The organism is Micromonospora sp. NPDC007271 (assembly GCF_040634005.1).
GTDB lineage: Bacteria > Actinomycetota > Actinomycetes > Mycobacteriales > Micromonosporaceae > Micromonospora.
The window spans coordinates 1-56,293 of sequence record NZ_JBEYER010000010.1 but is presented as its reverse complement, the minus strand read 5'-3'; the positions used below and the strand labels follow the sequence as shown (position 1 = coordinate 56,293).

Annotated in this window: 51 protein-coding genes, 2 tRNA genes and 1 pseudogene (1 of these 54 cut by a window edge); 14 read left to right on the top strand and 40 right to left on the bottom strand. The window is 72.3% G+C overall.

What is annotated here, in order from left to right; all coding sequences use genetic code 11:
• Positions 1–59: the 5' portion of a hypothetical protein gene (locus ABZ570_RS06035; RefSeq protein ID WP_358057500.1), read on the bottom strand. It extends 328 nt beyond the left edge of the window; only the first 59 of its 387 coding nucleotides appear in the window; it begins with the start codon at positions 57–59; the stop codon falls past the left edge of the window.
• Positions 60–305: 246 nt separating this feature from the next.
• Here ABZ570_RS06035 and ABZ570_RS06030 point away from each other — a divergent pair, with 246 nt between their 5' ends.
• The 3 genes from ABZ570_RS06030 to ABZ570_RS06020 all read left to right on the top strand — a co-directional run bounded on the left by ABZ570_RS06030 (position 306) and on the right by ABZ570_RS06020 (position 1,416).
• A complete protein-coding gene (locus ABZ570_RS06030; protein WP_358057497.1) occupies positions 306–599 on the top strand; it encodes a hypothetical protein in 294 nt (97 codons plus the stop codon).
• Positions 600–667: 68 nt separating this feature from the next.
• Complete coding sequence (locus tag ABZ570_RS06025) at positions 668–1,018, top strand: hypothetical protein (RefSeq protein WP_358057494.1); 351 nt, start codon at positions 668–670, stop codon at positions 1,016–1,018.
• Between the two features lie 59 nt (positions 1,019–1,077).
• The gene (locus ABZ570_RS06020; protein ID WP_358057491.1) at positions 1,078–1,416 is read left to right on the top strand and encodes a hypothetical protein; all 339 of its coding nucleotides are present in this window, start codon (positions 1,078–1,080) and stop codon (positions 1,414–1,416) included.
• A gap of 128 nt (positions 1,417–1,544) precedes the next feature.
• Here the strand turns inward: ABZ570_RS06020 and ABZ570_RS06015 are convergent, their stop codons facing one another.
• From ABZ570_RS06015 to ABZ570_RS05990, 6 genes are all read right to left on the bottom strand, one after another.
• Positions 1,545–1,919, bottom strand: coding sequence for a hypothetical protein (locus tag ABZ570_RS06015; RefSeq protein WP_358057488.1), 375 nt, complete (start codon positions 1,917–1,919; stop codon positions 1,545–1,547).
• Between the two features lie 238 nt (positions 1,920–2,157).
• Positions 2,158–2,234: transfer RNA gene (locus ABZ570_RS06010), tRNA-Ile, on the bottom strand.
• 52 nt (positions 2,235–2,286) lie between these two features.
• Positions 2,287–4,005 carry an insulinase family protein gene (locus ABZ570_RS06005; protein WP_358057485.1) on the bottom strand — a complete coding sequence of 573 codons (1,719 nt, stop codon included), beginning with the start codon at positions 4,003–4,005 and terminating at the stop codon, positions 2,287–2,289.
• Positions 4,002–4,949, bottom strand: a complete 948-nt coding sequence (locus ABZ570_RS06000) for a hypothetical protein (protein WP_358057482.1) — start codon at positions 4,947–4,949, stop codon at positions 4,002–4,004. The genes ABZ570_RS06005 and ABZ570_RS06000 overlap by 4 nt, the downstream gene beginning before the upstream one ends.
• A 156-nt stretch (positions 4,950–5,105) precedes the next feature.
• Positions 5,106–7,250, bottom strand: a complete 2,145-nt coding sequence (locus ABZ570_RS05995; RefSeq protein ID WP_358057479.1) for an MMPL family transporter — start codon at positions 7,248–7,250, stop codon at positions 5,106–5,108.
• A gap of 217 nt (positions 7,251–7,467) precedes the next feature.
• Positions 7,468–7,540: transfer RNA gene (locus ABZ570_RS05990), tRNA-Asn, on the bottom strand.
• A gap of 297 nt (positions 7,541–7,837) precedes the next feature.
• On the opposite strand from ABZ570_RS05990, the gene ABZ570_RS05985 reads away from it, so the two are divergent.
• The 5 genes from ABZ570_RS05985 to ABZ570_RS05965 all read left to right on the top strand — a co-directional run bounded on the left by ABZ570_RS05985 (position 7,838) and on the right by ABZ570_RS05965 (position 15,919).
• Positions 7,838–8,215 carry a hypothetical protein gene (locus tag ABZ570_RS05985; RefSeq protein ID WP_358057476.1) on the top strand — a complete coding sequence of 126 codons (378 nt, stop codon included), beginning with the start codon at positions 7,838–7,840 and terminating at the stop codon, positions 8,213–8,215.
• 265 nt (positions 8,216–8,480) lie between these two features.
• Positions 8,481–11,816, top strand: a complete 3,336-nt coding sequence (locus tag ABZ570_RS05980; RefSeq protein ID WP_358057473.1) for a ThuA domain-containing protein — start codon at positions 8,481–8,483, stop codon at positions 11,814–11,816.
• An 84-nt stretch (positions 11,817–11,900) separates the two neighbouring features.
• Positions 11,901–12,974, top strand: a complete 1,074-nt coding sequence (locus ABZ570_RS05975; RefSeq protein ID WP_358057470.1) for a sugar phosphate isomerase/epimerase family protein — start codon at positions 11,901–11,903, stop codon at positions 12,972–12,974.
• A 106-nt stretch (positions 12,975–13,080) separates the two neighbouring features.
• On the top strand, positions 13,081–14,265 hold the full coding sequence (locus tag ABZ570_RS05970; protein WP_358057467.1) for an ROK family transcriptional regulator: 1,185 nt from the start codon (positions 13,081–13,083) through the stop codon (positions 14,263–14,265).
• Positions 14,266–14,392: 127 nt separating this feature from the next.
• Positions 14,393–15,919 carry a M28 family metallopeptidase gene (locus ABZ570_RS05965; protein ID WP_358057464.1) on the top strand — a complete coding sequence of 509 codons (1,527 nt, stop codon included), beginning with the start codon at positions 14,393–14,395 and terminating at the stop codon, positions 15,917–15,919.
• A gap of 88 nt (positions 15,920–16,007) precedes the next feature.
• On the opposite strand, the gene ABZ570_RS05960 is transcribed toward ABZ570_RS05965, so the two are convergent.
• The 17 genes from ABZ570_RS05960 to ABZ570_RS05880 form a co-directional block, all read right to left on the bottom strand.
• Entirely contained in the window at positions 16,008–17,018 is a 1,011-nt protein-coding gene (locus tag ABZ570_RS05960) for a sugar phosphate isomerase/epimerase family protein (protein ID WP_358057461.1), read from the bottom strand.
• Between the two features lie 266 nt (positions 17,019–17,284).
• Entirely contained in the window at positions 17,285–18,352 is a 1,068-nt protein-coding gene (locus ABZ570_RS05955; RefSeq protein WP_358057458.1) for a polyprenyl synthetase family protein, read from the bottom strand.
• Positions 18,349–19,743: a nucleotide pyrophosphatase/phosphodiesterase family protein gene (locus tag ABZ570_RS05950; protein WP_358057455.1), complete on the bottom strand. Its 1,395-nt coding sequence runs from the start codon at positions 19,741–19,743 to the stop codon at positions 18,349–18,351. Before ABZ570_RS05950 ends, ABZ570_RS05955 begins: the two co-directional genes overlap by 4 nt.
• A 76-nt stretch (positions 19,744–19,819) precedes the next feature.
• A complete protein-coding gene (gene eboE, locus ABZ570_RS05945) occupies positions 19,820–21,007 on the bottom strand; it encodes a metabolite traffic protein EboE (RefSeq protein WP_358057452.1) in 1,188 nt (395 codons plus the stop codon).
• Positions 21,007–21,858 (bottom strand): TatD family hydrolase, encoded by an 852-nt coding sequence (locus ABZ570_RS05940; protein ID WP_358057449.1) that lies wholly within the window; start codon positions 21,856–21,858, stop codon positions 21,007–21,009. Before ABZ570_RS05940 ends, eboE begins: the two co-directional genes overlap by 1 nt.
• Positions 21,858–22,478, bottom strand: a complete 621-nt coding sequence (locus tag ABZ570_RS05935) for an EboA domain-containing protein (protein WP_358057446.1) — start codon at positions 22,476–22,478, stop codon at positions 21,858–21,860. The genes ABZ570_RS05940 and ABZ570_RS05935 overlap by 1 nt, the downstream gene beginning before the upstream one ends.
• A gap of 32 nt (positions 22,479–22,510) precedes the next feature.
• The gene (locus ABZ570_RS05930) at positions 22,511–23,467 is read right to left on the bottom strand and encodes a sugar phosphate isomerase/epimerase family protein (protein ID WP_358057443.1); all 957 of its coding nucleotides are present in this window, start codon (positions 23,465–23,467) and stop codon (positions 22,511–22,513) included.
• A complete protein-coding gene (locus ABZ570_RS05925; RefSeq protein ID WP_358057440.1) occupies positions 23,464–24,306 on the bottom strand; it encodes an SCO3242 family prenyltransferase in 843 nt (280 codons plus the stop codon). Before ABZ570_RS05925 ends, ABZ570_RS05930 begins: the two co-directional genes overlap by 4 nt.
• Positions 24,303–25,451 carry an inositol-3-phosphate synthase gene (locus ABZ570_RS05920; RefSeq protein ID WP_358057437.1) on the bottom strand — a complete coding sequence of 383 codons (1,149 nt, stop codon included), beginning with the start codon at positions 25,449–25,451 and terminating at the stop codon, positions 24,303–24,305. The genes ABZ570_RS05925 and ABZ570_RS05920 overlap by 4 nt, the downstream gene beginning before the upstream one ends.
• A gap of 216 nt (positions 25,452–25,667) precedes the next feature.
• On the bottom strand, positions 25,668–26,873 hold the full coding sequence (locus ABZ570_RS05915) for a Gfo/Idh/MocA family oxidoreductase (protein WP_358057434.1): 1,206 nt from the start codon (positions 26,871–26,873) through the stop codon (positions 25,668–25,670).
• A 20-nt stretch (positions 26,874–26,893) separates the two neighbouring features.
• Positions 26,894–27,946: a substrate-binding domain-containing protein gene (locus ABZ570_RS05910; protein WP_358057431.1), complete on the bottom strand. Its 1,053-nt coding sequence runs from the start codon at positions 27,944–27,946 to the stop codon at positions 26,894–26,896.
• 89 nt (positions 27,947–28,035) lie between these two features.
• Positions 28,036–29,151, bottom strand: coding sequence for an ABC transporter permease (locus tag ABZ570_RS05905; RefSeq protein WP_358057428.1), 1,116 nt, complete (start codon positions 29,149–29,151; stop codon positions 28,036–28,038).
• Positions 29,148–30,713, bottom strand: coding sequence for a sugar ABC transporter ATP-binding protein (locus ABZ570_RS05900; protein ID WP_358057425.1), 1,566 nt, complete (start codon positions 30,711–30,713; stop codon positions 29,148–29,150). The genes ABZ570_RS05905 and ABZ570_RS05900 overlap by 4 nt, the downstream gene beginning before the upstream one ends.
• A complete protein-coding gene (locus ABZ570_RS05895) occupies positions 30,710–31,888 on the bottom strand; it encodes an ROK family transcriptional regulator (RefSeq protein ID WP_358057422.1) in 1,179 nt (392 codons plus the stop codon). The genes ABZ570_RS05900 and ABZ570_RS05895 overlap by 4 nt, the downstream gene beginning before the upstream one ends.
• Before the next feature lie 202 nt (positions 31,889–32,090).
• Positions 32,091–33,131 (bottom strand): YihY/virulence factor BrkB family protein, encoded by a 1,041-nt coding sequence (locus tag ABZ570_RS05890; protein WP_358057419.1) that lies wholly within the window; start codon positions 33,129–33,131, stop codon positions 32,091–32,093.
• 61 nt (positions 33,132–33,192) lie between these two features.
• Positions 33,193–34,002: an ABC transporter permease gene (locus ABZ570_RS05885; protein WP_358057416.1), complete on the bottom strand. Its 810-nt coding sequence runs from the start codon at positions 34,000–34,002 to the stop codon at positions 33,193–33,195.
• An 11-nt stretch (positions 34,003–34,013) separates the two neighbouring features.
• Positions 34,014–34,778, bottom strand: a complete 765-nt coding sequence (locus ABZ570_RS05880; RefSeq protein WP_358057599.1) for an ABC transporter permease — start codon at positions 34,776–34,778, stop codon at positions 34,014–34,016.
• Positions 34,779–34,984: 206 nt separating this feature from the next.
• Here ABZ570_RS05880 and ABZ570_RS05875 point away from each other — a divergent pair, with 206 nt between their 5' ends.
• Positions 34,985–35,302, top strand: a complete 318-nt coding sequence (locus tag ABZ570_RS05875; protein WP_358057413.1) for a DivIVA domain-containing protein — start codon at positions 34,985–34,987, stop codon at positions 35,300–35,302.
• Positions 35,303–35,402: 100 nt separating this feature from the next.
• On the opposite strand, the gene ABZ570_RS05870 is transcribed toward ABZ570_RS05875, so the two are convergent.
• From ABZ570_RS05870 to ABZ570_RS05850, 5 genes are all read right to left on the bottom strand, one after another.
• Positions 35,403–35,732, bottom strand: coding sequence for a hypothetical protein (locus tag ABZ570_RS05870; protein ID WP_358057410.1), 330 nt, complete (start codon positions 35,730–35,732; stop codon positions 35,403–35,405).
• Positions 35,733–36,139: 407 nt separating this feature from the next.
• Positions 36,140–36,907, bottom strand: a complete 768-nt coding sequence (locus ABZ570_RS05865) for a hypothetical protein (protein ID WP_358057407.1) — start codon at positions 36,905–36,907, stop codon at positions 36,140–36,142.
• A gap of 277 nt (positions 36,908–37,184) precedes the next feature.
• The gene (locus tag ABZ570_RS05860) at positions 37,185–38,312 is read right to left on the bottom strand and encodes a hypothetical protein (RefSeq protein ID WP_358057404.1); all 1,128 of its coding nucleotides are present in this window, start codon (positions 38,310–38,312) and stop codon (positions 37,185–37,187) included.
• 99 nt (positions 38,313–38,411) lie between these two features.
• Positions 38,412–38,603 carry a DUF397 domain-containing protein gene (locus ABZ570_RS05855; protein WP_358057401.1) on the bottom strand — a complete coding sequence of 64 codons (192 nt, stop codon included), beginning with the start codon at positions 38,601–38,603 and terminating at the stop codon, positions 38,412–38,414.
• Positions 38,594–39,397, bottom strand: coding sequence for a helix-turn-helix transcriptional regulator (locus tag ABZ570_RS05850; protein ID WP_358057398.1), 804 nt, complete (start codon positions 39,395–39,397; stop codon positions 38,594–38,596). Before ABZ570_RS05850 ends, ABZ570_RS05855 begins: the two co-directional genes overlap by 10 nt.
• A gap of 213 nt (positions 39,398–39,610) precedes the next feature.
• On the opposite strand from ABZ570_RS05850, the gene ABZ570_RS05845 reads away from it, so the two are divergent.
• Together ABZ570_RS05845 and ABZ570_RS05840 are read left to right on the top strand one after the other, a co-directional pair.
• The gene (locus ABZ570_RS05845; RefSeq protein ID WP_358057395.1) at positions 39,611–39,829 is read left to right on the top strand and encodes a hypothetical protein; all 219 of its coding nucleotides are present in this window, start codon (positions 39,611–39,613) and stop codon (positions 39,827–39,829) included.
• Complete coding sequence (locus tag ABZ570_RS05840) at positions 39,829–40,083, top strand: flavin reductase (RefSeq protein WP_358057392.1); 255 nt, start codon at positions 39,829–39,831, stop codon at positions 40,081–40,083. The genes ABZ570_RS05845 and ABZ570_RS05840 overlap by 1 nt, the downstream gene beginning before the upstream one ends.
• Before the next feature lie 57 nt (positions 40,084–40,140).
• Here the strand turns inward: ABZ570_RS05840 and ABZ570_RS05835 are convergent, their stop codons facing one another.
• Positions 40,141–40,890, bottom strand: coding sequence for a TetR/AcrR family transcriptional regulator (locus tag ABZ570_RS05835; RefSeq protein WP_358057389.1), 750 nt, complete (start codon positions 40,888–40,890; stop codon positions 40,141–40,143).
• A gap of 109 nt (positions 40,891–40,999) precedes the next feature.
• Here ABZ570_RS05835 and ABZ570_RS05830 point away from each other — a divergent pair, with 109 nt between their 5' ends.
• Entirely contained in the window at positions 41,000–42,199 is a 1,200-nt protein-coding gene (locus ABZ570_RS05830) for a DUF418 domain-containing protein (RefSeq protein ID WP_358057386.1), read from the top strand.
• A gap of 79 nt (positions 42,200–42,278) precedes the next feature.
• Here ABZ570_RS05830 and ABZ570_RS05825 read toward each other — a convergent pair whose 3' ends face one another.
• The 10 genes from ABZ570_RS05825 to ppdK form a co-directional block, all read right to left on the bottom strand.
• Complete coding sequence (locus ABZ570_RS05825) at positions 42,279–43,211, bottom strand: ABC transporter ATP-binding protein (protein WP_358057383.1); 933 nt, start codon at positions 43,209–43,211, stop codon at positions 42,279–42,281.
• A 76-nt stretch (positions 43,212–43,287) separates the two neighbouring features.
• Positions 43,288–43,824 (bottom strand): hypothetical protein, encoded by a 537-nt coding sequence (locus ABZ570_RS05820; protein ID WP_358057380.1) that lies wholly within the window; start codon positions 43,822–43,824, stop codon positions 43,288–43,290.
• Positions 43,824–45,716, bottom strand: coding sequence for a DNA primase (dnaG, locus tag ABZ570_RS05815; protein ID WP_358057596.1), 1,893 nt, complete (start codon positions 45,714–45,716; stop codon positions 43,824–43,826). The genes ABZ570_RS05820 and dnaG overlap by 1 nt, the downstream gene beginning before the upstream one ends.
• Positions 45,717–45,790: 74 nt before the next feature.
• The gene (locus ABZ570_RS05810) at positions 45,791–46,063 is read right to left on the bottom strand and encodes a helix-turn-helix transcriptional regulator (RefSeq protein WP_358057377.1); all 273 of its coding nucleotides are present in this window, start codon (positions 46,061–46,063) and stop codon (positions 45,791–45,793) included.
• 10 nt (positions 46,064–46,073) lie between these two features.
• Positions 46,074–46,928: an ABC transporter permease gene (locus ABZ570_RS05805; RefSeq protein WP_358057374.1), complete on the bottom strand. Its 855-nt coding sequence runs from the start codon at positions 46,926–46,928 to the stop codon at positions 46,074–46,076.
• The gene (locus ABZ570_RS05800; protein WP_358057593.1) at positions 46,925–47,815 is read right to left on the bottom strand and encodes an ABC transporter ATP-binding protein; all 891 of its coding nucleotides are present in this window, start codon (positions 47,813–47,815) and stop codon (positions 46,925–46,927) included. The genes ABZ570_RS05805 and ABZ570_RS05800 overlap by 4 nt, the downstream gene beginning before the upstream one ends.
• 246 nt (positions 47,816–48,061) lie before the next feature.
• On the bottom strand, positions 48,062–48,898 hold the full coding sequence (locus tag ABZ570_RS05795; protein WP_358057371.1) for a siderophore-interacting protein: 837 nt from the start codon (positions 48,896–48,898) through the stop codon (positions 48,062–48,064).
• Positions 48,899–48,962: 64 nt separating this feature from the next.
• Entirely contained in the window at positions 48,963–50,219 is a 1,257-nt protein-coding gene (locus ABZ570_RS05790) for a deoxyguanosinetriphosphate triphosphohydrolase (protein ID WP_358057590.1), read from the bottom strand.
• A gap of 36 nt (positions 50,220–50,255) precedes the next feature.
• Positions 50,256–50,606, bottom strand: coding sequence for a VOC family protein (locus tag ABZ570_RS05785; RefSeq protein ID WP_358057368.1), 351 nt, complete (start codon positions 50,604–50,606; stop codon positions 50,256–50,258).
• A gap of 153 nt (positions 50,607–50,759) precedes the next feature.
• A complete protein-coding gene (gene ppdK, locus ABZ570_RS05780) occupies positions 50,760–53,495 on the bottom strand; it encodes a pyruvate, phosphate dikinase (protein ID WP_358057365.1) in 2,736 nt (911 codons plus the stop codon).
• A gap of 308 nt (positions 53,496–53,803) precedes the next feature.
• Between ppdK and ABZ570_RS05775 the strand changes: the two genes are divergently transcribed.
• Positions 53,804–55,534 (top strand): beta-N-acetylhexosaminidase, encoded by a 1,731-nt coding sequence (locus ABZ570_RS05775; protein WP_358057362.1) that lies wholly within the window; start codon positions 53,804–53,806, stop codon positions 55,532–55,534.
• 532 nt (positions 55,535–56,066) lie between these two features.
• Positions 56,067–56,293: pseudogene (locus ABZ570_RS05770) on the top strand (phytochelatin synthase); the annotation flags it as partial.

Here is a 56,293-nt window from a genome sequence, read left to right as displayed (position 1 = left end):
CAGGTGCCGACCGTCACCGCCGCCAGAAGCAGCCCGCCAAGCAAGGTACGCATCATCATGGCCCCCGATCCTCCCGCCCACACCGCTCCGCCGCCTGAGCCCCCATACCCACCCCCCCCACCCCCACCCCCACGGCTGCGCGATCTTGCACTTCATGCCCCCGCAAAAGGTGTGAAAGCCGCGATCCCCCGACAGCAACTGCAAGATCGCGGGCGCGGGCGCGGGCGGGGGCGGGGGCGGGGGCGGGGGCGGGGGCGGGCAGCTCCGCGAGGTATGGCCAGCGACTCGCGTGAGAACATGCATCCATGAGCAGCGACGAAGCCGTCAACGTGAGCGCCCTGGCGATCAACGTCACGGTTCCGGAAGGGCTTCGCTGGACCGACACTCGACGTGGTGAGGAGTTCACGCTGACCACGCTCAACGTCCGGCTGCTCCCCGACGGCCGGCTCGCGGCGAAGGCGTACGGCCGACCGACCGGCGGCGGTCGCGGCACGTACGTCTCGTTCCCCGTTCCCGACCGGCCCGAGCTCGCGGCCCTGGTCGCCGAGGCCGCCAGCCGCGCCGGCGAGCTGTGGGCCGCCCACCGCGGTCTCGGCTGAAGGTTCGAACGCGGGGCCACGGCAGGCGCGTGCGACCGGCTTCGCGCAAGCACCCCTACGCTGGCCCGGTGGTGTACCCGGGATCTGACCTGCCGACCGTCGGCGTACGCATCGAGCGAGTGGGCGATCAGTACCGCGTTTCCCTGCGGCGGTCCGACGGTGAGCTGACCGTGACGCACGGGGACGACGTCCCTGGCGGTCTTCGCTACCCCGGGGACGTGCTGCTGCACCTGCTCGCCGACGGGATGCCGATGGAGCAGGCGGCACGCCACGTCGAGGAGTTGGAACCGGGCTTCGACGCACACGCGGAGGTCAGCCGGCGGTCGGAAACCGACATGGCGGCGTGGCGGATGGCCGACCATCTGCGGCGCGAGCAGCTCAAGGCGCAGTTCCGGCGAGAACGGGCAGGAGAAGGGTGAGCAGCTGACGCGGCGGGTGCGGGCGCCCGATCGGATCGTCAGCGTGACAGCCTGGGAGTGTGCCATGGGAGCAGTTGGAACACGCCGGGACGCGATACGCGGTGCTGTTCACGTACGCCGTGCCTGACGACGCCTGGTATGTGGAACTGAGCGAGGCTGTACCGGCTCCACCGGCCTGGGCCAGCAGCCCCGACGCCGAAACTCATCTACCTGGCGCGGCCCTCCTCACGGCGGTCGTGCCGGACGAGGATCTGATTCGGCAGCCGACGATCGTCGTTCACCCCGACAGCGAGCGCGTCATTCCCTACGAGGTCATGCGCTGGTACCTGGGAAAGGTCGCCGAGGAGGTCGAGCGGTGTCGCGCTGCGCTGATCGAGAGCAGCCACAACGACACGTAGGCGCTCGCAGATCGGCGGCTCTGAGGAGGGGCGGGTTCGGGGCGACGCTGCGAGGTCATCGTGGGCGCCGGGCCTCGCCGGTCAGCCGCCGTCAGACAACTGAGCGACCCGACACACCGACGGGATGCTCACGTAGTCGCCCGGGATGCCGGTGGGGCGGAAGGGCTGGCGGGCTCACTCTGCGCGGACACCGGCGACGGCGTGCCGTTCGCGCAGCTCTCGAGGAACAGCCCCTCGCCTCTCTTCAGCAAGGCGACCTTTTCCTCGTAGTTCCCGACGTGGGGCGCGTCGTGGCCGTGAAGCCCTCCGTAGAGGTGTTCGTACGCGGAATAGCACTCTTCCAGATCGCCTGGGGACGCCTGCACGGCGTGCATGTCGGCCCCACGCTGAGCCATCTTGCGCAGGTACTCCATCTGCTCCTCGCGCGAGGCACCGCCGGTACAGGCGGTGAGAAGCGCCGCGAGGGACAGGGCCAGGGCCGCCGCTGGGTAGCGCTTCCCCATGGGCGCGGAGTGTATCAACCGCCCTTGATGTCCGAAGGGAAGTACCTGTGCGCCTGGCGCAGGCTGTCGGCCTGGTCGCCAGCAGGCCGGGGCCGCCCGGCACGCCCCGCTCTGCGGGCCGCCTTGACCGGGCGGCGACCCGTGCTGCTGCGGACTCGGTGCGGACCGAGGGGACAGGTCCGGCTCTTGGCGCAGTTCGTCCGAGTCGTCGTAACCCTGGCTGACCAGGGGTTTTACGTGGTGGGGCGGGCGGGACTCGAACCCGCGACCGAGGGATTATGAGTCCCCTGCTCTAACCGGCTGAGCTACCGCCCCATTACCGCGCCGGATCCTAACCCGCCCGGTCGATCACCGGCTACCACGACGCTCAGCGTCGCCGCCGCCGCCGCAACAGCACGATGGGCAACGCGAGAATAACAGTGAGCAGCCAGCCCGCCACGACCATGCCCCAGAGGAAACCGTCGTCGGGATCCGGTTCGTCGGGGAACAGCATGGCGAGGGTGAGCAGCAGGGTGAACCCGCCGACGCCGAGCGCCGCGAGACCGCTGAGCACCATCAGCGGGATCTCCCACCAGCTGCGGGCGGCGGGCGGCGGCGTGACCTGCTGCGGCCAGCCCACGGACGGGTGGCCACCGGCCCCGACGTACGGCTGGGGAATCCGTTCCGGCGGCCGGGGCGGCATCGGCACCCGGCGGTCGGCGGGCACCTGCTGGTCGATGACGCCGACCGCCGCCGGGTGCAGGTCGATCAGGGTCGGCTCGATGTGCACCGTGATGCCGTCGTAGCCGATCAGCCGGCGGGCACCGTCGGGCCAGGCGAGCAGGGCGGCGCACTCGGCGTACCGGACGGTGGCCACCGCCCCGGGCACGAGCTGGCTGACCCCCTCGACGCCGACGTGCAGCACGCTGTCGCCCTCGCGTTCCCGGTATTCGGTGCCGGCGATGATGTGGCTGGAGGCGGTGGGCGCCGCGGTGAAGCCGGCCCAGTCGGCGGTGTTGCCCTCGGGCACCATGAGCAGCGCGGTGGCGGTGACCTCCTGGGCGACCTGGTGCAGATCGGCGGGGGTGACGGCCTTGAGCTCGGCGCGCAGCTCGTCGACCGTGCTGGTCGGGTGGCCGGTGAGCACGTCCCGCGCCAGGCCGGGCAGTCGGGCGGCGTGCACCTCGACCTCGCTGAGGATCTCCTCCCGCCGGGCCACGGTGGCGTCCAGGTCGGCCTGCTCGATCCGGCCGACGCGCAGCTTGGCCAGCACGTCGATGAACCCGCCGAGCACCGCGTCCTGCTTCTCGGGCAGCGCGTCGGCGAGGGCGTGCAGGCTGGCCCGGTCGCCGCACGGCTGGTACCCGGCGGTGACGGTGTAGGAGAGGCCGTCCTCCTGGCGCAGCGAGCGGAACAGCTCGCGCTCCAGCAGCCCGGCGAAGACGCCCGCGGCGGTCCGGCGCCGCACGACGGCGTCCAGCACCACGGCCCGCGCGCCGTTGACGAAGTACGCCGGGGTGTGCGGCAGCGCCGAGGACATCCGGGGCAGCGGCTGCCGTACGCCGGGCGGCAGCGCCAGCCGCAGCCCGGCCGGCACCTGGTTTCCGGCGATCCAGAACACCGCGTTCTCCCGGGTGAACCAGCGGGCCGCCCAGTGCCGCAGATCGTGTTCGGTGAGCGCGGGCAGCCCCAGCTCGGCGTAGCTGGTGAGGCCGTGGTCGCGGGCACCGTGCCGCCACAGCGGCAGCGCGTCGAGGGGTCCGACCCCGCGGCTGCTCCGTTCGGTACGGAGGATTTCCTTCTCCACCTCCAACCGGGACATCGGCAGGTCGTGCAGGTTCCGGCACACGGCGGCGAGGAACTGGACGACGTCCTGCTCGGAGCCCTGCGTGTAGAACGAGGTGAAGGTGGGCGTGGTGGCCCCGTTGAAGTGGTGGTCGGTGAGCCCGAGCGGGGCGAGGGCCAGGTGCTCCAGCAGGTGGGTGATGCCGCTGCGGGCCAGGGTCTCGTCGGCGATACCCACCCGGAAGGTGAGCCCGGCGCGCATCGGACCGGCGGTGGGGGCGAGCAACGTGGGCACGCCGTCGATGTCGAGCTGCCGGATCACCGCTGGCCACCCTTCGCGTACGCCTCGATGCGGAACTGGTCGAGTGTCGCGGTCCCGTCCAGGTACGACCAGGGGTACTCACTGGCCAGGTGACCCAGCGCGGCGAACTGGGCTGCCGCGGCGGCCCACTGCCCGATCAGGCCGAACCAGTAGGCGAAGACCGAGCGGGTGGCGACCCAGCCGGGTTCGTGCCGGAAGCCCGGGTGCAGCACCGACCGTTGGGCGGCGGTCCAGATGTCGTGCACCACCCGCGGGTCCTGCGCGTACGCGGCCCGCTCGCCGTCGGAGTCGAGCGAGCAGAAGCGCTCGAAGTGCGCGTCGGCCAGCAGGACGGCGTTCTGCGCGCCCTCCGGGGCGGCGAGCGCCCGCTCGCGGGCGAACGCGAAGGCTGCCTCCCAGGTCCCGCCCCACTTCGGGCAGAGCTGCTGGAGCAGGGTCGACTGCGCGCTCAGCTGGTGCGGCGCGTACCGGGCCAGCCGGTCGTAGCGGCGGCGGGCCTCGGCCTGCCCGAGTCCCAGGCCGCGGGCGGTGTTGAGCCGTTCCTGCCAGGCCAGGACGTTGCCCGGCTCGCGGGCGCAGACGTCGATGAGGAGCTGCTCGGCCTGGCGCAGGTGCTCGTGGAACCGGTCGAACTGCTCCCGGCTGACGTACTCGGCCCGCTGCGCGGTGCGGATCTTCCAGCCGGCACCGACGAGGTACGCGGCGAGCATCGTCGCGGCGACGGTGTCGTCCGGTTGCCGGGCGAGCACCTGGCGGAGGAACTGGTCGACCCCGTCGACGTCGTCGACCGCATTCACCAGCAGCGAGCGCCAGGCCCAGTCGCGGGGGTCGAGGAGCTGCCGTACCCCGAGCCAGTCGCGCGCGGCGAGCGCCGCCCGCATGGCGTTGACCTCGGGAAAGGCGGCGGCCGGGTCGGCATCGACCGCCGGGAGGTGTACGGGCATGGCGGGGATGATAGGTGATCACGAACTGGTCATGGTTCCCCCGTCCGGCTCGGGTGGACCGTCCCACCTGCGGCGGAGCGCGGCGAGAACGGCACCGGCGGTCCGCCGGCCGCTGGGGCGGCGGCCAGTCCGCCGCCGACGATGACGACGTCCGTGTCAACGGGCACGGTGCACCGCCGACCCGGTCCGGTCGCCGTCGCGGACGGCGCGGGCCAGCCGGCTGGGCCACCAGATGGCCGGCCCGAGGTCGTACGCGAGCGCGGGCACCAGCAGCGACCGGACGACGATGGTGTCGAGCAGCACCCCGACGGCGACCGCCACGCCCAGCTCGACCAGCACCACCAGGGGCAGCACGGCGAGCGCGGAGAAGGTCGCGGCGAGCACGATGCCGGCGGAAGTGATCACGCCGCCGGTGACGGCGAGGCCGGCGCGCACGCCGGCCCGGGTACCCCGCCGGAGGGACTCCTCGCGGACCCGGCTCATCAGGAAGATGTTGTAGTCGATGCCGAGGGCGACCAGGAAGACGAACGCGAAGAGCGGGAACGCCTGGTCGACGCCGGGAAAGTCGAGCAGGAACCGGAAGATCACCCCGCACAGGCCGAGCGTGGCCAGGAACGACAGCACCACGGTGGCGATCAGCAGGAGCGGGGCGACCAGGGCGCGCAGCAACAGCGCCAGGATGACCGCGATGACCAGCAGCACCACCGGGATGATGACGTTGCGGTCCCGGGCGGCGGCGTCGGCGGTGTCCACGTCGACGGCCGTGAAGCCGCCGACCACGGCGCCCGCGCCGGGTACCCGGTGCACCGCCTCGCGCAGGTCGCGGATGGTCCGCTCGGCGGCGTGGCCGTCCGGCGGGTCGGCGAGGGTGGCCTCCAGCTGCACCCGCCCGTCGACCACCTTCGGCGGCGCGTTCGCCTCGGCTGCCCCCGGTACGCCCGGTCCCGCCGCGGTGACCGGCCGGACGGCGGACACCCCCGGTACGCCCTGGGCCACCTGGGCGACCTGCCGTGCGGCGGCCTGGTTGGTGAAGATCATGGCCGGGCTGCCGGTGCCGGCCGGGTAGTGCCGGGCGATGACCTCCTGCCCGGCGACCGATTCGGTGCGGTTGGTGAACAGCTGCGACTGGCCGAGGGTGGTGACGCCGAGCTGGGTGAGCCCCAGGGTGAGCAGCGCGAGCACGACGGCGGTGACCAGCCAGACCGGCCGGGCCCGGCGGGCGACGAAGCGGGCGATCCGGCCCCAGATGCCGTGCTCGGTCTGCGGGTCGGCGCAGTCGAACCGGGGGCGCCGGGGCCAGAACACCCATCGTCCACCGAGCAGCAGCAGCGCGGGCAGGAAGGTGAGCATCACCAGGAGGGTCGCGGCGATGCCGACGGCGGCGACCGGGCCGAGCGCCCGGTTGGAGTTGAGGCTGGACAGGAGCAGGCAGAGCAGGCTGACGATGACGGTGACGCCGGAGGCGATGATCGCCGGGGCGGCGCCCCGCCAGGCGGCCCGCATCGCGGGCCAGGGCCGGTCGTGCCGGTGCAGTTCCTCCCGGTAGCGGGCGATCAGCAGCAGCGCGTAGTCGGTGCCGGCGCCGAAGACGAGCACGGTGAGGATGCCCTGCGCCTGCCCGTTCAGCTGGACGAGCCCGCTGCTGGCCAGGTGGTAGACGAGGAGCGCGGCCAGCGCGTACGACGTGCCGGCGGCGAGCAGCGGAAAGATCCAGAGCACCGGGCTTCGGTAGACGATCAGCAGGATGACCAGCACCACGACCAGGGTGACCAGCAGCAGCGGCCCGTCGATGGCGGCGAAGACCTCGATCAGGTCGGCGAGCAGGCCCGCCGGACCGGCCGCGTCCACGGTCAACCCGTCCCGGTCGGTGCCGGCGGCGTCCCGCAGTTGGGTGACGACCTGGCTGATCCGCTCGCCCTCGGTGCTGTCGATCGGGACGATCACCTGCACGGCCTGCCCGTCCTGGCTGGCGATCGGCGGCGGGAGCGGGCTGACCACGCCGGGCACCTGGGCGAAGCGGGCGATGTCGGCCGCGACCCGCTGCCGGTCGGCCGGGGTGATGCCCGAGGTGCGCTCGTAGACGACCAGGGCCGGGGTGGTCTGCCGGGTGACGAAGCCGGCGGAGAGGTCCTGCGCCCGGGTCGCCTCGGCGTTCGCGGGGAGGAAGGCGGCGTTGTCGTTGGTGGCGACGTCGCCGAGCCGGCCGGCGTACGGTCCGGCGATCGCGCCGACGAGCAGCCAGCCCAGCACGACCGCCACCGCGACCAGCGTCGCCGTCCGGCGGCTCCGTCCCCCGGCCATCTCCACCCGTCCTCGGCCCGACGCATCAGCCGACGCGGCGTGAGCGCGAGTCGACATGCCCCATCCTGCCGGGCGAAACGGCATCTGGTGGTCGAAACCGGGCGCTGCCGGGATGCCGGCCCAGTTGTAGTCGACCAGCCCAGGAAGTGACCGGACGGGCCGGAACCACGAGAAACGCCCGGCGGCCTGGGCCGACGGGCGCTGATTTGGAGTGAAGCTCCCCCGATTGGACTCGAACCAATAACCTGCCGGTTAACAGCCGGCTGCTCTGCCAATTGAGCTACAGGGGACCGTGCACCGCCCGGCTGCCGGATCTCTCCGCGCCGTGCGACGGGGACAAGAGTACAGGACATTGGGGGGTGGTGCGCCAGGGGGTTACCGGACGGGTTGCGACCCCCGCGACATCCCCGCAGCACGCTGACCACAACCCGTAATTCGGACAAATCCGGTTCCAGGCCCATGGAGGCATGAGCGAAGAGCAAGATGGGTAGTTAGCCGCCGACAGAGGACGCAGGCGCGAGATGGTCGGTCCCGCCGGGGAGCCCCCGGTCGGGAACGGCGGCGCGTCAGGAACGGAAGGAGCCGCCATGCGCGGAAAGATCATGTTTCTTGGCGGGCTGGCTGCGGGATTCGTCCTGGGCGCCCGTGCCGGCCGGGAGAAGTACGAGGAGCTGATGGTCCGGGGTCGCAAGGTGCTCGACCACCCGACCGTCCAGGAGGCGGCGGGTGTCGCGCAGGCCCAGGCGAACCGGCTGTACGCCGAGGGCAAGGACAAGCTGGGGCAGACCAAGCTCGGTGAGAAGCTGACCAGCGGCAACGGCAGCAAGCAGGGGCTGACCCAGGCCGACAAGCCGTTCGCCGGCACGCCGGCCACCGCCGGCGCCAAGTCCGGTTCGAGCGGCACGGGCTCGAGCAGCGGCTCGAGCCAGAAGTCGTCCGGCACGAGCGGCACCAGCAACCTCTGACGCCACCCGAGCAGCGGGCCGGTCACCGACAGGGCGACCGGTCCGCTGTCTCCTGTCCGGACGGGACCCAACCGCCCCCCTTTTGCTGATCCTGAACAAAAGTCGAAGCGATTCATAGAAAACTTTTGGCTTCGGCCTCTTCTCTTTGGTCGCGTACGCAAATATCGTCTCGCGTAGAACCTGGCCAGGCTCTTGTCACCACACCAGCGACCTCCTCAGCTTCGTCCCGCGCTGAGGCGGACCCGCCCGACCAGAGCGAGGTTCGATGCGCAGACCCTTCGGCCGCAGGGCCGCCACCCACCTCAGTCTGCTCGCCCTCGTCGGCGCGACGCTCGTCGCGACGGCGGAGCAGGCTCCGACCCCGGCGCAAGCCGCGCCGGTGCTCAACGCCCCGGCACCCAACAGCAACGGCATGCAGTACAAGGTGCTCGTCTTCACCCGGTCGGCCAGCGGCAACAACGCCGCCACCGCCGCCGGCGTGCAGGCCATCCAGCAACTCGGGCAAGAGCGGCGCTTCACCGTCGAGGTCACCAACGACGCCCGCAAGTTCGACGAGCCGCACCTGAAGCAGTTCCGCGCCGTGGTGTTCCTGAACACCGCAGGCGACGTGCTCAACGACGCCCAGCAGTCGGCGTTCGAGCAGTACTACCGCGACGGCGGCGGCTTCGTCGGCGTCCACTCCGCCATCGAGGCCAACCCGAACTGGTCCTTCCTGACCGACCTGCTGGGCACCCGGGCCACCGGCGCGCCGTCGGCCACCAGCAAGGGCACCGTCACCGTCGCCGACCGGGTCCACCCGGCCTCGAAGACGCTGCCGCAGCGGTGGAGCACCACCGACCGGTGGTACAACTTCGCGGCCAACGTCCGAGGCGTCTCACACGTGCTGGCCACGGTGGACGAGAAGACGTACACCGGCGGCACCATGGGCTTCGACCACCCGGTCACCTGGTGCAAGGACTACCAGGGCGGCCGATCGTTCTACACCGGACTCGGCGCCACCCCGGAGAGCTACAGCACCGTGGACCTGCGGGCCCACCTGGGCGGGGCGATCCAGTGGGCGGCCGGGGTGACCGACGGCGACTGCGGCGCGACCGTGCTGGCCAACTACCAGATGACGGTCATCGGGGCGCAGCCCAACGTCAACGAGCCGATCGGCTTCGACGTGCTCCCCGACGGCCGGGTGCTCCAGACCGACCGGCGCGGCGGCGTACGGCTGCACAACCCGGAGACCAACCAGACCACCGTGCTGGCCCAGATCCCGGTCTACACCCACAGCGAGGACGGGATGTACGGCCCGGCGATCGACAACGACTTCGCCACCAACAAGTGGGTCTACCTGTACTACGCGCCCCCACTGGACACCCCCACCGGGGCCGCGCCGACCACCAGCACCGACCCGCACGCCTGGGACGTGTGGCAGGGCTACTTCCAGCTCTCCCGGTACAAGTTCGTCGACGGGGAGACGCCGTCGCTCGACCTGAGCAGCGAGCAGAAGATCATGCAGGTGCCGGTCGACCGAGGCGCCTGCTGCCACGTGGCCGGTGACATCGCGTTCGACTCGAAGAACAACCTCTGGCTGGTCACCGGGGACGACACCCCGGCCGGTGGCGGCGGTTCCGGTGGCTTCTCGCCGCACAACGACTCGGTCAGCGCCACCGGCGTCTACCAGGCGCCCTTCGTGGACGCCCGGCGCAGCTCGGCCAACACCAACGACCTGCGCGGCAAGATCCTCCGGATCACGGTCGGCGCCGACGGGTCGTACACGGTGCCGACGGGCAACCTGTTCCCGGCCGGCACGGCGAAGACCCGGCCGGAGATCTACGCGATGGGCTTCCGGAACCCGTTCCGGATCACCCTCGACAAGAACGACGTCGCCTACATCACCGACTACTCCCCCGACTCCTCCACTGCCCAGGTCGGGCGCGGGCCGGCGGGCACCGGCCGGATGATGGTGGTCGACAAGCCGGCGAACTACGGCTGGCCGATGTGCGTGCAGCCGAACCTGCCGTACATCGAGATGAACTGGACCACGAGCCCCATCTCGCCGGTCGCGCCGTTCGACTGCGCGGCGCCGAAGAACACCTCCCGGCACAACACGGGCCTGACCGACCTGCCGAAGGTGGAGAAGTCTGAGCTGTGGTACTCGTTCCAGGCGCCGACCCCCTGCCCGGAGTCCTACCTGTCGACTCCGACGCAGACCTGCCCGGTGCTCTTCCCGGAGCTGGGCACCGGTGGTGTCGGCCCGCACGGTGCGGCGAAGTACGACTACGACCCGGAGCTGAGGTCGGAGACGAAGTTCCCCGAGTACTACGACGACGCCATCTTCTTCGGCGAGTTCACCCGGGACACCCTCAAGGAGATCCGGCTGGACGACCAGGGTGACATCCTGAAGATCAACAACGTGTTGAACTGCGGGCAGGCACCCACCACCCCGGCCAAGCCGTTCCTCTGCGACAACCCGATGGACATGCGCTGGGGTGCCGACGGCAACTTCTACCTGCTGACCTACGGCGACGGCTTCTTCAACATCAACCCGGACGCGGCCATGCTGAAGTTCAGCTACGTCAAGGGCCTGCGGGCACCTACCGCCGTGCTGAACGCGACCCCGACCAACGGCCGCGCGCCGCTGACTGTCGCTTTCTCCAGCGAGGGCTCGAAGGACCCGGACCCGGGCGACTCGATCAGGTTCGCCTGGGACTTCGACGGCAACGGCACCACCGACTCGATCGACCCGAACCCGTCGTTCACGTACACCACCAACGGGGTCTACACCGCCCGCCTGACGGTGACCGATTCCAGCGGCAAGACGGCGTCGGCGAACACCACGATCACCGTCGGCAACACCGCGCCGACCGTCACGGTCAACACCCCGCTCGAGGGCGGCTTCTTCAGCTGGGGCGACGACATTCCGTGGTCGGTCACCGTCACCGACCCGGAGGACGGGCCGATCGACTGCAGCAAGGTCGAGGTGACCTTCGTCCTCGGCCACGACAGCCACGGGCACGGTGAGGCCAACCAGTTCGGCTGCTCGGGCGTGCTGCCCACGGAGGCGGACGACGCCTCGCACGGCGGCTACATCTACGGCGTCGTCAGCGCGTCGTACACCGACAAGGGCGCCAACGGGCAACCGGCGCTGACCACGGTGGGCCAGCAGATCATCCAGGACAAGCTGCAGCAGGTGGAGTTCGCCCAGGAGGAGTCCGGCACGACCGTCGCCACCACCGCCGACACCGGCGGCGGACAGCAGCGCGGCAGCCTCGACTCGGGTGACTGGATCGCGATCAACAACACCGTCAACCTGAAGAACATGCAGTCGGTCACGCTGCGCACCTCCGGTGGCAGCGCGGCCACCGCCGGGCAGCCCCGGTTCGGCGTCCAGTTCCGGCTGGACTCCCCCACCGGCCCGCTGCTGACCAGCGCCACGGTCAACGCGACCAGCGGCAACAACGCCTTCACCAGCACCACCGTGCCGGTCACCGACCCGGGCGGCACGCACAAGCTCTACCTGGTCTTCACCACCGTCCCGGGCGGGCCGACCAGCGGCTTCGGCAACCTCAACTGGGTCCAGTTCAACGGCCAGGGCATCGGCGTCACCCCGTGACGCCCGGGTGGGGCCGTCCACCGGGCGGCCCCACCCGGCCCCACTCCCCAACACCATCCATCACCTGAGAAAGGCAGTCAGGAAATGAACAACAGCACACACGGGATGAGCCGTCGCCGCGTACTCGGCACCATCGCCGGGGCCGCCGGCGCCGTCGCCGCCGGCGCTGCCGGCCTCGCGCCGTCGGCCGCCTTCGCCGGCAACGGCGTGCTCGTCCCCACCGGCAAGCGGGGCATCATCCTCTACAGCGTCCGCGACCGGATCAGCGCCGCCCCGGACGACACCGGCGTGCCGTACGGGTTCGAGCGGGTGCTCGCCCGGCTCGCCGAGATCGGCTACAAGGAGGTCGAGTTCGCCGGGTACACCCAGCACTCCTCGATCCTCGGCCGCCAGATCACGCCGCAGGAGATTCGCCAGGTCCTCGACGACAACGGGCTGCGCGCCAACGGCTCGCACGCCTCCGTCCCGGGCACCGTCACCCCGGCCACCATCGCCCAGTTCGAGCAGACGCTCGACACCGCCGAGATCCTCGGCATGACGCACATCGGCACCGGCAGCGACCCGACCGGCAGCAACTACAAGGCGGACTGGGACGCCGCCGCGGACCGGTGGAACACCTTCGGTGAGATGGCCGCCGCACGTGGGCTCAAGCTCTACACCCACAACCACGACGCGGCGTACAACTTCCTGCTGGACAGCGGGCCGCTGGACGGGTTGGGCCGGCCGACGCGGTCCTCCGGCGTCCGGAAGCTGGAGTACTTCTTCGGGCTGACCAACCCCGAGTGGGTCTGGTTCGAGATGGACATCTACTGGGCGCACGTGGCGCAGCACCGGTACCGCAGCTACACCGACCCGGACGGTGTCACCCAGACGAACATCTTCGACCCGCTGGCCACGGTGGCGGCCCGGACCAAGCGCTTCCCGCTGTTCCACGCCAAGGACGGCGCGTTCAACCCGGCCACCACCAACGGGTACGACATGGTGCCGCTCGGCCAGGGCGACATCGACTACGGCACCTTCTTCGCCAACATGGGCGCGAAGGGCTACCACAACCCGATGTGGGAGCAGGACAACGCACCGGGCGGCGCCGCCGACCCGGGCCGGTCGCTGCGCTACGCGGAGATCAGCTACCAGCACATGTCGGGTCTGCGGGGCTGACGGACCCGACCCACCGCAGGGGCCGCTCCCGGTTACCGGGGGCGGCCCCCTCGCGTGACACGGCGGTGACGACGGTATGGCACATTCCGAAGGGAGGTGTTCGCACATGACGATGATCGGACCGGAGAACGTGGACCAGGCGCGGCTGCTGCGCCTGCTGCGCGACGACGGCCCCCGCTCGAGGGTGGAGCTGACCGATGCCCTGGGCCTGCCCCGGGCCCGGTTCGGCGTGGAGGTGGAGCGGCTCGCCGCGCAGGGCCTGGTGGAGGTCGCGGGGCCCGCCGCGTCCCGGGGCGGCCGCCGCTCGTCGCTGCTCCGGATCGCCGGACAGGTCCGGTTCGGCGCGGTGATCGTCGGCGAGGGGCAGCTCGACGTCGCCCTCACCGACGGGGAGTTGAGCGTCCTCGCCCGGCACGCGGAGCCGATCGACGTGCGCCTCGGGCCGGAGGCGGTGGTGGGGCGCGCGATCGAGCTCCTCGCCAAGCTACGGGTCGAGGCCGGGCCGGCCCGGTTGACCGGGGTCGGAGTGGCCCTGCCCGCGCCGGTCGCGGTCCGGGACGGCACCCCCGTCTCCCCGCCGGCGCTGCCCGGCTGGCGCCAGTTCCCGGTCCGGGACACCATCGCGGCGGAGCTGGGCTGCCCGGTGCAGGTCGACAACGACGCCAACGTGATGGCCCTGGGCGAGCAGCACGCCGGCACCGGCCGGGCGTTCGACGACTTTCTCTACGTCAAGCTGGGCAACGCGATCGGCTGTGGGCTGGTGCTCGGCGGGGCACTGTACCGGGGCGCGACCAGCGGGGCCGGCGACATCGGGCACCTCCAGCTGGCCGAGGACGGGCCGCTGTGCGTCTGCGGCAACACCGGCTGCGTCGAGGCGTACTGCGGGGACGCCGCCCTGGTGCGGCAGGCGGTGACCGCCGCGCGGGCCGGGCGCTCGGCGGCGCTCGGCGACCGGCTGGCCGCGGCCGGCACCCTCACCATCGCCGACGTGGCCGGGGCCGCGACCGGCGGCGATCCGACCGCCCAGACGCTGGTCCGGGACGGCGCCCGCCGGCTCGGCCAGGTGCTGGTCGGGCTGGTGAGCTTCGTCAACCCGGGCATCGTGATCATCGGCGGCGCGGCCCCCGGCATCGGCCCGGTCCTGCTCGCCGAGATCCGCGGCGTGGTCTACCGGCGCTCGGCGCCGCTGGCCACCGGCAGCATGCCGATCGTCCTCTCCGACCTCGGCGACGAGGCCGGCCCGGTCGGCGCGGCCCGCCTGATCAGCGACCAGATCTTCGCGACCCGGTGAGCGCCACCGGTTCGGGTTGCACTGGGGGCGTGCGCAACGTCACTTCCGTGGCTATGCTCACCGGACTTCCCAGGGCTCACCGGGGTCAATCCCACCGGTGTGCCTGGCTGGCCAATAGGAGGACATCGTGGTCTCCCGCAGAGCCTGGCAGCGCGGCGCGGTGGCAACCGCGACCGCGGTGCTGGTGGGCGTCGCCACCGCGGCGCCGGCAGCGCAAGCTGAACCGAACAACAACAACTCACGGAAATTGCGGGCGGCGGTCAGCGCCGACGGCATCATCAAACACCTCAAGGCCTTGCAGCGCATCGCCGACGAGAACGGCGGCACGCGGGTGTCCGGCTCGGCCGGCTACGACCGCTCGGTCGACTACGCCGAGGGGGTGCTCCGCGCGGCCGGCTACCAGGTGAGCCGGCAGGCGTTCCAGTACCAGACGTTCATCTCGTACGGTCCCGGCCTCCTGCAGCGGGTGTCCCCGTCGCCGGCCGCCGACCTGCCGAACGTGCTGATGAGCTACTCGGGCAGCGCCGACGTGAGCGCGCGGGCCTCCGTACCGGCCGGCAGCGCGACGGGCTGCGCGGCGGGGGACTTCGGGCCCGCCAACGTCGGCACCATCGTCCTGATCAGCCGGGGAGGCGGCTGTTCCTTCGGGGACAAGGCGACCAACGCCCAACACGCGGGGGCGGCGGCCGCGGTCATCTACAACAACACCACCGGCGACCTGAACGGCACCCTGGGCGAAACGTTCACGCTGGACTTCGCGGCCGTGGGCGTCACCCAGGCGCTCGGCCAGCAGCTTGTGGCGCAGGTGCCCAGCGGCCTGACGCTGCGGGTCAAGGCCGACACCTTCCGGGGTACGGCCACCGCCGAGAACATCATCGCCGAATCGGTCTGGGGTGACCCGAACAACGTGGTGATGGCCGGTGCCCACCTGGACTCGGTCTCCGCCGGCCCGGGCATCAACGACAACGGCTCGGGCAGCGGCTCCCTGCTGGAGATCGCCACGCAGATGCGCAAGGTCAAGCCGAAGAACAAGGTCCGCTTCGCCCTCTGGGCCGCCGAGGAGTCCGGCCTGATCGGCTCCGAGTACTACGTCGACAACCTGCCGGCGGCGGAGCGTGAGAAGATCGCTCTCTACCTGAACTTCGACATGGTCGCCTCGCCCAACTACGTGCGGTTCGTCTACGACGGCGACAACTCGGCGTTCCCGGTCGGCACCGGGTCCGCTCCCGGGCCGGCCGGCTCGGGCGCCATCGAGCAGCTCTTCCACGACTACTTCGCCTCGCAGGGGCTGGCATCGCGGGAGACGCCGTTCTCCGGGCGTAGCGACTACGGGCCGTTCATCGCCGCGGGCGTGGGCATCCCGTCCGGTGGCCTGTTCACCGGTGCCGAGGGGCTCAAGACCGCGGCCGAGGCGGCGGTCTTCGGTGGCACCGCGGGGGCGCCGTACGACCCGTGCTACCACCAGGCCTGCGACACGATCGACAACATCAACAAGCAGGCGCTCGAGGAGATGTCGGACGCGGTCGCGCACGCCGTGATCACGTACGCCTTCGACACCAGCAGCCTGCACGCCCCGGTCCAGGGCACGGGCCCGGGTGCCGGTGACGGCGGCGGCGGTGGCCTGCACGACCACGACCACGAGGTCACGCAGTAACCGTCCGGCACACCAGACCGGCACGGCGGGAGGCGACCGAGGTCGCCTCCCGCCTTCCGTTCTGCCGAGGCGACAGCGGCCGGAAGAGTCAGTCCCGGCTGCTGCTGAAGGCGGCGTCGAACGCGGCGGCCGGCGCGTCGAAGGCGAGCCGGCGCACGAACTGCAACGCCTCGGGCGCGCCGACCAGCCGGTCCATGCCGGCGTCCTCCCACTCGATGGAGATCGGGCCGTCGTAGCCGATCGCGTTCAACGCGCGGAAGCAGTCCTCCCACGGCACGTCGCCGTGGCCGGTGGAGACGAAGTCCCAGCCGCGCCGCAGGTCCGCCCAGGGCAGGTGGGAGGAGAGCCGGCCCCGCCGGCCGTCACCGGTGCGGACCTTCGCGTCCTTGCAGTCGACGTGGTAGATCCGGTCGGCGAAGTCGAAGATGAAGTTGACCGGGTCCAGCTCCTGCCAGACGAAGTGCGACGGGTCCCAGTTCAGCCCGAAGGCGGGCCGGTTTCCGATCGCCTCGAGGGTCCGCTTGGTGGTCCAGTAGTCGTACGCGATCTCGCTGGGGTGCACCTCGTGGGCGAAGCGGACGCCCACCTCGTCGAAGACGTCGAGGATCGGGTTCCACCGGTCGGCGAAGTCCTGGTAGCCGCGGTCGATCATGGCCGGCGGCACCGGCGGGAACATGGCCAGGGTGTGCCAGATCGACGAGCCGGTGAACCCGACCACCGTCTTCACCCCGAGCTTCGCCGCCGCCCGCGCGGTGTCCTTCATCTCCTCGGCGGCCCGGCGGCGGACGCCCTCCGGCTCGCCGTCGCCCCAGATCCGGGCGGGGAGGATGTCCTGGTGCCGCTCGTCGATCGGGTGGTCGCAGACCGCCTGGCCGACCAGGTGGTTGGAGATGGCGAAGACCTTCAGGTTGTGCTTGGCGAGGGTGGCCCGCTTCCGGTCCACGTACGACTCGTCGGCGAGCGCCTTGTCGACCTCGAAGTGGTCGCCCCAGCAGGCGATCTCGAGGCCGTCGTACCCCCACTCGGCGGCGAGCCGGCAGACCTCGTCGAACGGCAGATCGGCCCACTGGCCGGTGAAGAGCGTGATGGGTCGCGCCATAGTCCTTCTCCCCTGTGGTGATGGGGGATTCCGTAACGGACCGGGGCGAGGGCGACCGGGTGCCGGCGACCTCGACGGGCACCGGTGGGCGCGATCGCACCTGCGCCCGCCGGGTTGCGCCTCCCGCCGGGTCACCGGCCACCTCGCGGTCGCCACCCTCACTCTATTTCCGCCGCCCCGCTCGCGGTAGGCCCCGCTGCGGCCGGACTGTTAAGAGGGGCCCCTTTCACCACGCCAGGCGTTAACAGGGTGCCCTTCCTTACATCTCAGTGCCGGCGGTGCGCGGCGCGGGTGGTCAGGTCGACCAGGGCTGAGCGGCCCGGCTCGGTCAGCGGCGTCCGGTCCAGCGCGGCGCGGGCCTGGTCGACGCGGGCCTGGATCATCCGCTCGACCCGCTCCCGGGCGCCGGTGGCCTCGATGAGCCGACGTACCTCGGCCGCACCCCCGTGGTCCAGCTCCGGGTCGCCGACCAGCGCCCGCAGCCGCGCCGCCTGGGCCGGGCCGGCCCCCTGGCGGGCCAGCGCCATCAGCACCGTCGGCTTACCCTCGCGCAGGTCGTCCAGGTTCGACTTGCCGGTCACCGCCGGATCGCCGAAGACGCCGAGCAGGTCGTCGCGGAGCTGGAAGGCGTCCCCGAGCGGGTCCCCGAACTCGGCCAACCCGGCCAGTGTGTCCGGGTCGGCGCCGGCCAGGGCGGCGCCGATCTGCACCGGGCGGGTCACCGTGTAGCGGGCGGTCTTCATCCGGACGACCGCGAGCGCGCTCGCCACCGAGCCGTCGCTGGCGGCGCCGACCACGTCCAGGTACTCCCCCGCGATCACCTCGGCCCGCATCCGGGCGAAGACGGCGAGACCGCGCCGGACCCGGGCGGGTTCGAGCCCGCAGTCGTGGAACATCTGCCCCGACCAGGCGGCGCAGAGGTCGCCGCAGAGCAGGGCGGCGTCCCGGCCGTACGCCTCGGGGTCACCGCGCCAACCGGAGCGGGCGTGCAGGTCGGCGAAGATCCGGTGCACCGCGGGCTGGCCACGCCGGCGGTCGCTGCGGTCGAGGATGTCGTCGTGGATCAGGGCGAACGCGTGGAACAGCTCCAGCGCCGCCGCCGCGGCCACGATCGGGGCGCCGTCGGAGCCGCCGCAGCCCCGCCACCCCCAGTAACAGAAGAGGGGCCGCAGCCGCTTGCCACCGGCGAGAACGAACCGGCGCAGCACGGCGTGGACGGCCCCCGTACCGTCGTCCGACCGACCCGGCCGCTGTCGGCTCAGGAACGCGGCGAGCGCGGCGTCGAAGCGATCCCGCAACACGGCTGTGTCGGTCGGTACGACGGTGAGGGTCATGGCGCCTCCGGGGCCAGTCCGGCGAGCTGGAGCAGCAGTGACTTCACGTCGGTCGCGGCGAGCCGGGCCCGGGCCGCCGACGGGTCGGAGCAGAGCAGCACCGGCCCGTCGGCCGGGTCGGCGGGCAGCCGGCCGTGCGAGCCACGGACGGCCCGCGCCCCGGCGTCCAACCCGACCACGCTCATCAGGTAACGCATGCCGAGCTTCTTGCGGGCCAGCGCCACCGCCGCCCGGCGCTTCGCGGCACCCGGCGACACCGGGTCGAAGAACAACTCGGCGGGGTCGTAGCCCGGCTTCCGATGAATTTCCACGAGGCGGGCGAAGTCGGGCGCGCGCGCATCGTCCAGCCAGTAGTAGTAGGTGAACCAGGCGTCCGGCTCGGCCACCAGCACCAGCTCGCCCGAGCGGGCATGGTCCAGCCCGTACCCGGCCTGGCCCGCCGCGTCCAGCACCTCGGCCACCCCCGGCAGTGCGGCGCAGAGCTTCGCCACCGCCGGCACGTCGGCCGGGTCCTTCACGTACACGTGCGCCACCTGGTGGTCGGCGACCGCGAACGCCCGCGACGTCCACGGGTCCAGGTACTCCATCCCGGCCTGCGTGTAGACCCGCAGCAACCCCTCGGCGCGCAGCAGCCGGTTGACGTCGACCGGGCGGGAGACGTCGGTGATGCCGTACTCGGAGAGGGCCACCACGGTGGCGTCCCGTTCCCGGGCGGCGTCCAGCAACGGGGCGAGCACCGCGTCCAGCTCGGCCGCCGCGGCGGCGGCCTGCGGCGAGGACGGGCCGAAGCGTTGCAGGTCGTAGTCGAGGTGCGGGACGTAGACCAGGGTCAGGTCGGGCGCGTGGTCGGCGAGGATCCGCTCGGCGGCCCGGCAGATCCACCGGGACGACGGCAGCCCGGCCCCCGGCCCCCAGTAGGTGAAGAGCGGGAAGGTGCCGAGCGCGTCGGTGAGCACGTCGTGCAGCTCGGGCGGGTCGGTCCAGCAGTCCGGCTCCTTGCGCCCGTCGGCGTGGTAGACCGGCCGGGGCGTCACCGTCCAGTCCACGTCGGCGCCCATCGCGTACCACCAGCAGACGTTGGCGACCCGGTAGCCGGGCTCGACCTTCCGGGCCGCCTGCCACAGCTTCTCCCCGCCGACCAGGGCGTTGTGCTGCCGCCAGAGGAACACCTCGCCGAGGTCGCGGAAGTACCAGCCGTTGCCGACGATCCCGTGGCCGGCCGGCAGCTCGCCGGTGAGGAAGGTGGACTGCACCGAGCAGGTGACCGCCGGCAGCACCGTGCCCAGCTCGGCGGCGAACCCGGCCTCGGCGACCGCGCGCAGCCGGGGCATGTGCGCCAGCAGGCGCGGGGTCAGCCCCACCACGTCGATGACGACCAGTCGCTTGCTCATGCCAGCACCTCGCTCCGCTCGGCGCCGCCATGAGGCACCACAGCGCTGTGCCGATGATTCGCTCGCTGACGCTCGCTCATGCCGGCACCTCCGCGGGCGTGGCCAGCCCGAGCGCGAGCAGCTCGGCGCGGGCGAAGGCCAGCTCGGCGGCGATCCCCGCGGCCAGTTCCGCGTCGGTGCGCGGCCGCCGCGCGGCCGGCAGCACCCCCCAGGTGTACGTCTCGACGTCGAGGTGGTCGCAGCCGGCGACCGGCCCGGCGTACAGCGCGGCGAGCGCGGCCCGCAGCACCGGCACGGTGGACCGCAGCGGCGGCTCGGGCGGGGCGTGCAGGGGCACGTGGTAGTGCACCCGCCACGGCCCGGGCAGCCGCGCGTCGAGCGCGGCGTCCAGGTCGTCGGCCGCGTACGCCGGGTCGGCCGGATCATCGACGGTGGCGCAGCCGGCGGCCCGGGTCTGGTGCAGGAACCGGGGCTCGACCCAGCGGCGCAGCGCCTCGGCCGAGCCCGCCGGATCGTCCGCCTCGACGGCGGCGGAGACCTGCACCTTGACCACCGGCAGCCCGGCGGCCCGGAGCCGGCCCAGTGCCTCGGCCGGCTCCTCCCAGGCGCAGGCGAGGTGGGCCAGATCGACGCAGATCCCGAGCCGGTCCATATCCATGGCTGACAATAGCCTACGGGCCTGCCCCGTGGACTCCACCAGACAGCCCGGTTCCGGCTCGAAGCCGACCCGGACGGTCCGTCCGGTCTCCCGCTCCACCGCCGCGAGCCCGGCGGCCAGTTCGTCGAGGCGGCGCCGGACGGCGTCGGCCCGGCCGGCGTCCCACGGGGTACGCCAGGCCAGCGGCAGGCTGGAGATCGAGCCCCGGGCCGCGTCCTCGGGCAGCAGGTCGGCCAGCACCCGAGCCAGGTCGAGGGTGTACCCGAGCCGCTCCGGGGTGGTCCAGTCCGGGTGGTACACCGCGCCCTTGACCACGGGCGCCTGGAAGGCCGCGTACGGGAAGCCGTTGAGGGTGACCACCTCCAGCCCGCGTACGGTCAGCTCGTGCCGGAGCCGGCGGCGGGCCGCCGGGTCGGCGGCGAGCGCGGCGGCCACCGGGGCGGCCAGCCACAGCCCCAGCCCGAGCAGGTCGGCGTCGAGCGCCCGCCGGACGCCGACCGCGTACGTGTCGAGCTGGGCGAGGATCCCGGCCAGGTCCTCGGCCGGGTGGACGTTGGTGCAGTAGCCGAGGTGCACGGTGCTGCCGTCGGCGTGGCGCAGGCGCATCACTCACCCCCGCGCAGGATGGAGTTGCCGGCGAAGGTCGGCGCCGGCGCGTCCACGTCGCCGAGGTCCAGCTTCCCGGACTGTCCGTAGAACTCCACCGGGTTGCGCCACAGCACCCGGTCCACGTCGTCCTCGCTGAACCCGGCGAGCAGCATCGCCTCCCCGGTGGCCCGGGTGAGCAACGGGTCGGAGCGCCCCCAGTCGGCGGCCGAGTTGACCAGCATCCGCTCCGTCCCGTACGTCTTCAGCAGCTCGACCATCCGCGGCGGCGACATCTTGGTCTCGGGATAGATGGAGAAGCCCAGCCAGCAGCCGGTGTCCCGGACCAGCTTCACGGTGACCTCGTTGAGGTGGTCGACCAGCACCCGCCCGGGCTCGATGCCGGACTCGGCCACCACCGCCAGGGTGCGCTCGACGCCGCGGGCCTTGTCCCGGTGCGGGGTGTGCACCAGGGCGGGCAGGTCGTGCGCCACGGCCAGGGCGAGCTGCCCGGCGAAGGCGGCGTCCTCGTCCGGGGTCATCGAGTCGTAGCCGATCTCGCCGACCGCCACCACGCCGTCCTTGTCGAGGTAGCGCGGCAGCAGGTCGAGCACCGGCCGGCAGCGCGGGTCGTTGGCCTCCTTCGGGTTCAGCGCCACGGTGGCGTGGTGCCGGACGCCGAACTGCCCGGCCCGGAACGGCTCCCAGCCGATCAGCGAGTCGAAGTAGTCGACGAACGAGGCGACGCTGGTGCGCGGCTGGCCGAGCCAGAACGCCGGCTCCACCACCGCGCGTACCCCGGCGGCGGCCATCCGCTCGTAGTCGTCGGTGGTGCGGGATGTCATGTGGATGTGCGGGTCGAAGATGCGCATCACGCCTCCCTGGCGGTGGTCGGGTGGGAGCCGGCGCCGAGCCGGTGCAGCAGGTCGGTGGCGTCGGCGGGCATGGTCCGGCCGGCGGCGTGCCGCTCGGCGGCGAGCGCGGCCAGCATCGCCGCCAGCTCGCCGTCCGCCCGGCCGTGGAGGTCGTCGACCACCGCCAGCGGTACGCCGGTGAAGACGCACTTGAGCACGGCCTGCCGCCAGGCCGGCTGCTCCAGGTGCCGGGCGTACGGGCCGAGGGCGGCGGCGATCAGCCGGGTGTCGTTGGTGCGGATCGCGTCGTGCAGCAACGGCACGCAGGCCGCGCCGATCGGCAGCAGCGGCAGGGCCCGCAGCACGGCCCGCTTCTCGGCGGCGTCGCCCTGCCGGTAGAGGGACTCGGCCACCGTCGCGTGGTCGGCGGGCAGCGCGGTGAGCAGCAGCGCCCGGGCGGCCTCGTCGACCGTCCAGCCCGGCGGTTCGGCCAGCGGCTCCCGACCGCACCGCCGGGCGGCGGTGGTGAAGAGGCGTGGGATCGACGCGGGCTCGGTCGCCACGCGGCGCAGGGCCGCGTCCAGCCACTGCGGATCGGGTACGCCGCGCAGCGCGGCGCGCAGTCGGTCGGGTGTCATGCCGTCTCCCCTCTGAGCCGGGTGGCAGGTGGTCAGCCACCGCCTTTGCTCTGCAGCCCCTTACGCAGCACCCGCGGTCGGGACGTGTTGCCTCCGTGGCTGCAGAGCAAAGGGTCCGAGTCGGTTGTGGTCCGGTGCCGGGCGGTCCCGGCGGCGGCGTGCAGGAACTCGATCGACCGGGCCGCGACGGTGGGCGCGGCGTGCGAGTGCCGGGGCAGCTCCACGGCCACCAGGCCGCGGTAGCCGGCGTCGGCGAGGGCACGCAGCACCGGCGGGAAGTCGATCTCGCCCGCGCCGAACTCCAGGTGCTCGTGCACGCCCCGGCGCATGTCGTCGATCTGCACGTTGACCAGGTGCTCGGCGACCGCCGTGACGCAGTCGGGCACCGGCCGCGGCTCCAGACAGCGACAGTGTCCGATGTCGAGGGTGATGCCGAAGCCGGGCGGCACGCCGAGCGCGTCGCGCAGCCGGTGCCAGCCGGCGATGTCCTCGACCAGCATGCCCGGCTCGGGTTCGAACCCGAGCGGCACACCGGCCGCGTCGGCCTCGGCGCAGACGGTGGCGCAGCCGGCGACGAGCCGGTCCCAGGCGACCGACTCCGGCACCTCCGGCGGGCGTACGCCGGCCCAGAACGAGACCGCCTCCGCGCCCAGGTCCGCGCCGATCCGCACCGCCCGGCGGAGGAAGTCGATCCGCCGCGCCGGATCGTCGTGCAGCAGCGTCGGGGCGTGCTTGTGCCACGGGTCGAGCAGGTAGCGGGCACCGGTCTCGACCACCACGGCCAGACCGAGCGCGGCCAGCCGGCGGTGCACGGCGGCCACCCGGCGGGCCAGTCCGGGCCCGAACGGGTCCAGGTGGTCGTGGTCCAGGGTGAGCGCCACCCCCTGGTAGCCGAGGTCGGCCAGGACGGCGAGCGCGTCGGTGAGCCGGTGGTTGGCGAAGCCGTTCGTCCCGTACCCGAAGCGGAGCCCCGCCGTCGCGGTGGTCATGTCGGGGAGACCAGTCGGGCCAACCGCCGGCCGAGCGGGGCGGCCGCGGCGACGGCGACGCCGAGCAGCCGGGCACCGGCCCGGGCGGTCAGCGCGCCCTGCAACGCGGGCAGCCCGGTGATGCCCGCCCCGACGGCGGCGCGTACCCGCTCCGGCGACGGGTCGGCGAGCACCCGGGCCTGCGCGGAGCCGTAGCGGGTGGCGTAGCCGGCGGCGAGCGCGGCGGGGACCGGGTCGGCCCGGCCCAGCGCGGTGGCGGCGACCAGGGCGGTGCCGGCGAGGGTGGCCCGGGGCAGCCGCCGGTCGGCGCCGGAGACCTCCCGCCGGGAGAGCGCGGTGACGGTCCAGGTGTGCGCGGCGACGGTCAGCGCCGCCGGCACCGCCCGGACCGGGCGCCCGCCGGTGGCGCCGAGCAGGACGTCCAGGCCACGGCAGGCGGCCATCACGGCGGGACCGGCGGCGGTGTTCTTGGCGAGCAGGTCGTACCCCCAGATCGCGGCGGCGAGCGGAACCGCCAGGGCGGCGGCCCGCCGGCCCCCGGCGGCGCCCGCGACGGCGAGGCCGGCTGCGGTCAGGCCGGCGGCGACGCCGAGCGCGGTCGCCGGGCGGACCCGGCCGGACGGGATCGGCCGCTCGGGGCGTTCGACCGCGTCGAGCCGGCGGTCGGCCCAGTCGTTGGCGGCCATGCCGGCCCAGTAGAGCAGCACCGAGGCCCCGGCCAGGGCGGGCGTACGCCGGCCCAGCGCGCCGGCCGCCGCCGCGCCGGCCAGCACGTCCCCCGGCACGGAGAGCGCGGCGGGCGCCCGGACCAGCTCGGCGAGGTCGGCGAGGCGGGTCATCGGGGGGCTCCGGCGTGCAGCCCGGCGACGAACTCCGTCAGCAGCGACCACTGCTCGGCCAGCGCGTGGGTGGACGCGTCGAGCGGATCCTTGAAGAAGAAGGCCAGCTCGGCGAGGGGGCCGCGGCGGCCGGCGGCGTGCGCGGCGGCGGTGAGCCGGGCGAGGTCGAGCACCAGCGGGGCGGCCAGCGCCGAGTCGCAGCCGTGCCAGGTGAACTCCAGCCGCATCCCGGTGCCGAGGAAGCCGGCGAAGGTGACCAGATCCCAGGCGGTCTTGAAGTCGCCGAGTTCCGCCACGTACTCGATCCGGGTGCCGCCCTGCGGGACGTAGCCCAGGGTCTCGCCGAGCACCCGCTGCTTGCTGCCCACCTTCGCGGCGTTGGCGGCCGGTTCGGCGAGCGTGGCGCCGTCCCCGCCGCCGAGCAGGTTCACCCCGGACCAGGAGCGCACGGCCAGGTGCCGCATCGCGAACATCGGCGCGAGCACCGACTTGACCAGGGTCTCCCCGGTCTTGCCGTCGTGCCCGGCGTACGGCAGGCCGTGCTCGTCGGCCAGCGCCGCCAGCGCCGGCAGCCGGGCCCCGGTCGACGGGGTGAAGTCCACGTACGGGCAGCCGGCGGTGAACGCCGCGTACGCGTACAGCGAGCTGTTCGGCAGCACCTCGCCGGGGCCGGCCAGCGCGTTCCGCAGCGCGGCGAGGTCGTGGTGGGCCGGGTGCGCGGCGGCGGCCGGTTCGGTGGCGGAGACGTTGACCACCACCACCCGGTCCAGCGCGTGCCGGCCCCGGAAGTCGGTCAGGTGGCGGGCCACGGCGGCGGCGCGCTCGGCCTGGGTGCCGTCGGCCGGGGCGGGCCGCAGCGCCGCCTCCACCTCGGCGAGTTCGCTGGACAGGGCGTCCACCAGCCGGCCGGGCAGCACCCCGGCGGCGGCGAGCGCCTCGGCCCGCTTGGTGAGCGGGGTGGCGACCACGTCGTGACCGCCGAGGACGAGGTCGGCGAAGGCCGGCAGGGCCGGTCCACGCAGGTCGGGAAGCTCGGTGACGCAGCCGGTCGGGTCGGTCAGCCCGGCCCGCAGGGCCAGTGCCCCGACGATGCTGGTGGTCGCGACCGAGCCGCGCGCCCCCACCAGCCAGACACCCGTACGCATCGTCTACCTCCCCATCGTCGGGCCGGTCCGCCGGTGCGGCCGGGGAATCCCGGTCCGGCCGCACCGGACGGCCGTGCTGGTCGTGCCGTGCCGGAGGCTCCGGTGGCACGCTCCCCGGGGTCGACCTCGTCCCCGCCGCGGGGCGCAACCGCGGCGGGCCCTCGCCGGTCGGCGTCGGGAAGCCATCTCGGGCGGCGCCGGAGGCGCCGCGTCGGATCAGGCGGCCAGTTCAGCCAGCGCGGGCTCCACCTCCGTCCAGGCGGCCAGCTCGGCGGAGCGGGTCACCGCGTCGAGCACGAGCTGAACCTGCAACGCGTCGGCGAACGACGGCGCCGGGTCGGTGCCGGTGGCGACCGCCTCGACGAAGTCGCGCATCTGGTGGGTGAAGGAGTGCTCGTAGCCGATGATGTGGCCGGGCGGCCACCAGGCCGACATGTACGGGTGGTCCCCCTCGGTCACCAGGATCCGGGTGAAACCCTGCTCGGCGGTGGGCCGGGAGGCGTCGTAGAACTCCAGCTCGTTGAGGCGTTCCAGGTCGAAGACCAGGGTGCCGAGCGAGCCGTTGATCTCCACCCGGAGCGCGTTCTTACGGCCGGTGGCGAACCGGCTCGCCTCGTACGTGGCCACCGCCCCGCCGTCGAGCCGGGCGACGAAGACCGCCGCGTCGTCGACGGTGACCTCACCCGTCGCCCGGCCGTCGCCGTCGGCCTGCGCGGCCAGGCCGCTCGACCCGGCCGGCAACGGCCGTTCCTTGACGAAGGTCTCGGTCAGCGCGCTGACCCCGGTGATCCGCTGCCCGGTGACGTACTGGGTGAGGTCGATGATGTGCGCGCCGATGTCGCCGAGCGCGCCGGAGCCTGCCCTGTCCTTCTGCAATCGCCAGACCAGCGGGAACTGCGGGTCGATGATCCAGTCCTGGAGGTAGACCGCGCGCACGTGACGGATCTCGCCGAGCCGGCCGTCGGCCACGAACTGCCGCATCATGGTCACCGCGGGCACCCGGCGGTAGTTGAACCCGCACATGGCGCGTATCCCGTCGGCCCGGGCCCGGGCGGCGGCGGCCGCCATCTGCCGGGCCTCCTCGGCGGTGTTCGCCAGCGGCTTCTCGCACAGTACGTGCTTGCCGGCGGCCAGCGCGGCGATCGCGATCTCGCAGTGGCTGTCTCCCGGTGTGCAGATGTCGACCACGTCGATCTCGTCGGACTCGACGAGTCGCCGCCAGTCCGTGGTGTGCCCGTCCCAGCCGAGCCGGTCGGCGGCGGCGGCCACCTTCGGCTCGTCCCGGCCGCAGACGAGCGCCATCCGCACCCGCGCCGGCAGGTCGTACACCCGGTTCACGGTGCGCCACGCCTGTGAGTGCGCGGCGCCCATGAACGCGTAGCCGACCATGCCGACCCGCAGGACTTTGTCGTGAGTGGACAAGGTGGGTCTCCCCCCGTGTATCAGAACCCGAGCTTCAGGTAGTCGCCCGCGTTCTCCTTGGTGATCGTCTCCGAGGCGAGCACGATCTGCTTGGGCACCTGGAGCTCCACCAGGTCGGACATGCCCCGGCCCTGGCCGATCAGGCGGGCCAGGGAGATGGCCGAGGAGGCCATCGACGGGCTGTAGGTGACCGTCGCCTTCAGCACGGTGTTGTCCGCCTGGATGTCCTCCATCGCCTTCTTCGAGCCGGCGCCGCCGACCATGAAGAACTCCTTGCGGTTGGCCTGGTTGACCGCGGCGAGGACCCCGATGCCCTGGTCGTCGTCGTGGTTCCAGAGCGCGTCCATCTTCGGCAGCGCCTGGAACAGGCCGGTGGCGGCCTGCTGGCCGGAGTCGGCGGTGAACTCGGCCGGGCGGCGGTTGGCGACCTTGAACCCGTACGAGGCGAGGGTGTCGGCGAAGCCCTTGGAGCGTTCCTGGGTCAGTTCGAGGGAGTCGATGCCGGGGATCTCACCGATGACCGGGTTGCTGACCCCCTTCTTCTTGAGCTCCTCGACGATGTAGGTCGCTGCGGCCACCCCCATGCCGTAGTTGTCGCCCTTGATCTGCAGCCGGTACGCCTTGGCGTCGGGGAACGCCCGGTCCAGGTTGACCACCGGGATGCCGGCCTTCATCGCCTCCAGGCCGAACGCGTTGAGCTCCTTGCCGTCGTGCGGCAGCAGCACGATCACGTCGGGCTTCTGGGAGACCAGCGTGGACAGCGCCGCCCGCTGGGCCGCCGCGTCCGCGCCGGCCTCGACAATCTTCAGCTCCACGTCGGCGTACGCCCCGGCCTGCGCCTTGGCGTTGTTGGTGATCGCGGCGATCCAGCCGTGGTCGGCGGCCGGCGCGGAGAAGCCGATGGTCACCTTCTTGCCGGGCTCGCTGTTGCCGCCGGTCGCGGCGGCCTTGGTCTGCGCGGCGGTGGGCGCCTGCTCGTTGCTGGTGCAGCCGGCGAGCACGACGCCGGCGGAGAGCGCGGCCCCGCCGAAGAGCAGCCGGCGGCGCGACAGATCGCGACCCTGCGTTGTCATGACGGCCTCCTGGTGTGGTGGTGGGGTGAAAAGGGTGTGCTGGGCCCGGCCACCGTCGCTGTCGAGGTGGCCGCGGTGTCGCGGTCGGATCAGGTGGTGCTGGTGGCCCGGTTGCGGCGCAGGAACTGGGTGAGGCTGCCGAACTGGACCTGCTGGACCAGGACGGCGGCGACGATGATGCCGCCCTTGACCATGTTCTGGGCCTCGGTGGAGAGACCGTTGATGGCGAACAGGTTGGTGATGGTGGAGAAGATGATCACGCCGAGCAGGGAGCCGATGATGGTGCCCCGCCCGCCGCTGAGCAGCGTGCCGCCGATGATCGCGGCGGCGATCGCGTCCAGTTCGTAGAGGTTGGCCATGGCCGCCTGCGCGGAGGTGGCCTGCGACGTGAGCATGATCGCGGCGATGCCGCAGCAGAGCCCGGAGAGCGCGTAGAGCAGCAGGGTGTGCCGGCGGACGTTGATGCCGGCCAGCCGGGCCGCCTCCGGGTTGCCGCCGACCGCCACCGTGCGGCGGCCGAAGGTGGTGCGGTTGAGCAGCACCCAGCCGGCCGCGACGACCGCGGCGAGGATGTAGACCAGCAGCGGGATGCCGAGGACATTCGTGCTGGCGATGCCGTTGATGATGGTGTCGTTCGAGACCTGGGTCTGCTTGTCGGAGATCTCGGCGGCCAGGCCGCGGGCGGCGACCATCATCGCGAGGGTGGCGATGAACGGCACCAGCCGCCCGTACGAGATGAGCAGCCCGTTGACCAGGCCGACGGCGAGCCCGACGGTCAGCGCGCTGAAGATCATGCCGCCGGCGCCGTAGCTCTGGGTGGCGACCGTGGTGCACCACACCCCCGCGAGCGCGACGATCGCGCCCACCGACAGGTCGATGCCCCCACCGATGATCACGAAGGTCATCCCGACGGTGACCACGCCGACCACCGAGGCCAGCTTGAGGATGGTGAGCGTGTTGCCCCACACCCAGCTCGCGTCACCGTAGAGGTCGGGCCGGGTGACGATGCCGATGACCACCAGCACCACCAGGGTGGCCAGCAGCCCCAGGTTGCGTCGGGCGCCCTCGCCGCCGTCCCCCCGCCACCAGGACAGCCGCCCCGGCGCGTCGGCCCGCGCGGTCTCGGCCGGGTCGACCGGCGGCGACTGCGCCGGCAGCCCCGCCGCCCGTTCCGGCGCGGTAGGGGTATCCGTCACTTCGCTCATGCCGGCGCGCCTTCCATGAGGGACCCCGCCATGACGAGGTCGAGCACGGTGTTCTCGTCGATTTCGCCGGCCGGGGCCTCCCGGACCACCCGGCCCTCCCGCATCACCAGCACCCGGTCGGCCAGGCCGAGCACCTCGGGCACCTCACTGGAGACCAGCAGCACCCCGACGCCCCGCGCGGCCAGGGCCCGGATGACCTGGTACAGCTCCGCCCGGGCGCCCACGTCCACCCCCCGGGTCGGCTCGTCGAGCAGCAACAGCCGGGTGTCCCCGAGCAGCCATCGGCCGACCACCACCTTCTGCTGGTTGCCGCCGGAGAGGGTGCGGACCGGCCGGCGCACGTCGCGGGGGCGCAGCTCCAGGGAGCCGGCGATCCGGTCCGCCTCGGCCCGTTCCCGCCTCGCGTCGGTGAAGCCGAGGCGGGCGTACCGGCCGAAGGTGGCCAGGGTGACGTTGCGGTAGATCGGCTCGCCGAGCAGCAGCGCCTGGCTCTTGCGCTCCTCGGGAGCCATCCCCATGCCGGCCCGTACCGCCGCGCCGACGCTGCCCGGGCGCAGCGCCCGGCCGCCCATCGTGACCGTGCCGGCCTGCGCGCGCCGCGCGCCGTAGATGGTCTCCAGCAGCTCGGAGCGGCCGGAGCCGACCAGCCCCGCGATGCCGACGATCTCCCCGGCCCGCACGGTCAGCGACACGTCGGCGAACTCGCCGGCCCGGCTGAGCCCGTCGACCCGCAGCAGCTCTGCGCCGGGGGTCTCGTCGGCGGGGCGCTCGGGGAAGACGTACTCGATGGTCCGCCCGGTCATCCGGGCGACCAGGTCGTTTGTCGGGGTGTCGCGGGCCGGCAGGTTCGCCGCGGTGGTCCGGCCGTCCTTGAGTACGGTGACCCGGTCCCCGATCTCCCGGATCTCCTCCAGCCGGTGCGAGATGTAGATGACCGCGATGCCCTGCGCGGTGAGTTCCCGGATGATCCGGAACAGGTTGGCCACCTCGTCGTGGGCGAGCACGGCGCTCGGCTCGTCCATGATGATCAGTCGGGCCTCGTGGGAGAGCGCCCGGGCCATGCTGACGATCTGCTTGCCGGCGGCGGGCAGGTGGCGCACCAGGCGGCCGGATGGGATCTCCGGGTGCCCGAGCCGGGCCAGGATCTGCCGGGTCTTCCGGGCCATGTGTCCACGGCGGACGAAGCCGAGCCGGCGCGGCTCGTGGCCGAGGAAGGCGTTCTCCGCCACCGACAGGTCCTCGACCAGGTCGAGTTCCTGGTAGATGGTGGCGATCCCGGCCCGCATGGCGGACTGCGGGTCGGCGAAGCTCGCCGGCTCGCCGCGCCACTCGACCTCGCCGGAGTCCGGCCGGTGCACCCCGGCGAGCACCTTGATCAGGGTGGACTTGCCGGCGCCGTTCTGCCCGAGCAGGCAGTGCACCTCGCCCGCGCGGACCTCCAGCTGCACCCCGTCCAGCGCGCGTACGCCGGGGAAGGTCTTGACCACGTCGGTGAGGCGCAGGACCACCTCGCCCGCGACGGCGTCGGCGGGGGCCGTCACCAGCGGCGCCTTGCCGGTCATGATGCCTCCCCGAAGGCCAGGTCGCTGGCGAGCACCGCGGCGCCGGCCACCCCGGCGCGGGGGCCGAGTTCGGAGAGCACGACCGGCAGGTTGCCGGTGGCCAGCGGCAGCGAGCGGCGGTAGACCACGCTGCGGATCTCGGCGAGCAGGATGTGGCCGAGCTGGGCGAGCCCACCACCGATCACGATCATCGACGGATTGGTGAAGCTCACCAGCCCGGCCAGCACGCTGCCGACCCGCCGGCCACCGTCGCGGATGAGCTGGATGCAGGTGACGTCCCCCTCGGCCGCCCCCTGCGCCACGTCCAGCGCGGTCACCGCTCCCCTGGCGGCCAGCCGGTCGGCGAGCGACGGCGAGACCCCGGCGCGGGCCGCCGCGGTGGCCTCCCGGGCCAGCGCCGCGCCGCTGAAGACGGCCTCCAGGCAGCCGAGGTTGCCGCACGAGCACATCGGACCATTCGGGTCGACCTGGATGTGCCCGATGTCGCCGGCGCAGCCGTCGGTGCCCCGGTAGACCTCGCCGTTGAGGTAGATGCCGCACCCGATGCCGGTGCCGATCTTGATGAGCAGGAAGTCGTCCACCGAGTGGGCGACCCCGCCGTGCCGCTCGCCGATCGCCATGATGTTGACGTCGTTGTCGACCACGGCCGGGCAGCCGTGCTCCCGGGTCAGCAGCTCGCGGACCGGGAAGCGGTCCCAGCCGGGCATGATCGGCGGTGAGACGGGCACGCCGTCGCGGAAGCTGACCGGCCCGGGCACGCCGATGCCCACCGCGTCCAGCCGCTCGTACGCGCCGTCCACCTTGGCCTTGTGCAGCAGCTCGTTGACCCGCTGGAGGGTCACCTTCGGCCCGGAGCGGATGTCCGCGGACTCGGTGTACGCCGTCACCGGTTCGAGCCGGCCGTTGACCACCTCGACGTCGATCGAGCTGGCGCCGAGGTCGACCGCGGCGAAGCGCAGGTGCGGGCTCAGCTCGACCAGGGTGGACCGGCGACCGCCCCGGGAGGCGGCCAGCCCTGCCTCGGCGACGTAGCCGAGACCGACCAGCCGCTCGAGTTCGGCGAGCAGGCGCGGGCGGGGCATCTGCAACCGGTCGCCCAGCTCGGCCCGGGACACCGCCCCCTCGTCCCGGAGCAGTCGCAGGAGCTGTACGTGCAGGGGGTCGACCGTGCGCACCGGGACACACCTCCGCGTCGGAGTCGTTCACATCGACGAAACGCCGATGTGTCGTGCCCGACACAGTAGGAGGCTTCCGGGTCACATGTCCATAGCTTCAGGCGATCTGATCCAAACTTTTGTCTATCCGAACAAAAGCGCGGCGGCGGGGTCAGGAAAGCCGACGAGCGCCCCCGCCTGGCCAGCCCCGGCGGCCCGCCGGTCAACGGCCGGGCTTGCCCTTCTTCCGGAGCTTGCGGTCGTCGCGCAGCTCGACGTACGGCTCCCGGTCGGCGGGGTGCCCCGCCGCGATGGCGCGGCCACGCTCCAGCTCGGCGTCGAACTCGGCGCCGAACAGGATGGCGATGTTGGTCAGCCAGAGCCAGACCAGGAATATGATCACGCCGGCCACCGACCCGTACGTCTTGTTGTACGAGCCGAAGTTGGCGACGTAGAGGGCGAACAGCACGGAGACGACCAGCCAGATCACCACGGCCAGCACGCCGCCGGGGCTGACCCAGCGGAAGCCACCGTGCCGGGCGTTCGGCGAGGCCCAGTAGAGGATCGCGAACATCAGGCTCACCAGGATCACCAGCACCGGCCACTTGGCGATGTTCCACACCGTCACGGCCGTCGAGCCGGCACCGATCCCGCTGCCGACCTGCTTCGCCAGCCGGCCGGTGAAGACCACGATGACCGAGGCGGCCAGCAGCATCACGCCGACCAGGGCGGTCACCCCGAGCCGGATCGGCAGCGTCTTCCAGATCGGCCGGCCTTCCGGCACGTCGTAGATCGCGTTGGAGGCGCGCATGAAGGCGGCGATGTAGCCGGAGGCGGACCAGTAGGCGCCCAGCACACCGACCACCGCCGCGATGCTGGCCAGGCCACCCGAACTGCTCGCCTGCTCGATCGCGAGGTCGACGATGTGCCGGATGGTCGGCTGCGGCGCCGTCTGGTCGAGGGTGTCCTTGACCCCCTTGACGGCGTCCTTGCCGAGCAGGCCGACGACCGAGATGAGCGCCAGCAGGCCCGGAAAGATCGAGAGCACCCCGTAGTAGGTGAGCGCGGCGGCCCGGTCGGTCAGGTTGTCCGCCTGGAACTCCCGGACCGTACGCTTCAGCGCCGCCTTCCAGCCGACACCCGGCAGTTGGCTCGGGCTCTCCGGGGCCGGCCCCGTCCGCCCCGCGCCGTCCCGCCCGCCGGACGTGCTGCCGGGATCGTCACGGTCGCGCCCACTCCCGGCGGAAGACTCGTCGCGGGCCATCGCCCCTCCCTCGTCGTCGGCGGTGTCCCCCGACATGCCCGCGGAAGGGCCGGTTAACCACCTACTTGTAGAGCAACCTGCCCATCCGTCGGGAGGCGAGCGCGAGCATGCCGGCGGCCAACACCACCAGGTACGCCACGTCCAACAGCCAGGACCAACCGGAGCGCTCGACGCAGATCGCCCGGATCAGGTGCACCGACCGGTAGAGCGGGGTCAGCTCGACCACCCAGCGCAGTACGGCCGGATAGGCCTCGGCCGGCACGAACGTGCCGGAGAAGAGGAAAAGGGTGAACTGGGCCGACCCCATCAGGTCGAAATCCTGCCAGCTGCGAATGAGCGTCGAGACGACCATGCCGAGCGCGCCGAACGCGACACCGACCAGCATCGCGGCCGGGAAGGCGGCGACCGCCCGGACCGCGGTGGTCAGGTCCATCACCACCATGATCAGCAGGAACGCGGCCGAATAGAGGCTGCCCCGGATCATCGCCCAGGCCAGCTCGCCGAGAGCGATCTCGAACGGCTGCACCGGGGTCGCGATGACCCCGTCGTACAGCTTCATGAACTTCATCTTCCCGAAGAAGTTGAAGGTCGTCTCGGACAGCGCGCCGTTCATGGCCGAGGACGCCAGCATCGCCGGGGCCACGAACGCGGCGTACGAGACCACCTGCCCGCCGGGCAGGGTGAGGTCGCCGACCAGCGCGCCCACCCCGACGCCGATCGAGAAGAGGTAGAGCACCGGCTCCAGGAAACCAGAGAGCAGCACCAGCCAGTACGCGCTGCGCAGCGCGGTCAGGTTGCGCTCGGCGACCGAGGCGGAGCGGCGGGGCGCCCCCTCGAAGCTGACCAGCCGGGGCAGGACGAGACCGACCACGACACCCTCCCCTAGACGACGAGCGAACGCTGGAACACCCGCCGGGCGAGCAGCCAACCGGCGGCGGCCCAAGCGGCGAGGTAGAGCAGGTGACCGGCGATCGACCACTGCGGAGCGACGCCCAGCGTGGCGGCCCGGCACAGGTCCACGCCGTGCCAGAGCGGGGTCGCGTACGCCAGCCAGCGCAGCGCCTCCGGCAGCGACGCGACCGGGAAGAACACCCCGGCGAACAGGGTCATCGGGATCACCGCGAACCGGAAAAGCAGGGCCAGGTAGCTGTCACTCGGCACCGCCGCGCTGATCGCGAAGGTCGGCGCGGCCACCGCGAGCGCGAGCAGCACCGCCACCGGCAGGACGGCCACCGCCCACGGCGAGCGCAGCGCCCCGAAAAGCGCGGTCACCAGCACGAACGTGGCGGCGCTGGTGAGCACCCGGAACAGCACGAAGGCGAGGTGCCCGGCGAGGATGTCCCCGATCCGCAGCGGCGCCGCCACCTGGGCGTGGTAGGTCCTGATCCACTTGAAGTTGCTGTGCACCGGCCAGGTGGACTCGGCCATGGCGACCTGGAGGGCGGTGGAGGCGATCAGGCCCGGCACCAGCCACTCCAGGTAGGGCACCCCCTCCACGCCCCGGTGCACGTACGCCCCGACCCCGACGCCGAAGCCGAGCACGGTGAGCACCGGCAGCAGGAAGGACGAGAAGACCCCCGCCCGCCAGGTGCGCCGGTAGCCGACCAGGTAGTGCGCGAGGACCGCCAGGGCCGGCACGCGCGCCATCCCCGGCCGGGCCCGCTCCGCCACGCTCACGTCGACCACCCCCGCGCTCTGCCCACGTTGGCCTTCCTACCCCCTGGGTACGACAGGACCGCCGGTCACCCTACGGCGGGCCACCCGTGGTGTCGCGCGATTTGTCCCGCTGCCCTGAGACGTACGTGTGGCTTGGCTTGCATACGATCAGGCCGCACCGAAATCGGGAGGATTTCATGGCCCACCTGACTCCGGCCGACGTCCGGAACGCCGCGTTCAGGAAGCCTCCGATTGGCAAGCGGGGCTACGACGAGAAGGATGTCGACGACTTCCTGGACGCCGTCGAGCAGACCATCACCGCTCTGACGGAGGAGGTGACGTCCCTGCGCGCGCAGCTCGGCAACGGGACCTCGTCGTCTGGGACCGGCGGGCAGGGAGTGGCGTCCACCGAGCTTGAGCAGATCAAGAACCGGCTCGCGCGGCTTGAGGCCATCGTTGCGAACGCCGGCCTGCGGCCGTCCATAGGCGATCCGCTGTTCGGCGACGGTCGGTAGCGCGGGCGCGGTTGCCGGCGCTCAACGTACCGGGGCCATCGCTCCTCGTGGTAGCGCGGCGTCGGCCGCGCATCGAAGCCACCAGGATTGCCATGCCCCACTAGGCGAAGTGCTCGGTCACCACTGCCTGCGCGTCAGCAGCGCCTAGCCAGCGCTGCACGTGCAGGACTTGCCCGAACCACTCGATGCGTCCGTCAACCAGCTCTGTTCGCGCGTCATCCGGATCTGGGTCCGCCCGATCGCTGAAGCGCCACGATGGCTGGTCAGACTCGTCAGCCTTGAGCACCACACTCAGGTCGACGGCAGTGCCCCTCTTGCCGTCGCTCCAGGTCGCGTCGGTCAGCCTGACCAGGAGGTAACCTCGGTCACCGCGGTCAGATCGGACCTCGGCAACCTTCCCGTCGTAGTTCCAAACAGGATCTACCGTCATCTTGCTCGACCCCTACCACTAGGGCATCCAGCGCTTGGGCGAACGGCGGCGCACCGGCCGTGCCTTCCTTGAGCCCTCATTCCGCTGTCCTTCTTACGTCGGCCACCTCGCCGGCACCTGACGGCCGCTCTGCCCGCCACTTCAGGTAGGCAGCCATTCTCGCCTGATCCGCTCGCTTCTTGCGTCGCCGCGCAACGAACGAGGTGATCAGCAACCCGAAGCCGAGCGCCGCGAGCAGGGAAGCGGGAACGAGTTCCTCACCAAGGGCGGTAAGCAAGGCTCCGTACGGCGCCGCTCGAATACGACAGACTGAAGACTCTTGATTCCCGAGCCCTCAATCTGCCTGAGACGTGACAAGGGCTCAGCGGTCCGGCGTGGCGGCGGGCGGGACCCGCCGCCACACGCCCTTACTGTCCGCCAAAGGCCTTGATCAACTCCTCCGGCGCCTCCTGCGTGTCGGCGGCGGAGGGCTTGCTCAGCGTTACCGGGGTTCCGAAGTCGGTGTACCGGGTGACCAACTGGCCAGCCGCGGGCTGCACGTCGGACATGTCCAGGGCCAGCTCGATGAGCCGGCCCTGGTCGTCGGTGCGGGCGGTGAAGGGGATGGCAGCCGCCTTGTCGCCGAGCTGCTGCAGCTTCCCGTTGGGCTTCACCTTTCGATAGTCGACGGTACCGGTGAAGCTGTGCTCGCCGGTCTTCTCGACCTCGGCGACCGCGCTGATCATCTTGCGGGCGCCGCCCGGGTCACCGTCGGGCATCAGGCTCAGCTGGCCGTCGGCGCCCAGCTTCGTCGCGTCCAGGTGCAACCACTTCTTCGGGGCTCCGGACAACCCGCTCAGCTTCAGGAATGCGTCCGCGCCGATGACGAGCATGTGGATGCTCATGGCACCAGCAAGCTCCAGCGACATGTCCATGGCCATGGACCTTGGGTCCATCACGCCGCCGCCGTTCATTGCCGGCGAGCTGAGTGTGACGCGCACGCTGTCCTCGTTGAGCTTGAGCGCGGCGGAGGTCAGCTCAGCGAGCGGGTCGGCGGGTGCCGCACTGGCCGCTGCCGCATCGCTCGGACCAGCACTGGCGGCCGGTGCGCCAGCCTCGGTCTTGCACCCGGTCAGCGTGAGGCCGAGCGCGGCAACGAGAGCGATCCCCGTGGCTGCCAGCCGTCGAGTTTTCATCGGTGGGCTTTCTCCTAGTCCGGAATGGGCCGCACGCACGCAAGGAGGTCCGCCCGGCCGGCGGCCAGGCTAACATCGGAGCTGCTTCGACGGCCCACCTCGCCGCCGTCCGAAAGCGTGATCGGCCGGCTATGGCCGCGCGGCGACCCGCGCGACGAACGCCCGCCAGGCATCGGGGCCGAAAGCCAGCACCGCCCCGGGCCGGGTGGTTGGTCGGCACCCGGCCCGGGTCGGGGTGGGTACCCCGATCCCGGGCCGGGAGGTCGCCTCGCGTCGATCAGGTGAGCCCCGTCGGCACCAGCAGGTAAGCCCGTCGGGCGCGGTCACCACCCGCGTCACAGGCGACGGGACAGGCGAAGCCGACGATGAGCCCGTCGTCGTTGATGTCTTCCGCCGACCGCAGGGTCACCGTCGGGGGCAGGTCCGGGACCTGCTTGTTCAAGTCGATCATTCGCCCGTTCTGCCACAGGAACGCCCGCTCGGTGTAGGAACCGCCCCCGGAGACCCGGGAGATGCCCACGACTTGCCGCGCCTCGTTGACCGCCCGCGCCTCTGAGTAGGTACCCCCGAGGGTGCCGAGGTCGCGGATGGTGCCGGCACTCCAGAGAGTTGCGTGCTGTTCGCTGTTGCTGTTCTGGGAGACGCCGACGACGTCGCCGTTGTCGTTGATGTCCCGGGCGTAGGTGGACTCGTTGGGGCCGCCCAGAGTGCCGAGATCCTGCAGGGCACCGCCCTTCCAGACGAACGCGTGCAGCGCGCCGCTCGGGGTGATGGCACCGCCGACGACGTGCCCGGCGTCGTTCACGCCGTAGGCGATGCTGTCGGTGCCCCACGCCCCGGCCCGGCCGCCGAGCGTGCCCAGGTCCAGGATCGTGCCGTTGCGCCAGACGACCGCCCGCGTCGGCGAGCCCTGTCGCTCGAATCGGGTGCCGACCACCGTGCCGTCGTCATTGATGTCGTTTGCGTGGCTGCCGCTGCCCGCGCCGTAGCCGGTGCCGAGGTCGGTCATCACCCCGTCGGCATACCGGAAGGCGTGCCCCGGCTCCGTCTCGTTGACATGGGTCGAGCCGACAATCACGCCACCGTCGTTGATGCCCGCTGCCTTGCTGAGGCCGAACGTCCCGTTGTAGATAGCGCCGAGGTCGGTCATCGCCCCGTCGGTCCACGCGAATGCGTGATGGTTGTAGACCCCGTCGATCGTGGAGACGCCCACCACGGTGCCGGTGGCGTTGAGCGCGTACGCGTCGCTGCTGGGTGGCTCCCCCGTGCTCGGGGCACCGATCGTGCCCAGGTCGATGTAGGTGTACGTGGGCAGGGCGGTGGCCGCCGCCGCGATGCCGGGCGTGGTCGCCACCCCGGCGACCACCACGGTCAGACAGGCCAGGGTTCGCTGTAGTCGACTCATCAACAGTCCCCTCGTGACGTACTGGGATAGATCGATGATCGACCCCAATCCGCCCGCGAAACCCTTACCAGGTGGTTACCGCCTGCGCCGCTGACACCTCTATGACCGCGCGGCGGTCCTCGCGACGAACGTGCGCCAGGCATCGGGGCCGAAGGCCAGTACGGGTCCGTTCGGGTCCTTGGAATCACGTACGGCGACCACGCCGGGCAGGTTGTCGGCTACCTCCACGCACGCCCCGCCCTGGCCGTTGCTGCGGGTGCTCTTGCGCCACTGGGCACCGCTCAGGTCCATGTCTCCGCCACTTCCGCTATCAAGTCGAGCGACTGCTGGTGTGATAGTGCCTCGCCCCGGATCGACTCCCAAACCTCGACCATCTGCCGCACGAACTCCGGCCGGTCGATCACCTGCCCATGGAGTTGTCCTTCCAGGTAGACAACGTCCTCGCCGTGCGGCGGGGTGGCGATCACGAAGGGTCCGTTGACGCCACAGTACGCACCAGCCGAGAGCGGCACGACATGGATTCGGGCCCGGGGCAGCGCCGAGCCAAGTTTGACCAGGTGCCGCAATTGCTCGCGCATCACCTCTGGCACACCGATCCGGCGGCGCAGCACGTACTCGTCCATGACGGCGGTGAGCAGTGGCGGCCGATCACGGGCGAGCACCGCTTGGCGGTCCAGCCGAGCCACCACCTGCTGCTCGACCTCATCTGGCGCAAACAGCCCGGCTCCGGCCAGCAGCGCTCGGGCGTATCCCTCGGTCTGGAGCAGACCGGGCACGCAGAGCGGTTCGAACCAGCGCAGCGCTGTGGCCTCCGCCTCGATCCCGGTCCAGTCGCGGACCCACGGCACCACGGTCTCGCGGCTGATCCGGCGCTGGATGCGCTCGAACCGCCCGTCCGCCCCGAAGACAGTGTCGCAGCGGCGGGCGAAGTCGAGGCTCGGGCGGCGCTCGCAGGTCTCCACCTTGGCGACCAGGGCACCCGAGTAGCTCAGCGCCTCGGCCAGCGCGGTCTGCGACATGCCGCTGGTGGCCCGGGCCAGCCGCAACTCCTCCGCGAAGTGGTCCAGCATGGACGAACTCTCCACGGACACCCTCCGTACATCTTCGTACCGCCTGGGGTCGCCCGCCGGACGCGCTGGTCGTCGGCGCGCGGGACCTCCCACCGTAGTCGCGTCCTCACCAGACTGTCACGCAGCGGAACCGCTCACGGGATCGGACGGCGGGCGGAACCAGGCCGGAGGCGTCCTGCGACAACGGCGTCCGGGGGCGCCTCCCTCCAACCTCACGGAGGCTCCATCATGCGACTCAGGTTCTGGCGCTGCGCGCGCCCGACGCCACCCACCGCGCTCCCCCGGCGTACGCCGAACGAGCGGCCGGCGTGGGCGACCGCCCCGACGGAGGTGTTCCCGGTCGACGGCCCGGGGCGCCCGGGGCGGCTGACCCGCGCGCAGGAGTGGCGGGCGAACGGGGGCCGCCACCTGCCGTCGCCGCGCCGGGCCGAGGAGGGCCTGAGCTGATGCCCCGCTACCGCCCGCACGTCGCGGTCCGCCCGTCGTGGCGTTGCCGGGTGTGCGGGGCCGCGTGGCCGTGCTCTCCGGCCCGGCTGTCGCTGCTCGGCGAGTACCGCGAGAACCGGGCCGCCCTGCTGATCTACCTCGGCACGCTGATGTACGACGCGATGGCCGACCTCGCCGACCTGAACGCCCAGCCCACCCCGGAGGCCCTGACCAACCGTTTCCTCACCTGGGCCAGAGCGCGTGATCAATCGTGATGGTTGGCAGCTCAGCTGGCCGACACGCCGAGAGAAGGGCAGCTGAGCTGTCACAAATCACGGCCCGATTCGGACCGCGACGCCGTCGAGGATCAGTTCGAGCCCGAGCGAGAAGTCGGCGTCGGCGATCTCCGTGTTCGGGGTGTCCGGTGGTGGCGCCTCGAACAGCATCGAGGAGAACAGGCGGGCGGTCTCCGGGAAGCGTGCGGGGTCGACGAGCCGGGCCATCGCGCGGCCGTAGTCGCGCTCGGCGTCGGCCTGTCCCTGGCCTTCGGCTCTGCCCTCGGCGAGTTCACGGTACTGCCGCACCGACTGGACCACGTAACCACTGATCAGCATCAGGGCGCCGACCTTGTTGGCCCAGTCGAGGCGGGTGCGGGACATGATCTTCAGGGCGACCTCCATCCAGGCGATCTGGTGCGGCCCGGAGGGCGGTCCGGAGGTGGGCACGCGGGTCAGCCACGGGCGACGCTGCAACACTGCGCGCTGGGCGTAGGCCCACTCGCGCAGCCCGTCGCGCCAGTCGTCGGTGTCGAGGTCGGGTGGGGCGCCGAGGGCGTGGTCGGCCATGAGGGTGAGCAGTTCGTCCTTGGACCCGACGTGCCGGTAGAGCGACATCCCGGTGAAGCCGAGGCTCTCGGCGACCTTGGGTAGCGTCACGCCGCCGAGCCCGTCGCGGTCGGCGATCTCCACGGCGGCGGCGACGATGCGGTCGACGTCGAGGGCCGCGGGCCGCCCGAGACGCGAGGACTCCGGCAACCTCCACAGCCGGCGCAGGGGCGCCGGAATGACGTCGTCGCTGGTCATAGCCCCCTCGTTCGCCCTTGCGAAGACCACGCACCATCTTGCCAGACGGCATTAGTATATGTCTGATACTTTGTCCGTGAAACTAAGTGGCCGGAGGAGAGGGACGAACATGAGCACTGCCGCCGCACCCCTGACATTGCGCGGGCCCGTCCGGCGTACCGAGCGCGCCCTCGCACCGGATCTGGCCCGGGGAGCGATGCTGCTGATCATCGCGGTGGCCAACGTCGCCGGAGTTGTCTTCGCAGGCGAGCCGGGTCTCGACGCGACGCCGCAGGGCGCCGAGCGCGGCCTGAACTTCCTGCTCTTCGAACTCGCCCACGCCCGCGGGTATCCGGTCTTCGCCGTGATGTTCGGCTACGGCATCGTCCAGCTCGCCCGCCGCCAGGAGGCCGGCGGCGCGACGCCGAAGCGGGTCCGCTCGGTGCTGGTACGCCGCAACCTCTGGCTCGTCGTCTTCGGCTTCGCGCACGCCGCCCTGCTGTACTACGGCGACTTCCTCGGCGCCTACGGGATCGTCGGAATCGTGATGACCCTGGTACTGCTGCGCCGCGGCGACCGGTTCCACCGGATCGTGTTGGTGCTCTGGGCGCTGTCGGCGGTCGAGATCCTGGTGCTCGGCGCCATCGTGGTGAGCGGCATGCTCGGAGGTCCGGGAGGGTCGGCCCCGCTGCCGGTCGGCCACGTCGACTCCCTCGCCGCGCCCGGGTACGTCGCGTCCATGCTGGACCGCCTCGGCGAATGGCCGATGCACACGCTGAGGGTCCTGCCCTTCATCTTCATCACCTGGCTGGGCATGTGGGCCGCCCGCCGCCGCGTCCTCGAAGAGCCCGCCCGCCACCAGACCATGCTCAAGTGGACCGCCGTTGTCGGACTCGGCGTCGCCATCGCCGGAGGTCTCCCGGCCGCCCTGGTGAGCGCCGGATGGCTGCACGTCGACGAGCCGGTCGCCGGCTTGATGCTGATGCTCCACGGCGCCAGCGGTATGTTCGCCGGCCCGGGTTACGTGGCCGTCTTCGGCCTGATCGCGATGAGGGCCAACCGGTCGGCTCCGGTCGTCGGCGCGCTAGCGGCCCTGGGCCAGCGCTCCCTGTCGGGATACCTGTTCCAGTCGGTGGCCTGGCTCGTCCTGCTGGCTCCCTTCACGCTCGCCCTCGGCGACCGGTTCGGCAGCCCCACGGTGGCGGGCCTGGTCATCGCTGTCGCCGTGTGGTTCGCCACCGTCCTGCTCGCCCGTCTCCTCGACCGGCGTGGCCAGGCCGGTCCCGCCGAGATCGTGCTGCGCCGGCTGACGTACGGGGCCCGGTCGTAGCCGCCGCAGCGCACGGCTCGGCGTCCGGCCGGGCCGTGCACCCGGCGGTGGATCCCGCGAGATGGGTGGGGTGGCGGGCTCAGTCGATCAGGGTGCGGCCGGTGAGGTGGAGGAAGACGTCCTCCAGGCTGCTGCGCCGGACCAGGACGCTGGCCGGGACGAGGCCGCGCGCGGTCACCTCGGCCGCCGCCGCGTCGCCGTCGGCGACGTAGAGCAGGATCCGGTCGGGCAGCACCTCGAGCCGCTCCCCCAGCCCGCTCAGCTTGCCGGCGAAGACCTCCTGCGACTCGGCGGCGAAGCGCAGCTCCACCACCTCCCGGGTGGAGTGCTCCTCGATCAGGGCACGTGGCGAGCCCTCGGCCACGATCCGGCCACCGTCCATCACCACCAGCCGGTCGCAGAGCTGCTCGGCCTCGTCCATGTAGTGCGTGGTGAGCACCAGGGTCACGCCCTGCTGCTTGAGCCGGAACAGCCGCTCCCAGACCAGGTGGCGGGCCTGCGGGTCGAGCCCGGTGGTGGGCTCGTCGAGCAGGACGATCGCCGGGTCGTTCACCAGCGCGCGGGCGATGGTCAGCCGGCGCTTCATGCCGCCGGACAGCGGCTCCACCTTGCTCTCGGCCCGCTCGGCGAGCTGGACGAAGTCGAGCAGCTCGGCGGCCCGCTCGCGGGCCACCCGGCGCGGGATGCCGAAGTAGCGGGCGTAGGTGGTGAGGTTTTCCCGGACGGTCAGCTCCGGGTCGAGGCTGTCGAGCTGCGGGCAGACGCCCAGCCGGGCCCGGATCGCCGGCCCGTCACGGACCGGGTCCAGGTCGAGGATGCGCAACTCCCCGCCGGAGGGCGGCGAGACGCAGCCGATCATCCGCATGGTGGAGGACTTGCCGGCACCGTTCGGCCCGAGAAAGCCGAACGCCTCGCCGGGGCGCACCTCGACGTCGATGCCGTCGACGGCGGTGAAGTCGCCGAACCGCTTCACCAGCCCCCGCGCCTGGATGAGAGGTCGAGCAGTGGTCACCGGCCGACCCTAGCCGCCCGGTCCGACAACCTCGACCGGTTAACCCCCGTCCGGCCGCCACCGCGGCGGCTGACGGTCAGAGGTCCGCCGGGGCGGCGGCGGCCTGGGCGGCGGCGACCAGCCGCCCGGTCTCGGCCGCCACCGCCTCGTCGTCGGCGGGCGTGCCCGGGTCGTAGCGGACCGTCCAGGTCAGACCGTCCACTCCGGGCGTCCGGCGGGCCGCGATCCGGCCGGCCCCGCCGGGCACCGGGTGGTGCGCGGTGTACGCGACCGAGCGGGTCACCCGGATCCGCACCTGGTGCGGCAGGTCACCCGGGTCGAGCAGGAGGTAGGTCTCGGCCGGGCAGTCGGCGACGACCAGGTAGCCGTCGCGCTCGGCGACCCGCTCGGCCGGGGTGACGGTCAGCTCCCGGCCGGACCAGACCGCCTTGAGGATGTCGTGCCAGCCGATCCGGTGCCCCCGGCCGGGCAGCCAGAGCCCGAGGTTGCTGGCGACCACCACGCCGTCGCCCTCGCCGTTGCCGGCGCCGGCCCAGGCGAGCACCCGCTCCTGCGCCGCCAGCGGCGGCCGGGCGGCGGGCGGCAGCTTCGACCTGCGGTTGAAGAGCCCCATCACAGTCCTCCGGCGGCCTGCTCGCGTAGCGCCCGCGCGTGCTGCTCCAACGAGAGCAGCTCGCCGAAGAGGGCGAAGTACTCGTCCTTGTTGCTGACCGGGTTGATCCGCTGGATCTTCGACTTGAGGTCCTTGATCCGGCCGGTGACGGAGCCCCACTGGAGCTGGGCCAGGGTCACCGTGACATAGCGGGGGTCGGGCTCGCCGTCGATACGCAGCGGCTCGACGGCCAGTTCCCCGACGAGCGCCTGGGCCGCCAGGTCGGCGCAGCCGTCACGGACCTGCTCGATCCAGACCGCCCCGCCGGTGGCCGCCGCCACCCCGCCGGCCGCGGCGATCGCCGCCCGGACCGCCACGTGCACCGGGTGCCGGTACTCCCCCGCCTCGACCACGTCGAACATCGGACCGGCCAGCACCGGCTCCTGGAGGGCGAGCTTCAGCGCCTCCCGTTCGACCAGCGACTGGGGGCTGTCCAGCGCCGGCGCGGCCGATCGGGAGCGGGCCGGGGCAGGCGCCTCGCCGGCCGGCGGCCCGGACGCGGCGGCCAGCACCGCGCGCTGCACCGGCTCGATCTCCATGCCGAGGTCGCCGGCGAGCTTGCGGACGTACTCGGGGCGCTTCTCCCGGTCTTTGATCTTGGCGACCAGCGGCGCGGCCCGGCGCATCGCCTCCACCCGGCCGTCGACGGTGTCCAGGTCGTACCGGTTGATCGCGTGGCGGAGCGCGAAGTCGACCAGCGGCTCGCGGCGGGCGACCAGGTCACGGACGGCCAGGTCACCCTTGGCCAGGCGCAGCTCGCACGGGTCCATGTTGTCCGGGCTGACCGCGATGAAGGTACGCCCGACGAAGCGCTGGTCGTCCTCGAAGGCGCGCAGCGCGGCCTTCTGCCCGGCGGCGTCCCCGTCGAAGGTGAAGATGATCTCGCCGGCTCGCTCGTCGCTGTCGAAGAGCACCCGCCGGAGGACGGAGATGTGGTCCGCGCCGAACGAGGTGCCGCAGCTGGCCACCGCGGTCGGTACGCCGGCCAGGTGGCAGGCCATCACGTCGGTGTAACCCTCGACCACGACCACCTTGCCCTGCTTGGCGATCTCCCGCTTGGCCTGGTCGATGCCGTAGAGCACGTGGGACTTCTTGTAGATCGGCGTCTCGGGGGTGTTGAGGTACTTCGGGCCGTCGTCGTCGTCGAAGAGCTTGCGGGCGCCGAAGCCGATGACGTCGCCGGTGAGGTCGCGGATCGGCCAGAGCAGCCGCCGGCGGAACCGGTCGATCAGGGTGCCCGAGCGGGACGGGCGGGACAGCCCGGCGGTGACCAGCTCGTCATGGGTGAAGCCCTGCTGGCGCAGGTGCTTGGTGAGCAGGTCCCAGGCGTCCGGGGCGAAGCCGCAGCCGTACCGCTCGGCGGCCGCCCGGTCGAAGCCGCGCTGGGCCAGGAACTCCCGGGCGGGCCGAGCACCGGCCGTGGTGAGCTGGGCGCGGTAGAACTCCACGGCGGCGGCGTGCGCGGCGACGAGGCGCTGCCGCTGCCCCTGCTGCGGCCGGCTCCGCGGGGCCGACCGGTCGTCCTCGACGTAGCGCAGCTGGATGCCGGCACGGGCGGCGAGCCGCTCGACGGACTCGACGAAGCTCAGGTGCTCGGCGTCCATCAGGAACTTGATCGCGTCGCCGCCGGCCCCGCAGCCGAAGCAGTACCAGACGTTGCGGGCGGGCGAGACGTTGAACGACGGGCTCTTCTCGTCGTGGAACGGGCACAGGCCCTTGAGGTTGCCGCCGCCGGCCGACTTCAGGGTGACCGTGTCGGAGATGACCTCGGCGATCGAGGTGCGCTCGCGGACCAGCGCGATGTCCTCGTCCCGAATCCGCCCCGCCATCTCCGCCACCTCCTCGGCGTACATCCTGCCCTGCCCCACGGACGATCCGGCGGTCGGGGCCACGCGCGTGTGGCGCCCGCGAAAGGAAGGGCCCCCTGTTAACGCATAGGGTTAATAAGGGGTCCTTCCTTTCGTGGCTGCGCGGGGCTGTCGCCGATGCGGGGGAACGGCTCGATCGAGAAGACCACCTCGACCGGCACCTCGAAGTACGCCGCGATCCGCAGCGCCAGGTGCAGGCTGGGCCGGAACTCGCCCCGCTCCAGGTAGCCGACCGTCTGGTAGTGCACGCCCAGCGCGTCGGCGAGCTGCCGACGGGAGATGCCCCGCTCGGCGCGCAGCACCGCGATCCGGTTGTGCACGGTCTCACTCATCGGCTTCCTCTCACATCGCCGACCGCTGCATGGCCTTTTCCCGGCGCGCCGCAACGCGGGAACCGGACTCGCGGCGGGCCATCCGGCGCAGCACGGCCGGCGCGAGCAGCAACCCGGCCACCGCCCAGAGGCCGAGCACGCCGAGTGTCTCCAGGTGCCGCCAGGACCCGCCCAGCTCGACCGCGGCCAGGCTGTCCGGCAGCAGCGCCGAGCGCATCCCCAACCCTAGCCAGTAGATCGGGAAGGCCTGGGCGACGGCCTGGAGCCAGCCCGGGTAGCCGTTGATCGGGTAGAAGATGCCGGAGAGCGCGATGAGGCCGAAGACCGGCAGCACCACCAGGCCCATGTTGCGGGGGTTCTCGATCAGCGAGCCGATCACCGCGCCCAGCGGCAGCGTCGCCACCAGCCCGAGCGGCACCAGCCAGGCCAGCGCGAGCCAGGCCCCGCCGTCGGTGATGCGGAGGCCGTCCAGGAAGAACAGCCCCGGGGTGAGCTGGAGGACCAGCCCGATCAGCGACACCGCCGAGAGCAGGACGATCTTCCCGATCAGGTAGCCGAGCATGCCGTTCGGCGTCGCCTTCGCGCGCAGCAGGGTGCCGTCCTCCCGGTCGACGATGAGCTGCTGAGCCAGGCCGAGCAGGCCGCCGAAGGCCAGCCCCATGCCCAGCGCGCTGGGCAGCGTACGTGCGCCGAGGGAGAAGTCGGTGCCGGGCACGGTGGCGCCGCGCATGAAGAACATCGTGACCAGTAGCACGGCCGTGGGGAAGAAGTAGTTCCACAGGTCCTGGGCGTTGGCGAAGCTGTTGCGCAACTCGATCACGCCGCGCCGGAAGCCGGCCCGAACGGCCGCGCTGGTCGGATTCATCGCTGGCTCCCCTGCTGCCACACCCGGACGGCGGCGCCGGTCCGGGCTCCGGATTCCTCTTCGTGCACCAGTGCCATGTACGCGTCCTCCAGGCTGGCCCGGCGGACCTCCAGCTCCTGCACCTCGTCGCCGTACTGCCGCAGCAGGTCCCGGACGAAGCCGGTGGCGTCGGCGGCGGAGTGCACGAACCGCTCCCCGTCCCGCGTCCACCGGATCTCCGCGTCCGCGGCGACCCGGCGGGCCAGCGCGTCCGGCGACCCGTCGGCGATGATCCGGCCACCGGCCAGGATGAGGATCCGGTCGGCGAGCTTCTCCGCCTCGTCCAGGTCGTGCGTGGTGAGCAGGATGGTCGTCTCGTCCAGGTCGGCGAGCCGGTGCACCAGCTCGTGGAACTCGCGCCGGGCGGCGGGGTCGAAGCCGACCGTCGGCTCGTCCAGGAAGAGCAGTTCCGGACGGCCCACGATGCCGACCGCCACGTCGAGCCGGCGGCGCTGGCCGCCGGAGAGCCGCTGCACCCGCTTGCCCGCGTGTGGGGTGAGGCCCACCGTCTCGAGCAGTTCGTCGATCGGCCAGGGCCGGCGGATCCGATCGGTGGAGTACGGCGCGTAGAAGTCGCCGAGGTGGGCCAGCAGGTCCCGGACCCGCCACTTGCCGTGGTCCCGCCAGGACTGGAGCACCACCCCCATCCGGGCGCGCCAGCGCTCGTCGCCCCGGCCCGGGTCGACCCCGAGGACGCGGACCTCGCCCGCCGAACGCATCCGGAAGCCCTCCAGGACCTCGATGGTGGTGGTCTTGCCGGCACCGTTGGGCCCGAGCAGGGCGAGCACCTCGCCGCGCCGGGCGGTGAAGTCGACCCCGTGCAGCACGTCGACGGTGCCGTACCGCATGCGCAGGTCGCGGACGTCGAGGACCAGGCCCTCGTCGGGCGGGTGCGGAGTCGCGGCGACTCCGGGTAGTTCGACCGCGGTCATGGCCAACCCCCGAGATTGACGGATCACTACCGCGAAATGTAGCAGGTCTACTACATTTTGGAGTACACCCGCTCCCGACGGGAGCCCGACAGGTCACCGGGCGCGACGATGGAACCAGCGGGTCACCGGCGCTCCGGTGTGCGGCTGGCCGCCCCTCGGCGGTCAGGCGGGAAGGGCGACGGACTCCTCGGCCTCGACCTCGGCGTTCCAGGCGCGCTTGGTGGAGCGCCAGCCCTCGTCGTCCAGGCCGCGCCGCCAGTAGCCGGAGATGGAGAGCCCCTCCCGGGGCACCCCGCGCTCGACGCGCAGCAGCCGGCGCAGCTCCTTGACCGCAGCTGCCTCGCCGTGCACGAAGGCGTGCACCCGGCCGGCCGGGAAGTCCAGCGCCCGGACCGCCGCCACCAGCGCCTCCCCCACCGGGCGCCCGGCCCGGTGCAGCCAGTGCAGCTCGACCGCGCCCGGACTGGTCAGCGGCAGTTCGTCGGCCGGGCCGTCGACCTCGACGAAGACCACCGCCCGGGCACCGGCCGGCAGCCGCTCGCACGCGGCGGCGATCGCCGGCAGCGCGCTCTCGTCGCCGGCCAGCAGGTGCCAGTCGGCCGTCGGGTCCGGCGCGTACGCCCCACCGGGGCCGGTGAAGAACACCCGGTCACCCGGGCGCAGCGCGGCCGCCCACGGCCCGGCCAGCCCCTCGTCGCCGTGGTGCACCACGTCGATCGTCAGCTCACCCGCCGTCGCGTCCCAGGCCCGCACGGTGTACGCGCGCAGCCGCGGCCACTGCTCGGCCGGGAACTCCCGCTTGATGGTGGCCAGGTCGGTGGGGTGCGGGTAGACCACCCCGGCCGGTGGGAAGAGGAACTTGACGTAGTGGTCGGTGTACGCGCCCACCGGCAGGCCGGCCAGCTCATCGCCGCCGAGCACCAGCCGGATCAGGTGCGGGGTGGGCCGCTCGGTCCGTACGACCGTGGCGGCGGTGACCTTCTTCGGGCGCTCCGTCATGTCACTTAGGCTAACCTAAGTCACCCCGCACTCCACCTCGGCCCGTGCCCCTCACCCGGGTGGGTCAGGTGCGGGCCAGGCGGAGGTGCCAGGACAGGGCCCCCGGGTCGGTGAGCGAGGCCACCTGGTCGATCACCACCCGGAGGCGGGCGGCGTCGTCCGGGGCGTCGCGCCACAGCGGGGCGAAGACCGGGTCGAGGCCGTCCGGTGCCCGGTCGACCAGGGCGGCGACCAGCTCGGCGAGGATCTCCTGCTGCTGCGCGTACCGGGTGGCGGCGCCGGGACGGCGCATGACGTAGCGCAGCGCGATGCCCTTGAGCAGCGCGCACTGGGCCCGGATCCGGCGCGGCACCAGCAGGTCGGCCGCGTACCGGCGGTGCGGGCCGGGGCCGTGGCGCTCCTGGGTGGCGGCCACCACGGTGGCGACGAAGTGACCGGTGAGCATGCTGGTGGTCGCCTTCAGCGCGGCGAGGGCACGGTGGCTGCCGTCGTACGCGGCGAGCGGGGCGAGCGCCGGCTCGGCGAGCAGTTCGACCAGCACCTCGTGCAGGTCCTCGGGGGCCTCCCCGGAGTACGCCGCCGCCACGTCGGCGCAGAGCGCCCGCCGTTCGTCCGGGTCGGCCAGCAGCGGCCGCAGGCTGACGTACCCGCCGTGGATGCCGTCCTCCACGTCGTGCACCGAGTACGCGACGTCGTCGGCCCAGTCCATCACCTGCGCCTCCAGGCAGCGCCGCCGGCCGGGCGGGGAGCCGGCGCGCAGCCAGTCGAAGACCGGACGCTCGTCGGCGTACACCCCGAACTTGCGCTCGCCGGGGCGGCGTTCCCAGGGGTACTTGCTGACCGCGTCGAGTGCGGCCCGGGTCAGGTTGAGCCCCACGGAACGGCCGTCCGGGGCGAGCACCTTGGCCTCCAGCCGGGTGAGCACCCGCAGCGTCTGGGCGTTGCCCTCGAAGCCGCCGCACCCGGCGGCGAGGTCGTCCAGCGCCGCCTCCCCGTTGTGCCCGAAGGGCGGGTGGCCGAGGTCGTGCGCCAGCCCCGCGGTGTCCACCACGTCCGGGTCGCAGCCGAGCCGGGCGCCCATCTCCCGGGCGATCTGCGCCACCTCCAGCGAGTGGGTCAGCCGGGTACGCAGGAAGTCGTCGGTGCCCGCGGTGTGCACCTGGGTCTTCGCGGCGAGCCGGCGGAACGCCGCCGAGTGCAGCACTCGCGCCCGGTCGCGCTCGTACGGCGACCGTCCGTACCCGGTGTCCTTGGGCGCCTCGACCACCAGCCGCGCCGCGTCGTCGCCCGACTCCCGCGCCGGGTCGTCGACGGCCTTCAGCGCCGCGTCGTCAGCGTCGGGGCCCGCGCCCAACCGTCATCCCCGCTGCCGCAGTACGCAGAACTCGTTGCCCTCCGGGTCGGACAGCACCGTCCACCCGACGTCGCCCTGGCCGATGTCCACGTGCCGGGCGCCCATGTCGACCAGCCGCTCGACCTCCGCCTCCTGGTTCTCCGGGCGCAGGTCGATGTGCAGCCGGTTCTTGCCCTCCTTGGGCGCGGTGACCGGTACGAAGACGATGCCGGGAAGCTGGTCCGGCGCGCGGCGGATCTCCACCTCGTCCGGCTTCTCGCTGACCACCTGGTAGCCGAGTGCCTCCGCCCACCAGTGGGCGAGCCGCGACGGGTCCAGGGCGTCCACGGTCAGGTTCTCCCAGGCGCTGCTCATGCGGCCACCCTTTCTGATCGACACGTACGCGGGCGAGCCCAGGTTACGCCCGGCCACGCCGATCGGCGTGCCCAGCGGCTCCGGTCGATCATGAGGTTGGCGGCTGACCCGGAGTCGTCGGCCGCCAACCTCATGATCATCACGGTCGGGCGGTCAGCGGGAGTCGGAGCCGCTGGTCTCCACCGCGGCGCGGCCGGCCTCCAGGCGGGCCACCGGCACCCGGAACGGGGAGCAGGAGACGTAGTCGAGGCCCACCTCGTGGAAGAAGTGCACCGAGTCGGGGTCGCCGCCGTGCTCGCCGCAGACGCCGAGCTTCAGCCCCGGACGGGCGGCCCGGCCCTCCTCGGCGGCGATCCGGACCAGCCGCCCGACCCCGTCCCGGTCGATCGACTCGAACGGCGAGATGCCGAAGATGCCCAGCTCGAGGTAGCGCCAGAAGAAGGCACCCTCGACGTCGTCGCGGGAGAAGCCCCAGCCCATCTGGGTCAAGTCGTTGGTGCCGAAGGAGAAGAACTGCGCCGCCTCCGCGATCTGCCCGGCGGTCAGCGCCGCCCGGGGCACCTCGATCATCGTGCCGATCAGCACCTCGACGCCGCTGTCCCCGACCACCTCCGCGATGATCTTCTCGGCCTCCGCGCGTACCGTCTCCAACTCCTGCACCGCGCCGACCAGCGGGACCATGATCTCCGGGCAGGCCGACCCACCGACCCGGGTGACCTCGACGGCGGCCTCGGTGATCGCCCGGACCTGCATGGCGAACAGGCCGGGAATGACCAGGCCGAGCCGCACCCCGCGCAGGCCGAGCATCGGGTTCTCCTCGTGCATCCGCCGGACGGCGGCGAGCAGCGCCTCCTCCTTGGCCACGTCCTCGCCGCGCTCCTGGGCGACGGCGACGTTCACCGCGAGCTGCTCCAGCGGCGGCAGGAACTCGTGCAGCGGCGGGTCGATCAGCCGTACGGTGACCGGCAGGCCGGCCATCTCGCGGAAGATCTCGATGAAGTCCGCCCGCTGCAGCGGCAGCAGCGCGGCCAGCGCGTCCTCCCGCTCCCGGTCGGTGCCGGCGAGGATGAGCCGCTCCACCAGCTCCCGCCGGTCGCCGAGGAACATGTGCTCGGTGCGGCACAGGCCGATGCCCTCGGCGCCGAACCGCCGCGCCCGCGCCGCGTCCGCGCCGGTGTCGGCGTTCGCCCGGACCCGCAGCCGCCGCTTGGCGTCGGCGTGGCTCATGATCCGGTGTACGGCCCGGACCAGCGGGTCGTCGGCCTGCTCCGGGTCCAGGGTGCCCTCGAAGTACTGCACCACCTCGGACGGCATGACCGGCACCTCGCCGAGGTAGACCTTCCCGGTGGTGCCGTCGATGGAGACGACGTCGCCCTCGTTGACGGTCTGCCCGGCGACGGTGAACCGCTTCGCCGGGACGTCGACGTCGAGTTCGTCCGCGCCGGAGACGCAGGTCTTGCCCATGCCCCGGGCCACCACCGCGGCGTGGCTGGTCTTGCCGCCGCGCGAGGTGAGGATGCCCTGGGCGGCGATCATGCCGTTGAGGTCGTCCGGGTTGGTCTCCCGGCGGACCAGGATCACCGCCTCGCCCCCGGCGGCCAGCTCGACCGCCCGAGGCGAACTGAAGACCACCTTGCCGACGGCGGCGCCCGGCGACGCGCCGATGCCCTTGGCCACCGGCTCGAACTCGTGGTCCAGCTTGAACCGGGGGAACATCAGCTGGGCGAGCTGCGCCCCGGTGACCCGGTGCAGCGCCTCGTCCAGGTCGATCAGGCCCTCGTCGACCAGCTGCCCGGCGATGACGAACGCGGCGGCGGCGGTCCGCTTGCCGACCCGGGTCTGGAGCATCCAGAGCTTGCCGCGCTCGATGGTGAACTCGATGTCGCAGAGGTCCTTGTAGTGCCCCTCGAGCCGGGCCATGTAGCTGAGCAGCTCGTCGTAGGACTTCTTGTCGATCCGCTCCAGCTCCTGCAGCGGCACGGTGTTGCGAATGCCGGCGACCACGTCCTCGCCCTGGGCGTTGGCCAGGTAGTCGCCGTAGATGCCCTGCGCGCCGCTGGCCGGGTCGCGGGTGAAGGCGACGCCGGTGCCGGAGTCCGGGCCGAGGTTGCCGAAGACCATGGCCACCACGTTGACCGCGGTGCCCAGGTCGGCCGGGATCCGCTCCTGCCGCCGGTAGACCACCGCGCGCTCGGCGTTCCACGACTCGAAGACCGCGCGGATAGCCAGGTCGAGCTGCTCCCGCGGCTCCTGCGGGAACTCCCGCCCGGTGTGCTTGGCGAAGATCTTCTTGAACGTGTCGACCAGCCCGCGCAGGTCGTCCGCGTCCAGGTCGAGGTCGTTGGTGGTCCCCTTGGCCCGTTTGGCCTCGTCGATGGCGTGCTCGAACTCCTCGCCCGGCACCTCGCAGACGGTCTTGCCGAACATCTGGATCAGCCGGCGGTACGAGTCCCACGCGAACCTGTCCGCGCCGGCGGAGCCGGCCGAGCCGGCGCTGCCCCCGGCCTGCCTGCTCAGCCCGATGACACTGCGGTCGTTGAGGCCGACGTTGAGGACCGTCTCCATCATGCCGGGCATGGAGAACTTGGCCCCGGAACGTACCGAGACCAGCAGCGGGTCGTCGGGGTCGCCGAGCTTGCGGCCCATCTCCCGCTCCAGCGCCTCCAGGTGCGCCTCGATCTGGTCGGCCAGCCCGTCCGGCTCCCGGCCGGTCGCCAGGTACGCCTTGCAGGCCTCGGTGCTGATGGTGAAGCCGGGCGGGACCGGCAGGCCGAGATTGGTCATCTCGGCGAGGTTGGCCCCCTTGCCGCCGAGCAGGTCCTTGAGATCCTTGTTGCCCTCGGCGAAGTCGTAGACGTACTTGCTCTCCGCCATCTGCTGCGCTGCCACCAGAGCCTCCCACGCGCGCCGGAAGTGACACTTAACGAAGGTTCAGTTCGGACATACCCCGGGACCGACCACCGGTAATCCGGTGTCGTCAGCGCTCGGTGGGCGAAGGCTAAGCGAACTTCGAGGGGCCTGGGACCGTTCGGTGACAATCGGCACAGCCGTCACCACTATCCGCGTTCGCACCGGTTTTTGGGAACGTTTCCACGAGCACGATCGTGCAACTCCGCTTCCCCCCGTACTCTTGACCGCACTGGTTCTGCTGAACCTGACCTTTGCCATATCCGACGCAAATACACCCCGGAGTCGTCGTGCCGACCACCCCCGCCGCCTCGTCCGAGACCGGTCCCGAGCCGCTCGACCGGGTCGACCTCGCCGCCCGGGAGCCAGCCGCCGCCGAGCTGGCCCGGGTCGCCGCCCAGGCGGCGGGTGACCTGCTCGCCCCGCCCGCACCGGTACGGCTGGGCGACGTGGTACCCGCCCCCGAGCTGGTCGCGCCCGACGCCACGGCCGACTTCACGCTCCCCGCGGACGCGGTGATCCGGGTCGACGCCGTCCCGGGCGCCCGGGACGTCGCCGAGCAGCTCGCCGAACTGCTCCGCCCCGCGACCGGCTACCCGCTCCCGGTCGCCGACACCGCCCCCGCCCAGCACGACGGCCTGCTCGTGCTCACCCTGTCCGGCGCAACCGTCCCGGCGGACCCGGCGGTCCGGGCCGGCGCGGCGATCCTGGACGGCGCGGCGCTCGGCGACGAGGGCTATCGGCTCGACGTGAGCGCCAGCCGGATCCGGATCACCGCCGTCACCCCGGCCGGCCTGTTCCACGGGGTCCAGACGCTGCGGCAGCTCCTGCCGGCGGCGGTGGAGAGCGCCACGCCCGTCGCCGAGCGCTGGGTGGTGCCGGGCGGCGCCGTCGTCGACCGCCCGCGGTTCGCGTACCGGGGAGCGATGCTCGACGTGGCCCGGCACTTCTTTCCGGTTGAGGACGTGCTGCGGGTAGTCGACCACCTGGCCCGGTACAAGCTCAACCACCTGCACCTCCACCTCACCGACGACCAGGGGTGGCGGATCGCGGTCGACGCCTGGCCGAAGCTCACCGAGGTCGGCGGGACCACCGAGGTGGGCGGCGGGCCCGGCGGCTGGTACACCAAGAACGACTACCTACGGATCGTCCGGCACGCCGCCCGCCGGCACGTCACCGTCGTACCGGAGATCGACCTGCCGGGGCACACCAACGCGGCGTTGGTCGCGTACCCCGAGCTGGCACCGGACAAGATCGCGCCGCCGCCGTACACCGGCACCGAGGTCGGGTTCAGCTACATCGACCCCGCCGACGAGCGGACGTACGACTTCGTCGCCGACGTGCTGCGCGAGGTGGCCGCGCTGACCCCCGGGCCGTGGCTGCACATCGGCGGCGACGAGGCGTTCAAGGTGCCCGCCGACACCTACCACGGCTTCATCGAACGGGCCCAGGAGCTGGTGGCGGCGACCGGGAAGATCGTCATCGGCTGGCACCAGCTGGCCCCGGCCGGGCACGCCGAGGGCCGGGTGCTCCAGTGGTGGGGCACCAACGCCGACGACCCGGTGACGGCCGACGCGGTACGCCGGGGCGCCCGCCTGATCCTCTCCCCCGCCAATCACGCCTATCTGGACATGAAGTACGCCCCGGACACCCCGATCGGGCACGACTGGGCCGGGCTGACCGACGTGCGGAAGGCGTACGACTGGGACCCGGGGGCACACCTGGCCGACGTGCCCGGGGCGGCGATCCTCGGCGTGGAGGCGCCGCTCTGGACCGAGTCGGTCACCTCGCTGGCCGAGATCGAGTACCTGCTGCTGCCCCGGCTGCCGGCCATCGCCGAGCTGGGCTGGTCACCCCGGGCGACGCACGACTGGGCCGGGTTCCGCGAGCGGCTGGCCGGGCACGGCCCGCGCTGGGCCGTCGCCGGGATCACGTTCCACCGTTCCCCGGAGGTGCCCTGGCCGACCGAGCCCGGGATCCCCGCTCCCCGCAGCCCGCGGCACACCGCGCCGCGACCGTAGGGGACCCCCATCTTGGGACAACCGCGCAGCAAACGGGTGCCCCGTCGCCCGCCGTGGCGCCGGTGGGTGTCTCGGGGTGGTTTTGACACCCATGGCGTTCCACCCCTGCGGGGGTGGATGCTCGGTTGGGACCGCACTGTGGGGCGGTGCCCGATTCATCCCGCGCCGTCCCGGGGCCCGGGCCGACCCGGCGGCGGAATGACCCCCCGGCCCGGGGCGTTGTACATGGCTGACCGCGCGGCATCCCGCGCTGGTCACCGGCCCGGTCATCACGGGTCGTCGGCCCGGCGGAATGATCGCTCGCCGGCCGTCGTTACATCCCCCGGACCCGCCGAGCAGGCCCCGCGCCGCCGGCCCGGTCCCCCGGGAACCCGGGGAATGATCCCCAGCCCCGGATGGTTACACCCCCGGGCCACCCGAGCAGGCCACGCCGCCGGGCACCCCCCAAGACTTTCCCCTCTAGTTCGAACGCGGCACCCGCACCCCCCTTTCGCGGGCCTGTCGCGTAACCCCCGAACGAAAGGCTTTCATCATGCGTACCGACATTCTGCGTAACACCGCCCTGACCGTCGCCGGTGTCGCCGCCACCGCCGGTGGCATCGCCGGCCCCGCCATCGCCGCCCACGCCGCCGACGCCAAGCCCGCCAAGCCGGCCGCCGAGCGGGAACTGAACGTGCGCTACGAGGCCCAGCCGAACTTCTACTACTGCGGCCCCGCCGCCACCCGCAACGCCCTCTCCGTCCAGGGCAAGAACATCAA

Excerpts from the sequence above, each read along its gene's own strand:
- ABZ570_RS05890 (WP_358057419.1), bottom strand. The coding sequence starts at position 33,131 with ATGGCCCGCGACGAGTCTTCCGCCGGGAGTGGGCGCGACCGTGACGAT.
- ABZ570_RS05900 (WP_358057425.1), bottom strand. The coding sequence starts at position 30,713 with ATGACCGGCAAGGCGCCGCTGGTGACGGCCCCCGCCGACGCCGTCGCG.
- ABZ570_RS05920 (WP_358057437.1), bottom strand. The coding sequence starts at position 25,451 with ATGCGTACGGGTGTCTGGCTGGTGGGGGCGCGCGGCTCGGTCGCGACC.
- ABZ570_RS05830 (WP_358057386.1), top strand. The coding sequence starts at position 41,000 with ATGAGCACTGCCGCCGCACCCCTGACATTGCGCGGGCCCGTCCGGCGT.
- ABZ570_RS05925 (WP_358057440.1), bottom strand. The coding sequence starts at position 24,306 with ATGACCCGCCTCGCCGACCTCGCCGAGCTGGTCCGGGCGCCCGCCGCG.
- ABZ570_RS05805 (WP_358057374.1), bottom strand. The coding sequence starts at position 46,928 with ATGAATCCGACCAGCGCGGCCGTTCGGGCCGGCTTCCGGCGCGGCGTG.
- ABZ570_RS06015 (WP_358057488.1), bottom strand. The coding sequence starts at position 1,919 with ATGGGGAAGCGCTACCCAGCGGCGGCCCTGGCCCTGTCCCTCGCGGCG.
- ABZ570_RS05840 (WP_358057392.1), top strand. The coding sequence starts at position 39,829 with ATGCCCCGCTACCGCCCGCACGTCGCGGTCCGCCCGTCGTGGCGTTGC.
- ABZ570_RS05930 (WP_358057443.1), bottom strand. The coding sequence starts at position 23,467 with ATGACCACCGCGACGGCGGGGCTCCGCTTCGGGTACGGGACGAACGGC.
- ABZ570_RS05835 (WP_358057389.1), bottom strand. The coding sequence starts at position 40,890 with ATGACCAGCGACGACGTCATTCCGGCGCCCCTGCGCCGGCTGTGGAGG.
- ABZ570_RS06000 (WP_358057482.1), bottom strand. The coding sequence starts at position 4,949 with ATGCCCGTACACCTCCCGGCGGTCGATGCCGACCCGGCCGCCGCCTTT.
- ABZ570_RS05955 (WP_358057458.1), bottom strand. The coding sequence starts at position 18,352 with ATGACCCTCACCGTCGTACCGACCGACACAGCCGTGTTGCGGGATCGC.
- ABZ570_RS06030 (WP_358057497.1), top strand. The coding sequence starts at position 306 with ATGAGCAGCGACGAAGCCGTCAACGTGAGCGCCCTGGCGATCAACGTC.
- ABZ570_RS05995 (WP_358057479.1), bottom strand. The coding sequence starts at position 7,250 with ATGGCCGGGGGACGGAGCCGCCGGACGGCGACGCTGGTCGCGGTGGCG.
- ABZ570_RS05960 (WP_358057461.1), bottom strand. The coding sequence starts at position 17,018 with ATGGCGCGACCCATCACGCTCTTCACCGGCCAGTGGGCCGATCTGCCG.
- ABZ570_RS05935 (WP_358057446.1), bottom strand. The coding sequence starts at position 22,478 with ATGACACCCGACCGACTGCGCGCCGCGCTGCGCGGCGTACCCGATCCG.
- ABZ570_RS05880 (WP_358057599.1), bottom strand. The coding sequence starts at position 34,778 with ATGGCGCGCGTGCCGGCCCTGGCGGTCCTCGCGCACTACCTGGTCGGC.
- ABZ570_RS05970 (WP_358057467.1), top strand. The coding sequence starts at position 13,081 with ATGACGATGATCGGACCGGAGAACGTGGACCAGGCGCGGCTGCTGCGC.
- ABZ570_RS05910 (WP_358057431.1), bottom strand. The coding sequence starts at position 27,946 with ATGACAACGCAGGGTCGCGATCTGTCGCGCCGCCGGCTGCTCTTCGGC.
- ABZ570_RS05875 (WP_358057413.1), top strand. The coding sequence starts at position 34,985 with ATGGCCCACCTGACTCCGGCCGACGTCCGGAACGCCGCGTTCAGGAAG.
- ABZ570_RS05785 (WP_358057368.1), bottom strand. The coding sequence starts at position 50,606 with ATGAGCAGCGCCTGGGAGAACCTGACCGTGGACGCCCTGGACCCGTCG.
- ABZ570_RS05795 (WP_358057371.1), bottom strand. The coding sequence starts at position 48,898 with ATGACGGAGCGCCCGAAGAAGGTCACCGCCGCCACGGTCGTACGGACC.
- ABZ570_RS05940 (WP_358057449.1), bottom strand. The coding sequence starts at position 21,858 with ATGCGCATCTTCGACCCGCACATCCACATGACATCCCGCACCACCGAC.
- ABZ570_RS05820 (WP_358057380.1), bottom strand. The coding sequence starts at position 43,824 with ATGGGGCTCTTCAACCGCAGGTCGAAGCTGCCGCCCGCCGCCCGGCCG.
- ABZ570_RS05975 (WP_358057470.1), top strand. The coding sequence starts at position 11,901 with ATGAACAACAGCACACACGGGATGAGCCGTCGCCGCGTACTCGGCACC.
- ABZ570_RS05845 (WP_358057395.1), top strand. The coding sequence starts at position 39,611 with ATGCGACTCAGGTTCTGGCGCTGCGCGCGCCCGACGCCACCCACCGCG.
- eboE (WP_358057452.1), bottom strand. The coding sequence starts at position 21,007 with ATGCGCCTGCGCCACGCCGACGGCAGCACCGTGCACCTCGGCTACTGC.
- dnaG (WP_358057596.1), bottom strand. The coding sequence starts at position 45,716 with ATGTACGCCGAGGAGGTGGCGGAGATGGCGGGGCGGATTCGGGACGAG.
- ABZ570_RS05865 (WP_358057407.1), bottom strand. The coding sequence starts at position 36,907 with ATGAAAACTCGACGGCTGGCAGCCACGGGGATCGCTCTCGTTGCCGCG.
- ABZ570_RS05810 (WP_358057377.1), bottom strand. The coding sequence starts at position 46,063 with ATGAGTGAGACCGTGCACAACCGGATCGCGGTGCTGCGCGCCGAGCGG.
- ABZ570_RS05905 (WP_358057428.1), bottom strand. The coding sequence starts at position 29,151 with ATGAGCGAAGTGACGGATACCCCTACCGCGCCGGAACGGGCGGCGGGG.
- ABZ570_RS05870 (WP_358057410.1), bottom strand. The coding sequence starts at position 35,732 with ATGACGGTAGATCCTGTTTGGAACTACGACGGGAAGGTTGCCGAGGTC.
- ABZ570_RS05985 (WP_358057476.1), top strand. The coding sequence starts at position 7,838 with ATGCGCGGAAAGATCATGTTTCTTGGCGGGCTGGCTGCGGGATTCGTC.
- ABZ570_RS05980 (WP_358057473.1), top strand. The coding sequence starts at position 8,481 with ATGCGCAGACCCTTCGGCCGCAGGGCCGCCACCCACCTCAGTCTGCTC.
- ABZ570_RS05860 (WP_358057404.1), bottom strand. The coding sequence starts at position 38,312 with ATGAGTCGACTACAGCGAACCCTGGCCTGTCTGACCGTGGTGGTCGCC.
- ABZ570_RS05800 (WP_358057593.1), bottom strand. The coding sequence starts at position 47,815 with ATGCGGTACGGCACCGTCGACGTGCTGCACGGGGTCGACTTCACCGCC.
- ABZ570_RS05855 (WP_358057401.1), bottom strand. The coding sequence starts at position 38,603 with ATGGACCTGAGCGGTGCCCAGTGGCGCAAGAGCACCCGCAGCAACGGC.
- ABZ570_RS05950 (WP_358057455.1), bottom strand. The coding sequence starts at position 19,743 with ATGAGCAAGCGACTGGTCGTCATCGACGTGGTGGGGCTGACCCCGCGC.